This is a genomic window from Pseudomonas coleopterorum (genome assembly GCF_900105555.1).
Taxonomy (GTDB): Bacteria; Pseudomonadota; Gammaproteobacteria; order Pseudomonadales; family Pseudomonadaceae; genus Aquipseudomonas; species Aquipseudomonas coleopterorum.
Genome location: NZ_FNTZ01000001.1, coordinates 3,548,193 through 3,605,456 on the forward strand (window position 1 = coordinate 3,548,193; position 57,264 = coordinate 3,605,456).

Here is a 57,264-nt window from a genome sequence, read left to right on the forward strand (position 1 = left end):
TACGCCAGACCCAGCGCCACTTGCGGCAGCTGGTCGTAGATCAGATCGCCGAACAAGCGCACCTTCACGCCAAACACATCCTGACTGAGGCTGTCTTCGGGAAGCCCCAGCTTGTGCACCAGCGAGCCCAGGTCGAAGCGTTGCCGGGCATAGGAAAATTCGATGCGATTCCCGTAGCTGGCGGCCATGCCGGCCACGTCCAGCCGATAATCGGGCAGGTCCACGCGCGTGGCGAACGCCGTTGCGCCCCACTCGCCTTCTTCGCCGTAACCGGACAGCACCGCCCAAGGCGTGATGCCGCCGCCCGCAGCCCCGTCGATACTGCTGGCACCGCCGGTCGCCAGCAGGCGGCCTTCACTGGCATGAAGAGAAGGCTGCCAACACAGGGCCAGCGAGCACAACAACAGAGCTTTTCGCATCATGACCTCAGTGAACAACGGCAGTCGAGGTGGGCAAAGGAGGCTGCATCCAGGCTTCGAAGGCAGCCGCAGTCAAAGGTCGGCTGATCAGATAGCCTTGGGCGGTATCGCAGTTCCAACGCTCCAGCAGGCGCAGGCTGTGTTCGTATTCCACGCCCTCGGCCACGACCTTGAGGCCCAGGTTATGGCTCATCTCGATGGTGGACCGCACAATCACCGCATCCTCGCTGGTCTCATCCAGGTTACGCACGAACGACTGGTCGATCTTCAGCTCCTGCACCGGCAAGCGCTTGAGGTGGGCCAATGACGAATAGCCGGTGCCGAAATCGTCGACCGACAGGCTGATACCGCTGTCGCGCAGACTGTTGAGCACCTTCAAGGCTTTTTCCGGCTCACGCATGATTGCGCTTTCAGTGATCTCGAAGATCAACTGCTCGGCCGCTATGCCGTACAGATCGAGCAGACGCAGGACACGCTCGTGCAGATCGGCTCCGAGCAGGTCGTCCGCGGAAATGTTCAGCGACAGCTGCACGACCAGGCCGCGGGCGTTCCACTCGCTCAACTGCCGAATGCCTTCCTCGATGACCCAGCGGGTCAGGGTCTGGATACTGCCGGTGCGCTCGGCCAGTTCAATGAACTCGCCGGGCGAGACGTTGCCCAGTTGCGGATGTTGCCAGCGCAGCAAGGCTTCGGCCTGACGGACCTGCTTGTCGCGCAGGTCCAGCTTGGGCTGGTAGTGCAAGGACAACTCGTTATTCGCCGCCGCGCGGCGCAGGTCCCGAATCAGGCGCACCTGGCGCTGGTGCGCCAGATCCCGGCCGTGCTGATACACCTGCAGGCGCCCCGGCATGTCGGCAGCGTCGCGCATGGCAATGGCCGAGCGCGCAAGCAATTCCTCGGCGCTCAAGCCGTCGGCGGGGAAGGCGGCGATGCCGATACGGCAGTCGATCGCCACGTCGTGCCCGCCGAAACGGTGGGGCTGCAACAACACCTGTTGCAGTTTGTCGGCCACCGCCACGGCGCTGTCGCTATCGACGTTTTCCAGCAGCAGGAGAAATTCGTCGGTGATCAGGTGTGCCACCGTGTCGCCGGGCCGTACCAGTTCCAGCAGGGTCTGCGCGACTTGCTGGAGCAGCTTGTCGACGAAGGTCGGGCCGCCGCTTTCGCTGAGCTCACGCAGGTTGTCGATACCGACGGACAGCAGCGCGATCGGGCGGTCGGCGGCAATCGCGCTGCCCAGCCGCTCCATGGCCAATGCGCGATTGGGCAGTCCGGTCAGGGCGTCGTGCAGGGCGTTGTGCGCCAGTCGCTGCTCGCGCTCGGCAATCCCGGCCTGCATGCGGCCGATGGCCTGGGCCAGCACGCCCAGCTCGTCGGTACGGTCCAGCGGCACGTCGGTCTGGTAGTCACCATGGCCGATGCGCCCCGCCGCCCGAGCCAGGCTTTGCAGCGGCAGCGAGACACTGCGTGCCAGCAGCAGCGCGCCCACCAGCGAGGCCAGCAGTGCCGCCAGGGCGATGCCGAAGATATTGCGGTCCAGCGCCATGAACGGGCGCATGGCTTCGTCCAGCGGACTCTGCAGCAGCGCCATCACCCGCCCGCCCTCGGCACCGCCGCTGCTGGCCAGCAGCAACGGCTGGCTGAGGTAGGTGCGCTCCTCGTGTTCGGACAGGGAAATGCGTTGCGCCGCCGATTCATTGATCTGCATCCACTGGGCGATGCTGGCGGCCAGCTCTGCCGGCTGGGTGCTGACCAGCTCGCCGGCCCTGCCCGCCTCGCTGCTGAGAAAAGACACCTGCAGGTTGGTCAGGGAATTCAGCTCCCGGGCGAGGGCCACGTCCATGCTGAAGCCCATCACCACGCGCGCGATCGGCAACGGCGCCAGCACCGGCGCCTCGACCAGCAGATGTGGCAACCCCTGCAACGGCACGAACAGTACCGATTGATTGCTGCGGCGCAGTTCGCGCAGCGCCGTGTCGTAGCGAAACACGCTGCCGGTGGGGACCTGATCGACCGTACTGGCCAGGACCCGGCCGTCCATGCCCAGCACAAACATGTCGGTGGCACCGATACGTGCACCCTGGTTCTGCAGGGCCGAACGGATGGTAGCCGAATCGCCGCTGGACACCGCATCGCGGAAACCGAAGTCCGCCGCCAGCAACTGTACGCCGTCGCGCAAACGACGCCCGCGCATGTCCAGCAACCGCTCGAACACCCGCGTGCCCACCTGCAGCTGATCGCGGGCCTGGGCACGCACGGCGTCATTGGTGGCCACTTTGACGGCCACGGTCAACGCCCCGACCACTACCAACAGCAGCAGGATCAGGACGCAGGCGATACGCGCCTGGAAACTAGTGCGCAGCTTCACCGGCAGCCTTTTTGAATGCCTCACTGAATGGGCTGGTCGCCGGTTCCTGCACCGCGTCGTCCGCCGTCGCTTCGACCGTCAGGGTGTAGCGCTGCGTCATGTCCGTCGTCGTCATGTCCAGTTTTCCTGTCTGCTGCACGTGTACATCTGCACTGCGCGGATGCCACAGACTCACTTGGTAGTGGCCCGCAGGCAATTGATCGAAACGCACGCGCCCTTGTTCATCACTGACGGCGAACCAGGGATCATCGGTCACGTAGACATAGCCCAGCATCCAGTCGTGAATGTTGCAGCCCAGCACCACGACGCCCGGCTTGTCGAACAACTCCGGCTGACTCGGCGTGCCTTCGTACAGACGCAGTTCGAAGCGCTTGGCCGGTGAAAAGGAATACACCTGATGGCGGATGTTGTCGTTGTTGGGGAACGACACCGACGTGCCCGTGGCCACCGCCAACACGTGCGGCAGATACTTCTGCGCACGTTGGTCCATGATCGCCGTGGCCTTTCTGGAGCCCACGGCAGCCGGGCCACCGGACAGGCTGAGCACCGCGTCGGCCAGGGGCGCGCCATCGGCCTGAACGATCCGTGCCTCGAATGAGGCAGCGCCGACCCAGGTACTGAAGACCAAACCGCTGAGCAAGGCGCCTAACCTGAGCATGAAATCTACCTGACCAATGGAAATGTTGCCTGCCGTCGCGTTCGGCCTGCGCCGGTTACAAGCCCGGTTACAACCCTTATCGGCCGCCTGCCGCAAAGCTTCAGTGCCGCCATTGAAACCAGTCGCCCCCCGCCCCATCTAAGCAGCATAGTCATTGACGCAGGTGCCCCATGAGCGACCAGCAGGAATCCAACGAGAATCCCTCCGAACATCTGGACAACGAGCACATCGAGCACTCGACCCATTCCAGCACCGAACTGGCCCTGCCTGGGCAGAACCTGCCGGACAAGGTCTACGTCATCCCGATCCACAACCGTCCGTTCTTCCCCGCGCAGGTGCTGCCGGTCATCGTCAACGAAGAACCGTGGGCGGAAACCCTCGACCTGGTCGCCAACACCGAACACCACTCGCTGGCGCTGTTCTTCATGGACACCCCGCCCGACGACCACCGCCATTTCGATACCTCCAGCCTGCCGCTGTACGGCACCCTGGTGAAGATCCACCACGCCAGCCGCGAAAACGGCAAGCTGCAGTTCGTCGCGCAAGGTCTGTCGCGCGTGCGCATCCGCACCTGGCTCAAGCATCACCGCCCGCCCTATCTGGTGGAAGTCGAATACCCGCAGCAGCCCATCGAACCCACCGACGAGGTCAAGGCCTACGGCATGGCGCTGATCAACGCCATCAAGGAGCTGCTGCCGCTCAACCCGCTGTACAGCGAAGAGCTGAAGAACTACCTCAACCGCTTCAGCCCCAACGATCCCTCGCCGCTGACCGACTTCGCCGCCGCGCTCACCTCGGCCACGGGCAACGAGCTGCAAGGCGTGCTCGACTGCGTGCCGATGCTGCGACGCATGGAAAAAGTCCTGCCGATGCTGCGCAAGGAGGTCGAAGTCGCGCGGCTGCAGAAAGAAATCTCCGCCGAGGTGAACAAGAAGATCGGCGAGCACCAGCGCGAGTTCTTCCTCAAGGAACAGCTCAAGGTCATCCAGCAGGAGCTGGGCCTGACCAAGGACGATCGCAGTGCCGACGTCGAGCAGTTCCAGCAGCGCCTGCAGGACAAGACCCTGCCGCCCGCGGCGCAGAAGCGCATCGACGAGGAAATGCAGAAACTGTCGATTCTGGAAACCGGTTCGCCCGAGTACGCCGTCACACGCAACTATCTGGACTGGGCCACAGCCCTGCCTTGGGGTGTCTACGGCAAGGACAAGCTGGACCTCAAGCATGCACGCAAGGTGCTCGACCAGCACCACGCCGGTCTGGATGACATCAAGACGCGCATCATCGAATTCCTTGCCGTGGGCGCCTACAAAGGCGAAATCAGCGGTTCCATCGTGCTGCTGGTCGGTCCGCCGGGCGTGGGCAAGACCAGCGTCGGCAAGTCCATCGCCGAGTCCCTGGGCCGACCGTTCTATCGCTTCAGCGTCGGCGGCATGCGCGACGAGGCCGAAATCAAGGGCCACCGCCGCACCTATATCGGTGCCCAGCCGGGCAAGCTGGTGCAGGCGCTCAAGGACGTCGAGGTGATGAACCCGGTGATCATGCTCGACGAAATCGACAAGATGGGCCAGAGCTTCCAGGGCGACCCGGCGTCGGCACTGCTGGAAACCCTGGACCCGGAGCAGAACGTCGACTTCCTCGACCACTACCTGGATCTGCGCCTGGACCTGTCCAAGGTGCTCTTCGTGTGCACTGCCAACACCCTGGATTCCATCCCCGGCCCGCTGCTCGACCGCATGGAAGTGATCCGCCTGTCCGGCTACATCACCGAAGAGAAAATGGCGATCGCCAAGCGTCACCTGTGGCCCAAGCAGTTGGCCAAGGCCGGTGTCGACAAGAATCGCCTGACCATCAGCGACAGCGCGCTGCGCACCGTCATCGAGGGCTATGCCCGCGAGGCCGGCGTGCGCCAGTTGGAGAAACAGCTGGGCAAACTGGTGCGCAAGGCAGTCGTGCAGTTGATCGACAAACCCGATGTGCCGATCAAACTGGTGCCCAAGGACCTTGAAGCCTCTCTGGGGATGCCGGTATTCCGCAGCGAGCAGGTGCTGTCGGGCAAAGGCGTGATTACCGGGTTGGCCTGGACCAGCATGGGTGGCGCGACCTTGCCGATCGAGGCGACGCGCATCCATACCCTGAACCGCGGTTTCAAGCTCACCGGGCAACTGGGCGAGGTGATGAAGGAGTCGGCGGAAATCGCCTACAGCTACATCAGCTCCAACCTTGCGCAGTTCGGCGCCGATTCCAAGTTCTTCGACGAAGCCTTCGTGCATCTGCACGTGCCCGAAGGCGCCACGCCCAAGGACGGTCCAAGCGCGGGGGTGACCATGGCCAGCGCCCTGCTGTCCCTGGCCCGCGATCAGGCGCCGAAGAAAGGCGTGGCCATGACCGGCGAACTGACCTTGACCGGGCACGTCCTGCCAATTGGCGGCGTGCGCGAAAAAGTCATCGCCGCACGGCGCCAGAAGATCATGGAATTGATTCTTCCCGAGCCCAACCGAGGCAACTTCGAAGAGCTGCCGGATTACCTAAAGCAGGGCATCACCGTGCACTTCGCCAAACGTTTTGCCGACGTCGCCAAGATTCTCTTCTAACCCATCCACCCCCTGTAGCAGCGGCGCAAGCCGCGTCAGGGGGCATCGCGTCCCTTCAAACCTACTTTATCTACCGCCGACGCGGCTCGCGCCGCTGCTACAACGGCCTCATCCGCCACACCCCTCGCGTCCTGACGCGGCGCGCGCGGTGGCTACGCCTCCAAACACCACAATCCCCTGTAGCAGCGGCGCGAGCCGCATCCGGGTCCACCACCGATCCACCGAACACACCACACTCTTCTCAAACACGGCTCGGGTGCCTGACGCCTGCACATTCGATGAACTGGGTTATGCTTGCCCCATCCTCGTCCGTTCGGAGCCACCATGTCCGTCGTCCGCCTGATACTGCCCGCCAGCCTCACCTTGCTCACGGCCTGTGCCCAGCAACCACGGCATAACATCGAACTGGAAGACCAGAGCCAGTGCCCGGTTGCCCTCAGCGTCGGCCAGACCATCACCCTGCAATTGCCCACCAACCCGAGCACCGGCTACCGCTGGCTGGTACAGAACCCCGGTGCCAGCGTCCTGCGCAGCCTGGGCCCGGAGGTCTACAGCAGCGCTCGGGAAACCGGCGTGGTCGGTGCCGCCGGGCAATCCACCTGGCGCTTCCAAGCACGCGCGCCAGGCGATGGCCACCTGATGCTGGTACTGCAACAACCCTGGGCCCCCGAGGTCCCGCCCGCTGAAACCTTCAGCTGCGACATCACCGTCAACTAGCCTGTAGGAGCGGTCATCGGCCGCGAACGAGCCACCTCGGTACCGCTTTCACCCCGCGATATTCCTTCGCGGCCGATGACCGCTCCTACGGATCCCCTCAGGGCGCAAAAAACCACACCGCACCCCACAAAAAATGCACCCCCGCCCCACATCCGCTAAAATGCCGCCCCGTTTTCCCGCAACCCGCCTGGATCGCCCCGTGAGCAAAGAGCCCGACCGCCTATTCGCCCAGCCCCTGAGCCAGGTTCCCGACTTCGCCTTCAACGAAGACGTGGTGCGCGTGTTCCCGGACATGATCAAACGCTCGGTGCCCGGTTACCCCACCATCGTGGAAAACCTCGGCGTGCTCGCGGCGCAATTCGCCCAGCCCAACACCACCCTCTACGACCTGGGCAGCTCGCTGGGCGCCGTCACCCAGGCCCTGCGCCGGCACGTGCGCACCGAAGGCTGCCAGGTGATCGCCATCGACAACTCCCAGGCCATGGTCGAGCGCTGCCGTGAATACCTCAACGCGCAGAACTCCATGTTTCAGGAGCTGCTGCCGGTCACCGTCATCGAGGGCGACATCCTCGCCCTGGACTTCAAACCCGCCTCGGTCATCGCGCTCAACTTCACCCTGCAGTTCATCCCCCCGGACCAGCGTCTGGAACTGCTCACCCGCATTCACAAAGCGCTGGTCCCCGGCGGCGCCCTGATCCTTTCGGAAAAGCTGCGCTTCGAAGACGAGCAACAACACGACCTGCTCACCGACCTGCACATCGCCTTCAAACGCGCCAACGGCTACAGCGACCTGGAAATAGCGCAGAAACGCAGCGCCATCGAAAACGTCATGAAACCCGACAGCCTCGAAGAAAACCGCGATCGCCTGTTTGCCGCAGGCTTCAGCAAGGTCGTGCCCTGGTTTCAATGCCTCAACTTCGCCTCGATGATCGCCCTGCCATGATTGACCTGTCCCCGCTCGTCCGCCGCCTGGCCAACACCCCGCTGGCCACCTGGGCCAATGGCCTGCAAGCCCAGCTCGACACCAAGATGGAAAAAGGTCACGGCGACCTGCAACGCTGGCAGAGCGCCCTCGATGCCCTGCCCCCGGTCACCGCCTGCGACATCGACCTAGTCAACGGCTTGCGCCTGGACTGCGCAGACAACGCCGCCACCCACGACCAGATGCGCGCCGCCCTGATGGGCCTGTCACCCTGGCGCAAAGGCCCGTTCGACCTGTTCGGCGTCCACGTCGACACCGAATGGCGCTCGGACTGGAAATGGGAGCGCGTTGCCCCCCACCTCGACCTGCGCGGCAAACGGGTCCTCGACGTCGGCTGCGGCAACGGCTACTACCAATGGCGCATGCTCGGTGCCGGTGCCGACAGCGTCATCGGCGTCGACCCCAACTGGCTGTTCTTCTGCCAGTTCCAGGCGGTGCAGCGTTACCTGCCCGACCTGCCCGCCTGGCACCTGCCCTTCGCCCTGGAAGACCTGCCTGCTGGCCTCGAGGGTTTCGACACGGTGTTTTCCATGGGTGTGTTCTACCACCGCCGCTCTCCCATCGAGCACCTGCTGGCGCTCAAGGACTGCCTGGTCAAAGGCGGCGAACTGGTCCTGGAAACCCTGGTCGTCCCCGGCGACGTGCATCAGGTCCTGGTGCCCGAAGACCGCTACGCGCAGATGCGCAACGTCTGGTTCCTCCCCTCCGTGCCCGCCCTGGAACTGTGGCTGCGCCGCGCCGGCTTCAGTGACGTGAAATGCGTGGACGTGAGCATCACCACGGTCGCCGAGCAGCGCGGCACCGAATGGATGAAGTTCCAGTCACTGAGTGACTTCCTCGATCCGGACGACCACAGCAAAACCGTCGAAGGCCTGCCCGCGCCGATGCGGGCGGTGATCACTGCCCGTAAATAACGGTCAAGCCTGGAACAGGCGAATGAACGGTGAACAAACCCCGTCGCACTCGCCTCCCTGCCGCTCATCGACTCCTTCACAGAACCACAAAAAAATCCTGAAGGGTTGCATTTCGCGGAAGGCAGGCAGGGCAAGGACTTGAGCCCACCCATGGGGAAATCTGGCTATTTTCTGAACAGCCAGTCGGGTTTCCAAGCCGAACTCAAGCCTATATCCTGTGTCCACTTCTTACGAAAACCACCACATAGGCGATTTTCGAGGGGTTGCGGCTGTTACTGCCTACATACCGGCAGTGGACGCAAAAGTCCTGAGAAATACGAGTTTCGACCGATTTTTTGTGTCCGCACGTGAACACGAGCAAGCAAAAAACCCTATAATCGCCGCCCACTTCAAGGACCTGAGACATGACCCATCGCGACATCGAAGCCGGCACGAGTCCATCGACCGAAGCCCGACCGCGAAGCGAGTCCCTCAGCGCGTTCCGACCGGATCGTTGATAGCCCCCGCTGTGGCACCACGCTGAAAAAGCCTGGACCCGGCGCCGCAACAAGCACGTAACGCCAGGTTGCACCACGCAACTCCGGCAATCAGATTTCCAAATTCATCAGCCGCCACGAGCGGCCTCGAGCAGGAGCCTCCCCCATGCTGAGCTGGGACGAATTCGACAAAGAAGACGCAGCCGAACCCGCCAAAGGCGCAAACGCCGGCCACGCCAGCGAAGCTGCCATGGACAAACTCGACAGCGCCGGCGGTGCCGCCGCCCAGGAAGCCCGCGCCGCCCACGCCAGCGACTCCGCCGCCGTAGCCCGCGCCAAGGCCGCCCTGAACAAACTCGACATCGCCGAAGGCCTGGCCGAGCTCGAAGGCTCCGCCGCCCGCGTCGCCGTCGACGAGAAGCGCATGATCAACTGCCGCGCCGACCTCAACCAACTCGTACCCTTCAAGTACGACTGGGCCTGGCAGAAGTACCTGGACGGCTGCGCAAACCACTGGATGCCGCAAGAAGTCAACATGAACGCCGACATCGCCCTCTGGAAAAATCCGGAAGGCCTGACCGACGACGAACGCCGCATCGTCATGCGCAACCTGGGCTTCTTCAGCACCGCCGACTCCCTGGTCGCCAACAACCTGGCCCTGGCCGTGTACCGCCTGATCACCAACCCGGAGTGCCGCCAGTACATCCTGCGCCAGGCCTTCGAAGAAGCGATCCACACCCACGCCTACCAGTACTGCATCGAATCCCTGGGCATGGACGAAGGCGAAATCTTCAACATGTACCACGAGATCCCATCGGTCGCTAAAAAAGCCGCCTGGGGCCTCAAGTACACCCGCGCAATCTCCGACCCGGAATTCAATACCGGCACCGTCGAAACCGACAAAGAGCTGCTGCGCAACCTGATTGGCTACTACTGCGTACTCGAAGGCATCTTCTTCTACTGCGGCTTCACCCAGATCCTCTCCATGGGCCGCCGCAACAAGATGACCGGCGTCGCCGAGCAGTTCCAGTACATACTGCGCGACGAATCCATGCACCTTAACTTCGGCATCGACGTGATCAACCAGATCAAGATCGAAAACCCACACCTGTGGGACGCCGAACTCAAGGAAGAAGCCTCGCAGATGATTCTGCAAGGCACCCAGCTGGAAATCGAATACGCCCGCGACACCATGCCTCGCGGCGTACTGGGTATGAACGCAGCGATGATGGAGGACTACCTCAAGTTCATCGCCAACCGTCGCTTGTCGCAGATTGGCTTGAAAGAAGAATACCCAGGCACCACGAACCCGTTCCCATGGATGAGCGAGATCATGGACTTGAAGAAGGAGAAGAACTTCTTCGAGACGCGGGTGATTGAGTATCAGACGGGTGGGGCTTTGAGCTGGGATTGATGGTGGACCCCACTACTCTACACTACTAGAAAGAGGCCGCTGTTAGGCGGCCTTTTTTATGCCTGAGATTTAGGTATTTTTGACCCATCGTCCACGCAACATGCTTTTCAGTTCACCAAGGGACAAAGTCATATCACGCCTGCGGTGGACCATTGCATGGCAGTTGGCGCAAAGCGTCACAAGATCTGTTTCCGGGTTGACGGCTTTTTCGCCTCCGAAGTCCGAAATAGGTACAACGTGGTGAACGTGAATGAAGCCTTTCGCGTGGTCACCATAAGCCTGTTCAAAATCGAAACCACACGCTTTGCAGCCCAGTCCATGGATTGCAATAGCCTTCACGCGCAGGTCTTTGCGACGCTCATAGCGGGTTCCGAAGTAGCTTGTCTTGCTGCCTTCGTTCGCGGATATGAATGTCAACGGATCATCCTGTATATCCGGTAGATCCGTCTCAACCTGAGTAGGTAAAAGCTTCGCGTGGCTCAAGATCAGATCATAATCAGCCTCGGATACTGGTCGAACACCATCCCGCCAATAGTTTGTCAGACGGGTCGCTGGAATGGTCTCCAGATACCCCCCACCGCTTTTCGCGGGTACTGCGCGCTCAAAAGGAGTGAAGCCTTCGATCAGCGCAAAAAGATCTCCCTTATCACTGCCGCGATCGGCGTAAATCTTGCCGATCCGTGCCTTGCCAAAGTAATGGGGCTCACCACTAAGTCGTGTAGAGGCGAATGCTTTATCTTTGATGCGCCCTTTGTAATAGATCACCTCGGTTCCCGGAGTGAGAAACAGGCTGTAGCGCTTTGGAAAATGGTAAACGGAACCTGTCTCGTCTTCCCATTGCGATATATCGTTTTCAACGATGACTACGGGCATTCCATTTCCTCCCACGTGGTAGCAAAAGCCTACCAAACATGAGGAAATTTCCTACAGGATATTTAGAGTTATCATGCAGCAGCGCGATCAGCAGCCTAGCATGCCTGGCCACTATCAATCCCGAAGCAGACCTCGGCAGCGGCCTGTTCTCAGACCCAGTAAACGTCCAGGAGTGGATGCCTTCGATCAATAGCCCTGGTCTTGCAATCAGCGCACCCTTCGGTCATCCCAAATAACCGAGGTTAATAGCAGATCACGGAACAGCTTCGCGTAGTCTTTATTTCGACGCTTTGGCGGTGTTGCAACTCGCCGCAGCCCACAAAAGCTCTCCCCTTTTACATTGCGAGGTACTTGAGATGTGTGATCATGCGATGTGTGTTGCAGTCCATTCGACGTCGCCTTAGATATGGAGAGCGAACGTGGCTATCGGGATTTGGTTGCCGAGGACTGTTGGAATGAATGGCAGTGCTTACGTCGATCATTGGGGAACTGTTAAGCACTCAACGCAAGGGACCTGAACTAAACCGCCCCTCCCCCAACGACCGTGCATCATTCCCCCTATCATCCCGCGCATCCAGATCCGCCCCCTTCGCCGCCAACGCCTCGAGAATATCCTTGCGCTGAAACAGCGCCGCATACATCGCCGCCGTCTGCCCCGAGTTGTTTCGCTCATCCGTCGCGCAGTCTGCCTTGAGCAATCGATGGGCGATGCTCACTTCACCTTTGAAGATGGCCCCCATCAGCGCAGTGTTGCCACGCTTATCCTGGCTACACGGATTCGCCCCGGCCGCCAGCAACTGCTCCACAGCCGCCGTCTGGCCATGATAAGCCGCCAGAATCAATGCGGTGTAGCCACTTTCATCGCGGGTGTCCAAGTCATAATGCGCTTCGATGAACGCACCCAAACGGTCGGTGCTGCCCGAACGTGCGGCGTCGAAGTACAGTTCACGAAGTTGCTGGCGGGTATCGGGGGGCGGTGTGTCATCGGCCAAGGCAGCTGTTGAAAGCATCATCGCCGAGCAGATCCAGGGAATGAAATATCGCATGAGATTTTGCTCCTGTAGATCACCGACCGTTGTTACACGGCCGGTGATCGGATGCATCAGTCCTGAAGCTTGGCGGCCAACTGTTTGACCTTTTCCAAATCGCCATTGGCAACTTTGGTCACGCCTGTGCCGTAGGCCGGATCGGCCTTGTACAGATACGACAGCATGATGTTTTTGCTTTCGGTATCCGTGTCAGCCAAAGAACCGCCGAAGCTGTTGATCAGGTCCTGCTGCTCCTTGGGCGAATAGGAGCGGTACAAGTCGCCTGCCTGTTTGAAGTTCTGCTCGCGCTGAATCTTCGCCTGCTGGGTAGTACCGCTCAAAGCCGTTTGGCTGTAACGCGCGCTGTCGTCACTCGGGCGCGGTGCAAGACGGCTCGGTTCGTAGTTCACGCCCCCGGTGGTATGTCCGCTGTTCAAGGCGCCATCCTGGTTGCCGTTGTTGACGGTGACGCGCGGACGGTTGATCGGCAAACTCATGCCGTTGGCGCCCAGGCGGTACATCTGAGTATCAGCGTACGAGAACACACGGCCCTGCAGGAGACGGTCTTCCGACGGCTCGATCCCCGGTACCACGTTGGACGGTGCCATGGCGACCTGTTCGGTCTCCTGGAAGAAGTTGTCGACGTTCTTGTTCAGTACCATCTGCCCGATCTTCTGCTCCGGTACGTCAGGCCAGATCTTGGTCGCGTCGAGCGGGTCGAATGCGAACTTGGCCAGGTCTTCAGGTTTGAGCACCTGGATATACAAATCCCACTTCGGGAAATCACCCTTGTTGATTGCGGTGACCAGGTCATGGGTCATGTGCGCGTAGTCTTTGCCCTGGGTTTGCACGACCTGTTCCGGGTCCAGATTCTTCAGACCTTGCAGGCTCTTCCAGTGAAACTTCACGTAGTGCACTTCGCCTTTGGCGTTGACGAACTTGTAGGCGTGCACGCCATTGCCGTCCATGAAGCGATAGCCTGCAGGCGTGCCTTCGTTGGAGTACAGCAGGGTGAGCGTACGCGTCGCTTCCGGAACATGGGAGAAGAAGTCGAAACGACGGGAGTCGTCGTCAAGGTTGGTGCGCGGGTCGGGTTTGAACGCGTGCACCATGTCGGGAAACTTGATGGCGTCACGAATGAAGAAGGTCGGGAAGTTATTGCCCACCAGATCCCAGTTGCCGTCCGCCGTATAGAACTTGGTCGCGAAACCACGTGGGTCGCGCAGCGTTTCCGGCGAGTGGTTGCCGTGGACGACCGACGAGAAGCGCACGAACACCGGTGTATGGGTGCCTGGCGTAAACACCTTGGCCTTGGTCAACTCACTGATGTTGCTGGAAGCGACGAACTCGCCATGCACACCCGTACCACGGGCATGCACCACGCGCTCTGGAATGCGTTCGCGGTCGAAGCGCTGCAGTTTCTGCAACAACTGAACGTCCTGAAGCAGCGCCGGCCCGTTGGGTCCGGCGGTCTGTGAATTCTGGTTATCGCCGACAGCGGCGCCATTGTCGCGGGTCAAGGTATCGGCAAACGCGGACGACAAAGACATGCCGATGGCCAATGCAGTAACTGCATACCCTGATAAGGTTCTGATTTTCATAGTGAATCCCTCACGCTTCTTATGTTCTGGAGAAACCGCGAGAGTAACGGCAACCACTGGCGTGGCTAAATTGGAAGAGCCTATCAGGCTGATAGGCAAAGATGCCTACCGGTGTTACTGGCTAGAATCCGCGCCTACGGACGCTCGCAACCCATCCTCCGGCACGAATATCCAACCCTCTACCGGATCTATATCCGCCATCGGCTGAGCCAGCCATTGCGGTCTATGCTCGAAGGCCCAGGCCAGCAACGCGCACGTCAGCGCATCCTGTGCATCGACATGTTCAAGCCCCGGTACAAATATTCGCGGAACGCTTGCGCCGTCGACGTAGAAAGGCGTTCGCAAGGCCTCGATGCAGGCCGATCGTTTGCACGCCGAGGGATAGGCCTCGATCGCCCGCAGCATCCGCCCGTCCGTCCATACGCCACAGGCTTCCCGAATGGGCGCGAATCGCCCCAGCACATGCATGCCCTTGGTTGCCTGGCTGCCGATCATGTCCTTGATCGGCGACAGCGGATAGAGCCCTCGTTCGAACAGAAAATGCTCGGTACGCCGGTGCAGGTAGGGGTTGCTGGATGACTCGCCAACAGTGGGCACGGCCATGCCACGGGTGATGAGCTCGATAAAAGGTCGGGAGAAGCCCAGTGGAGTGTCGATACCCATGAGCAGGCAGGGCGCCTGATGAACTGCAGTGTCTATTGCACACAGCTTCAACAGCCCATGGACAAACTCTTCCGTGGAGCTGGCTTCATTGATCGTCCGCCGCAGATTGCCCCGCCAAGGTTTACCGACTAGCTTGCGCTCAGCATCCAGAACGACCAGAGCATCGCGGCTAGCCGGGTTCCGGTCGCAATTCCAGCCGCCGACGTCCCAGCCCATGAATAGCGTGGAAGCGTTCGGTTCAGTCATGGCGGGCACTCATGCAGGTAGAGAAAAGATCTGACGCCTGTTCACAAACAACGGAACTGTTCCATTTATCCACGCTATCTGTATCTATCAATCCGATGTCAGCGGTTGTGTAATGCGCGACGGTGTTTTGCCCCTCTCAGAGCCTGCTTGGAAACATAAAGGACCCTATCATGCGAAAGGACTACATCGCATTCTTCGTCTCATTGTTCCTGTCACGCCTCGCGGACCAGATTCTATTGTTCATCGTTCCGCTGGTGGTCTTCCAGGCGACTCAGAGCGCAGCGTGGGCCGGCCTTGCGTTCTTTGTTGAATCGTTGCCCAGGTTTTTGGCGTTCCCTTTCTGTGGCGTATTGTGCGACCGCTTCTCACCCGTCCGAATCCTGCATATCAGCCAGATCTACCGGGTTTTACTCTGTGTGCTGGCCGTTATTCTGTCCCTGCTGTTCGGTGGCATCGCCTGGCTGGTGGTATTGTCGGCGCTGTGTGGCATCCTGACAACTCAAGGCGTCATGGCTCGCGAAGTACTTATGCCACGCGTATTCCACCACTACAGCTACACCAAGACCCTCTCCTACTCGCAAATCGCCGACCAGAGCGGTTTAGTCCTGGGCCCATTGGTCGCTGCATTAATGCTGGAAGTCTGGGCCTGGCACTGGGTTGTGCTATGTGTCGCTGGGGTATTTCTGCTGGCAGATGCAAGCATGCTGATCTGGCAACGGCTCAGTCAGATAGATATCGCGCCATTCGACCAGGATCAGGGCGCGTGGCTACAACCTTTTCGAGTGGCCATTGGGCATATCCGTACCACAGCGCAATTGCGCAAAATCATCACGTTGGCCGTTGGGGTGAACCTGATCGTCGGCGTGACGGCGGCTACGTCGGCGGCCATGGTGATCGGAAGTTTCAGCGCGGACAAGGACAGCTACGCCTGGCTGCAGGCGGCGGGTGCCGTCGCTACCATCGCGATACTGGTGCTGCTCGCGCGCGTCGTCATTCCCCTGAAGGTACTGGGCGGTGTGTCATACGTGCTGATCGCTGCAGGCGGGTTCATCTGCGCAATGGCTCCGAACCTGGCAGGCTATGTATCAGGTTTTTTGTTGATCGTGGGCTTCGACAAGATGTTCAACGTCTACATGCGCAGCATTCGCCAGCGCGTCATTCCCCCTCAGGACTTCGGCAAGACGGTGGGAGTGATCACCCTGCTCAATAACCTTTCGCAGCCAGCGGCGGGCTTACTCGTCGCCCTCTTGGCCGCGCCCGTTGGTACGCAGAAGGTGATCCTGATACTGGCTATTCTGTCCACCGTACTGGGCGCAACGGCTCACTGGTGGCTGGCCCATGCCACCCAGTGCGCTTCGGAACAGAGAACTTACCGCTAAGGCACCTCCTACCCCTGCAAACGTGCCAACGCGCTTGCCCGGCAGCTTTCCAGAATCTCATCAGCCAGCGCAGAGTCATCCGGACACGCCCTGGAGAGCATCAGTGCGCCGACCAGGTGCGCCAGGGCATTGATTCGCTCGGCCCGTGCAGCCTGCCGCGTGGCCTCGTCTACCTCGACTGACGCGGGCGCCACACCGGCCAGGATCCGCTCCATCCCCTGCGCAAACACCGCCTTGATCTCTTCAGGCTGACGCGCGGCATCGGCCGACAATGCCGCCAGGGTGCAGCCCTCACCAGGTGCATCGCGATGCTCGCGCGAAAGGTAGCCCTCGATCAGCGCTGCACGTTCGGCCTGAGCCGTGCTGGCTTCCATCTGCGCGAAGCCACACGCCGCCGCCTCGCTCATGAGGTCTGCCTTGGAGCGGAAATGCTTGTAGAAACCGCCGTGAGTGAAGCCGGCCGCGGCCATCAGATCAGCCACGCTCACGCCGTCGTAACCCCGCTCGCGAAACAGGGTGGAGGCGGTTTCAACGATGTGCGCACGGTTGGCCTGCGCCTGTGCCTTGCTGACCTTCATGTCGATGCCTGTGAGGTGAAGACTGACGGCAAGTATACATTGATGTCGACTGACATCAAAATGCTTGACGGTTTAGATTTCGATCATCATCATAAATTCGTCGCAGCGCAGTGCTGCCATCTAGCCGTCAGGAATCTCCTCCGATGAACACGCTCCCCACTGTAATGATCACCGGCGCCTCCACCGGCATCGGCGCCACCTACGCCGAACGTTTTGCCCGCCGCGGGCACGACCTGGTCCTGGTCGCACGCAACCGCGATCGCCTGGAACAACTGGCCGCAAGATTGCGCGACGAAAACGGTGTGAACATCATTCTCATGCAAGCGGACCTGACCCGCGCCGAAGATCTGGCTCAAGTGGAGAAGCGCCTGGCCGAAGATGCCAGCATCGGCGTCCTGATCAACAACGCCGGCGCAGGTCAGGCCGGCGGCTTCACCCAACAAAGCGCCAGCGCCCTCGACAGCCTGCTCGCGCTCAATGTGACTGCAGTGACACGTCTGGCAGCGGCCATCGCTCCACGTCTGGCGCAGGCGGGTCATGGCAGTATCGTCAACATTGGCTCGGTGGTGGGTCTGGCTCCCGAGATGCAGATGACCGTGTATGGTGCCACCAAGGCGTTCGTGCTGTTCCTGTCCCAAGGCTTGCAAGCGGAACTGGGGCCCAAGGGCGTCTATGTACAAGCGGTGCTGCCCGCAACCACACGCACCGAGATCTGGCAGCATTCCGGGATCGATATCGCGACCTTGCCTGAAGTCATGGAAGTGGGCGATCTGGTGGACGCCGCCTTGGCAGGTTACGACCGTCGAGAGCTCGTCACCATCCCACCTCTGCATGTGGCCGAGCGCTGGACGGCACTCAACGATAGTCGTCATTTGCTGCTCGCGGATCTGCGCCAGGCAACGCCGGCCGAGCGCTATCTGACGTCTGCCACTGTTGGGCAATGAGTCATGAAAGCGTTCGTCATCGATCGTTACGGTAAAAGCGTCGTCGGCCAGATAGCCGAAATGTCCGAGCCCACTTTGGCAGGGGGCGACGTCCTGGTGCAGGTGCATGCGGCCAGCGTCAATGCGCTGGACGTCAAGATTCGCAACGGCGAATTCAAGCTGATCCTGCCGTACACGCTACCCCTGGCATTGGGTAATGACGTCGCGGGCGTGGTGCTCGAAGTCGGAGCCAACGTCACCCGCTTCAAACCCGGCGACGAGGTGTATGCCCGGCCGCACCCGTCGCGTATCGGCACCTTCGCCGAACGCATCGCCATCGATCAATCGTATGTAGCCACCAAGCCAGCGAACCTGACCATGGTCCAGGCAGCGTCTCTACCCCTGGTGGCTTTGACCGCCTGGCAAGTCCTGGTCGAAACCGCCAAGGTCAAGCCGGGCCAGAAAGTCTTGATCCACGCAGGCTCAGGTGGCATGGGTACGGTCGCCATTCAGTTGGCCAAACACTTGGGCGCCTATGTGGCCACTACCACCAGCACGGCCAATGTCGAGTGGTTGAAGGCCTTGGGCGCCGATCAGGTGATCGATTACAAAGCGCAGGATTTCGCCCGAGAGCTGCAATACTACGACGTCGTACTCAACAGCTTGGGATCGGACGTATTGAGCGAGTCGGTGAAGGTCTTGAAGCCCGGCGGCCAGTTGATCTCCATCTCCGGCCCCCCGACCCTGGCGTTCGCCGCCAGCCAGGGCCTCGGCTGGTCCCTGAAGCAACTCATGCGGTTGTTGAGTTACCGCATCCGCAAACAGGTCAGTCAGCATGAATGCACCTATGATTTCGTATTCATGCGCCCGGACGGCGAGCAACTCGCACACATCAGCCAACTCGTGGAAAGCGGTGTCATCACCCCGGTGATCGACACGGTCTATCCCTTCGCGAACACTGCTGACGCCCTGGCCCATGTCCGAAATGGTCGCGCAAAGGGGAAGGTGGTGATCCAGATGCAACCATCCTAAGCGGCATCCATTGAGGATCCACCTGCATGAACTGTCGCAGCGGGTAAGGTCAGGCGTATGGAAGAAACAGCCATTACCGCTTAGTCTGAGCGTCGAGGGCCCTGCAATGAACCCGGGCCTTGCATAAAGCTTCTTACCCCTTCAAAGGACTTGAACCCTGTGAAAGCGTTAATCGTCATCGACGTACAACAAGGCCTGTTCCAGGCAGAGCCGGCACCTGCCTTCGCACATGATGTGATCGAACGCATCAACACACTCACAGCGGCAGCCAGAGCACAGAACGTGCCCGTAATCTTCGTCCAGCACGAGCTCGCCAGCGGCGAGTTTCTCGTGCGCGGCAGTGCTAACTGGGCGCTCGATCATCGACTCGTCACTGCAGAAACAGATCGCTACATCAGCAAAACTACCCCCGACTCGTTTCTGCGGACCGACCTCCAGTCCCTATTGCAACAGTTCGATATTTCGCACCTTGTGGTATGCGGCTATGCAACCGAGTTCTGTGTGGATACCACGATCCGCCGCAGTGCAGGTCTGGGCTATGAAATCACCTTGATCAGCGATGCTCACACTACGCAGTCCAAGCCACATGCCGATGCTGCGCAGATCATTGCTCACCATAACGCGACCTTGTCCAGCATCAAGAGCTGCGGTGTACGTATCCAGGCGCTGCAAACCGCAGCCGTCGACTTCCATGCCTGAATAGAGAACCCCCACACTCAAGGGGTCCGTACACTCAAATCGAAGGTACGGATGCACCGCACACCAGTTGCGCGAACCCTTCCCGGACTGGGTGCCCGCTCGCGCGTTTATGGGTCAACGGGTAATGGTCCACCCTGGGGAATACCAGCTCGTCGCGCGCCATCACATTCAGAAATGCTCGATGATTGTCGTAGACGCCCCTGGGGACTACCGCCATGCCTATCCCCTGCTCGACACACGCCATGATGCCGCCCCAGCTCCCACACACCACTGTCTCCACACCCTGCAACGACGCCTTGCACCAAGCCAGTGCTACCGCCTGGAAAGGGCACCCTTCAGGCCATGCCAGAAGCTTTCGGTTGTTCAGATCCAAGGGGCCCTGCTGCAACCACGCCTGTGGATGAACCAACACCGGCCGCTCACCTGCGATCTTATGACTAGTGAGCTTCGGATTGACCGGAGCAAACGCAACTATGGCAATATCGAGCCTCCCTTCCACAACGCTCTCTACAAGTTCCGGCCATGTACCCGTAGTGATCTCCAATACCACTTGGGGATACTCACGCGTGAACGCCGCAACTATGGCAGCCAAGCGGGTACTGACAAAAGAATCGATACCCCCTACTTTGAGCGTACCGCTGAGCTTTTGGGTGTCATCGAAACACGCCTGCGCTTCGGAAAATGCCTCCAGCACCTTTTCTGCATGAGTCAGCAGGTGCTTTCCAGCGGCGCTTAATTCGACGCCTTTGTCTCGTCTATTCAATAGACAGCATCCGAGCTCGGCCTCCAAGGCCTTCATGCGCGCGGTCACGTTCGAGGGTACGCAATGCACCGATTTGGCGGCCTTGACGATGCTTCCCGCTTTATAGATGGCGGTGAGCATCCTTAATTGCGAGATATCCATATACACCTCTGGTGAATCGCCGATTCATTTATTTTTAGTTGTGCGAGTCTCCTAGCCCATGGATTCTACTGCTAGTGCCTAGTCAGCATCAAAAACCAAACGACAACTTCGAAGCACCAAGTTACAAACAAGGAGCTGCGCATGTCCGGTTATTTTGAAGAGATCACCAAGCTCGCTACCTCTGTACATCAGCACGGCGCTTTGAATAACGCCTTTTATGAACGCTGGCTGGCCGCCCCGCTGTCTTTTGATGAACTGGCGCTGTTTGCGAAGAATTATTTGGTAAGAACTTCGCAGACTTCGACAATGCTCGCATTGTCGCTGGTGCACACCGACAACCTCTGCGCCCGCGTCGAGATTGCCAAGAATTTGTACTCCGAATACGGCTACGGCCAACCGCAAAAAGCCCACATTCATTTGCTGGAGAATTTCCTGACGGATCTCCTCAGCAGAGTGGCGGTTGCTTACACGCCAGTGACAAAGCTGAGCGATGATCTGATCCTGCCAAGCACTCGGCAGTTCGTGGCTGAGCAGCAAGCCCTGTACACCCGCACGCCTGAGGAAAGAGGCTGTCAGCGCGCACTGGGCGCACTGTTGGCCCAGGAATGGCTGACATTTTCCACGCTCACCCGCCTGTATGAGGGCGTGCGGCACTACCAGCATCTCTACGCCTCCAATGACGAATTCCACGAGCACTGCGAGTACTTCTACGTCCATATCGGCAATGCCGAGAAGGAGCACAAGATACAGGCGATTCACACGGCCACTCTCGAGTGTCACGACGATGATGAGTTCGCAGCGCTGGCAGACGGTTTCTATGATTTCATGACACTAACGGAGCAGTACTGGAACGGCATCGCCCATGCCATGGGGCATCGCCCCAGCCAAGAGCAAGCACCGTCCAGACTCAGTATCTGAAAATCAGCCAGAAAGACAAAACCCCTACCTGCTCACGCAGATAGGGGTTTCGGAATTGAATCTTGACGATGACCTACTCTCACATGGGGAAACCCCACACTACCATCGGCGATGCATCGTTTCACTGCTGAGTTCGGGATGGGATCAGGTGGTTCCAATGCTCTATGGTCGTCAAGAAATTCTGTAGCCGGGATGCCCTTTGGGAGGCACGCCAGCGAATCGGGTATGTGATATTCGTGGGTTGTCTTGCTGCGAACTTTCGGTTCGTGTCATCTCCACAGTCACCGCAATCTGGTCTTCGACGCAAATTGCTTGGGTGTTATATGGTCAAGCCTCACGGGCAATTAGTATGGGTTAGCTCAACGCCTCACAGCGCTTACACACCCCACCTATCAACGTCGTAGTCTTCGACGGCCCTTCAGGGAACTCAAGGTTCCAGTGAGATCTCATCTTGAGGCAAGTTTCCCGCTTAGATGCTTTCAGCGGTTATCTTTTCCGAACATAGCTACCCGGCAATGCCACTGGCGTGACAACCGGAACACCAGAGGTTCGTCCACTCCGGTCCTCTCGTACTAGGAGCAGCCCCTCTCAAATCTCAAACGTCCACGGCAGATAGGGACCGAACTGTCTCACGACGTTCTAAACCCAGCTCGCGTACCACTTTAAATGGCGAACAGCCATACCCTTGGGACCGGCTTCAGCCCCAGGATGTGATGAGCCGACATCGAGGTGCCAAACACCGCCGTCGATATGAACTCTTGGGCGGTATCAGCCTGTTATCCCCGGAGTACCTTTTATCCGTTGAGCGATGGCCCTTCCATACAGAACCACCGGATCACTAAGACCTACTTTCGTACCTGCTCGACGTGTCTGTCTCGCAGTCAAGCGCGCTTTTGCCTTTATACTCTACGACCGATTTCCGACCGGTCTGAGCGCACCTTCGTACTCCTCCGTTACTCTTTAGGAGGAGACCGCCCCAGTCAAACTACCCACCATACACTGTCCTCGATCCGGATGACGGACCTGAGTTAGAACCTCAAAGTTGCCAGGGTGGTATTTCAAGGATGGCTCCACGCAGACTGGCGTCCACGCTTCAAAGCCTCCCACCTATCCTACACAAGCAAATTCAAAGTCCAGTGCAAAGCTATAGTAAAGGTTCACGGGGTCTTTCCGTCTAGCCGCGGATACACTGCATCTTCACAGCGATTTCAATTTCACTGAGTCTCGGGTGGAGACAGCGCCGCCATCGTTACGCCATTCGTGCAGGTCGGAACTTACCCGACAAGGAATTTCGCTACCTTAGGACCGTTATAGTTACGGCCGCCGTTTACCGGGGCTTCGATCAAGAGCTTCGCTTGCGCTAACCCCATCAATTAACCTTCCGGCACCGGGCAGGCGTCACACCCTATACGTCCACTTTCGTGTTTGCAGAGTGCTGTGTTTTTAATAAACAGTCGCAGCGGCCTGGTATCTTCGACCGGCATGAGCTTACGGAGCAAGTCCTTCACCCTCACCGGCGCACCTTCTCCCGAAGTTACGGTGCCATTTTGCCTAGTTCCTTCACCCGAGTTCTCTCAAGCGCCTTGGTATTCTCTACCCAACCACCTGTGTCGGTTTGGGGTACGGTTCCTGGTTACCTGAAGCTTAGAAGCTTTTCTTGGAAGCATGGCATCAACCACTTCGTCGTCTAAAAGACAACTCGTCATCAGCTCTCGGCCTTAAGATCCCGGATTTACCTAAGATCTCAGCCTACCACCTTAAACTTGGACAACCAACGCCAAGCTGGCCTAGCCTTCTCCGTCCCTCCATCGCAATAACCAGAAGTACAGGAATATTAACCTGTTTTCCATCGACTACGCTTTTCAGCCTCGCCTTAGGGACCGACTAACCCTGCGTCGATTAACGTTGCGCAGGAAACCTTGGTCTTTCGGCGTGGGTGTTTTTCACACCCATTGTCGTTACTCATGTCAGCATTCGCACTTCTGATACCTCCAGCAAGCTTCTCAACTCACCTTCACAGGCTTACAGAACGCTCCTCTACCGCATCACCAAAAGGTGATACCCGTAGCTTCGGTACCTGGTTTGAGCCCCGTTACATCTTCCGCGCAGGCCGACTCGACTAGTGAGCTATTACGCTTTCTTTAAAGGGTGGCTGCTTCTAAGCCAACCTCCTAGCTGTCTAAGCCTTCCCACATCGTTTCCCACTTAACCAGGATTTTGGGACCTTAGCTGACGGTCTGGGTTGTTTCCCTTTTCACGACGGACGTTAGCACCCGCCGTGTGTCTCCCATGCTCGGCACTTGTAGGTATTCGGAGTTTGCATCGGTTTGGTAAGTCGGGATGACCCCCTAGCCGAAACAGTGCTCTACCCCCTACAGTGATACATGAGGCGCTACCTAAATAGCTTTCGAGGAGAACCAGCTATCTCCGAGCTTGATTAGCCTTTCACTCCGATCCACAGGTCATCCGCTAACTTTTCAACGGTAGTCGGTTCGGTCCTCCAGTCAGTGTTACCTAACCTTCAACCTGCCCATGGATAGATCGCCCGGTTTCGGGTCTATACCCAGCGACTAAACGCCCTATTAAGACTCGCTTTCGCTACGCCTCCCCTATTCGGTTAAGCTCGCCACTGAATATAAGTCGCTGACCCATTATACAAAAGGTACGCAGTCACAGAACAAAGTCTGCTCCCACTGCTTGTACGCATACGGTTTCAGGATCTATTTCACTCCCCTCTCCGGGGTTCTTTTCGCCTTTCCCTCACGGTACTAGTTCACTATCGGTCAGTCAGTAGTATTTAGCCTTGGAGGATGGTCCCCCCATATTCAGACAAGGTTTCTCGTGCCCCGTCCTACTCGATTTCATTGACAAGAGATTTTCGCGTACAGGGCTATCACCCACTATGGCCGCACTTTCCAGAGCGTTCCGCTAATCTCAAATCAACTTAAGGGCTGGTCCCCGTTCGCTCGCCACTACTAAGGGAATCTCGGTTGATTTCTTTTCCTCAGGGTACTTAGATGTTTCAGTTCCCCTGGTTCGCTTCGCATGCCTATGTATTCAGCATGAGATAACTGTCTTATGACAGTTGGGTTCCCCCATTCAGACATCTCCGGATCACAGTCTGTTTGCCGACTCCCCGAAGCTTTTCGCAGGCTACCACGTCTTTCATCGCCTCTGACTGCCAAGGCATCCACCGTATGCGCTTCTTCACTTGACCATATAACCCCAAGCAATCTGGTTATACTGTGAAGACGACATTCGCCGAAAATTCGCATTTACTCAAAGAGCAACTCACAAATTTTACCTTAGCCTGAACCTACACCAGTGAAAGTGTCTGTCCAGTCTATCTTTCTATCACATACCCAAATTTTTAAAGAACGATTCTGAAAAAGATCAGAAATCAGCATTCAACCATCATTCGATGGAATGCTCATTTCTAAGCTTTGACAACGATGGAGCACCAAAAGTGGTGGAGCCAAGCGGGATCGAACCGCTGACCTCCTGCGTGCAAGGCAGGCGCTCTCCCAGCTGAGCTATGGCCCCATAATTGGTGGGTCTGGGCAGATTCGAACTGCCGACCTCACCCTTATCAGGGGTGCGCTCTAACCAACTGAGCTACAGACCCAATCGTCTTCTTCAATGAATCAAGCAATTCGTGTGGGAGCTCATGAGCCAGCTGTTGTCGTCGATTAAGGAGGTGATCCAGCCGCAGGTTCCCCTACGGCTACCTTGTTACGACTTCACCCCAGTCATGAATCACACCGTGGTAACCGTCCTCCCGAAGGTTAGACTAGCTACTTCTGGTGCAACCCACTCCCATGGTGTGACGGGCGGTGTGTACAAGGCCCGGGAACGTATTCACCGCGACATTCTGATTCGCGATTACTAGCGATTCCGACTTCACGCAGTCGAGTTGCAGACTGCGATCCGGACTACGATCGGTTTTGTGAGATTAGCTCCACCTCGCGGCTTGGCAACCCTCTGTACCGACCATTGTAGCACGTGTGTAGCCCAGGCCGTAAGGGCCATGATGACTTGACGTCATCCCCACCTTCCTCCGGTTTGTCACCGGCAGTCTCCTTAGAGTGCCCACCATAACGTGCTGGTAACTAAGGACAAGGGTTGCGCTCGTTACGGGACTTAACCCAACATCTCACGACACGAGCTGACGACAGCCATGCAGCACCTGTCTCAATGTTCCCGAAGGCACCAATCCATCTCTGGAAAGTTCATTGGATGTCAAGGCCTGGTAAGGTTCTTCGCGTTGCTTCGAATTAAACCACATGCTCCACCGCTTGTGCGGGCCCCCGTCAATTCATTTGAGTTTTAACCTTGCGGCCGTACTCCCCAGGCGGTCAACTTAATGCGTTAGCTGCGCCACTAAGAGTTCAAGACTCCCAACGGCTAGTTGACATCGTTTACGGCGTGGACTACCAGGGTATCTAATCCTGTTTGCTCCCCACGCTTTCGCACCTCAGTGTCAGTATGAGCCCAGGTGGTCGCCTTCGCCACTGGTGTTCCTTCCTATATCTACGCATTTCACCGCTACACAGGAAATTCCACCACCCTCTGCCCTACTCTAGCTTGCCAGTTTTGGATGCAGTTCCCAGGTTGAGCCCGGGGATTTCACATCCAACTTAACAAACCACCTACGCGCGCTTTACGCCCAGTAATTCCGATTAACGCTTGCACCCTCTGTATTACCGCGGCTGCTGGCACAGAGTTAGCCGGTGCTTATTCTGTCGGTAACGTCAAGACAGCAAGGTATTCGCTGACTGCCCTTCCTCCCAACTTAAAGTGCTTTACAATCCGAAGACCTTCTTCACACACGCGGCATGGCTGGATCAGGCTTTCGCCCATTGTCCAATATTCCCCACTGCTGCCTCCCGTAGGAGTCTGGACCGTGTCTCAGTTCCAGTGTGACTGATCATCCTCTCAGACCAGTTACGGATCGTCGCCTTGGTGAGCCATTACCTCACCAACTAGCTAATCCGACCTAGGCTCATCTGATAGCGCAAGGCCCGAAGGTCCCCTGCTTTCTCCCGTAGGACGTATGCGGTATTAGCGTTCCTTTCGAAACGTTGTCCCCCACTACCAGGCAGATTCCTAGGCATTACTCACCCGTCCGCCGCTGAATCAGGAAGCAAGCTTCCTTCAACCGCTCGACTTGCATGTGTTAGGCCTGCCGCCAGCGTTCAATCTGAGCCATGATCAAACTCTTCAGTTCAATACTGCAATCGGGTTTTGAGAAAACCCTATAAACTTGGCTCAGCAATCGCAAACTCGAACCCGAAGGATCGAGGTAACTCTCTGATTTCTCGTGGAGTTGTTGTGATGCTGATAATCTTGTTGACTAACAGTCTTAACTCACAAGCACCCACACGAATTGCTTGATTCAATTGTTAAAGAGCGGTAGGTTGATTCTTTCGTCTCAACCGAGGCGCGCATTCTACGCTGGCCTCATATTCTGTCAAGCGTTTATTTTGAAGTTTTTTGAGAATCTCGAACCACTTCAACCGCTTGCGCTTTCGATTGCTCGTCAGCGGGAGGCGCATATTACAAGATTTTGCAGGGGAGTCAACAGCTCTGCGATTTTTTTCGACTCAGTATCCTGGAATAACGAACTCGCATTCGGGTCGACTCGACTCCACCTGGCACAGGTGCTGTCGCTTCGGATCGCCCATGGGCATTTCGCGGTAAACCGCAGGTCCTTTACGCCAAGGATCTGGCGAGTTCATGCCATCGAGTGGGTAGCGCCCGCTGGGTGCACAGGCCACCAGACATACCGTTGCTGCGGCTATCAGTACTGTCGGCTTCGACATTCAACTCTCCTTGATAGAAGCGCTGGAGGATACGAAGCCAGGCCAAGCTGCCAAAGGTGAGGTTTCCTACTCAATTGTAGGATAGAGCCAAAACATCAACCCCTTACCCAATCCCGCTCCCTGGTACCTGTCCTACGGATTACTCTTGAGGTACTCCAGCAGGTCGGCCATTTTCTGGTCATTGCCAAACCACCACAGGCGCATCTTGGTGCCGGGCACCACATCTCCAGGTGCTTCGACGAAGGCTGCGATCTTCTCGGGAGTCCAGACGATGCCCGAGTTTTTCATTTCGGCTGAATAGCTGTAGTCACCGGTGGTGCCTGCCGTACGACCGATCACTCCGTTGAGTTGCGGGCCGAAGGCGGCCTGGGCTCCTCGGCCAACCTTGTGGCAGCCACCGCAGTTCTTTTCGAATGTGGCCTGGCCGGCTGCAGTGTCGCCTGCGGCGTGGACGTACAACGGAGCCAGCAGTGCCAGTAGCACGTAGGTTATTGATTTCATGGTTCCTCGCGGCATTATCACATGCGTTCATGATAGCGGCTGGCACGAGAAAGCGAGACGCCGGGATAATGGAACATCTCCACAGAGACAATCAGTACCGCTCAAAACGACAAAGGAGTCACTCATGCGCAGATCACGCACAGCCATGGCCATTGGATGCCTGCTGGCATGTACTACAGCCTGGATGAGCACAAACGTTCACGCTGCGCCGCCAGCGATCGAAACCCTGGTGAAGGCTCGGGCTGAATCGCTGATGAACCAGTACAACATCACGGGTATGGCGATCGCGATCACCGACGGGCGTCAGCAGATGTTCTTCAACTATGGACTGGCTTCGCGCGCGACACGGGCGCCTGTAACCGAGGACACTCTGTTCGAGCTGGGCTCGATCAGCAAGACCTTCACTGCCGCCTTGGCCGCCTATGCACAGGCCAATGGCAAGCTGTCATTGAGCGATCATACTGGCCAGTATCTGCCAGCGTTGCGCGGCACACCGCTGGATCAGGTGACGCTGGCTGATCTGGGCACTCACAGCGCTGGCGGATTCCCGTTGCAACTGCCGGACGACATCCAGAACGATGCGCAACTAATGACTTACTTCCGCGACTGGCGCCCCAGCTATGCACCAGGTACTCAGCGCAGCTATGCGAACCCCAGCATCGGCCTGCTCGGACTGATCGCTGCCAAAAGCATGGATGTTTCCTTCGCTCATGCTGTGCACGACACACTGCTTCCGGGCCTGGGCCTCGCCCATACCTATCTGGATGTACCCGCCGACCAGTTGCCGTTGTATGCGCAGGGTTACGACAAGCAAGATCAGCCCGTACGGCTGAATCCTGCGGTACTGGCCGATGAGGCCTATGGTTTCAAGTCCAGTGCACGAGACATGCTTCACTACCTGCAGGCACAGATGGGTACGGTGACGGTTCCGGCGAAACTTCGTGAAGCGCTGAAGGCTACGCAGCAGGGCTACTTCAGGGTAGGCGGCATGACGCAGGGACTGATCTGGGAACAATACGGCTATCCAGTCGCGCTTGACACCCTGGTGCAAGGCAACTCCAACGCAGTAACCTTGACCACCCAGCCTACAAGTCCGCTGCAGCCGCTGGACGAGGTATGGATCAACAAGACGGGAGCCACCAACGGGTTTGGCGGGTATGTGGCGTTCGTACCGTCGAAGAAAATCGGCGTGGTTGTGCTGGCCAACAAGAATTACCCGAACGAAGCACGAGTCAGGCTCGCTCACGAGCTGGTGCAGGCGCTGGATAAGTAAGGTTCACACGCGTTCTCAAGCCAATGGGTCTGGAGTAGGATCCCACTCCTGACCCTATTGGAGTTTCGTCAATGCGCCGCACCTGCCTGTTTCTCGCTTTAACGCTGGGCCTGGCCAATGTGGCCTGGGCCGCCAAGCCGGCACCGAGCGCGCCGAAGATACAGACCGTCAAGACGCTTGATGGCAAATTCATGTTTACCCTGCCAGCTGGCTATACCGTCAACCCACTGCCTCCTGCGGATCCGAAAAGCGATGCGGCGGGCGCCAAGGGGATGATGTACATGAATGACAATGAGAAACGTGTGGTGGTGACCACCGAACTGCCCATTCCCAAAGGTGGGCATGCCGCCGACAACGACGATGAATTCCTGACCGGCGCCACCGCCGGCTTCATCGACCAGCAGGCAAGAGCACTGCCTGATTTCAAGAAAACGGCCGAGAAGCGCATCACCTTGCGCAAGCTGGGCGTGGAGCAGATAGACAGCACCGCGACCATGGGAGGCGGTGCAACCATGACCACCACTTTCGTTGCAGGGTCGGGCCAGACCATGTCGGTCGTCCAGGTGATATCCCGTGCCAGCGATGCGACTGGGCATGCAGCCATGGTCAAGCGGATCGTGGCAGGCAAATAACCTGATCTGCCTATCGCGGCAGACGAGTCCTGCCGCGACGGGAGAGAAAAACTGCGGCCAACAAAAAACCCGCCGAAGCGGGTTTTTTGTCTAGCCATTCCAACATCCTGTCAGCAGCTTCCTTGCAATGGCCGGTCGTCCCTGACCCTGAGTCGTATCCTTCGTCTCAGTTAGTGAGGCTAGAATACTGCTGTGGTGAAGGTCGCAATAGAGGCGATTGTAGCCACCGCGTGTAAGCGATTGGCTATACCGTTTCCGTGCGACGCAGCCAGAGGGTAACTGTAGTGCCCTCGCCCGCTCGACTTTCAATCCGCGCGATGCCATCGGCACTCAAGGCAAAGCCGTATACCTGCGACAAACCCAGCCCCGTGCCCTGCCCTGAGCCCTTGGTGGTATAGAAGGGTTCGAAAACCTGAGCCAGTACGTCTTCAGGGATGCCTGGTCCGTCGTCGGCAACGCTCAGGCAAAGGTAGTCACCATCGGTCAGCTGCGCGTCGCCGCGGACCGCTCGCAGACAGGTTGCAACTCGAATCTGTCCGGCACCGCGCAGGGCATCGCGGGCATTCACCAGCAGGTTGAGCAAGGCAGCGTCCAGTTGATGGGCGTCGCACATCACTGCCTGGGCGGGCGCCTGCAGATCCAGCAGCACCTGGGTAGTGGCGCCCAGCGCGCGGCCGAACAGGTCGCTGTTGTGCTCGATCCGCTCGTCGAGCTTCACCGCGTGCACGCTGGGCTCTTCGCGACGGGCAAAAGCGAGCAGGTGGTGGATCAGTTGGGCGCCCTGCCGCACGGCCTGCAAACCGATCTCGGTGAGGCGCTCGACTTCCACGGGCTTGCGTGCCTTGATACGGGTCATTTGCAGGCTGGCACTGACCGCTTGCAGCAGATTGTTGAAGTCGTGGGCGATGCCGGCGGTGAGCTGACCCAACGAGGATATGCGTTGGGCATGTCGCAAGGTCGACAGGGTTTGCTGCTGCTCACCCAGCACATTGTCCAACTGACGGGACAGGGCAAGGGTTTGTTTCTCGCGCTCTTCATTGAGCAGGCGCAGCTCCAGTTGTGCTGCGGTCTGCCTTGCCAAGGCCTGCAGGGCATTGCACTGCGACACCTCCAGCGTACGCGGCACGGTGTCGATGACGCAGACGGTGCCCAGTGCCGAGCCCTGGCGCGTGATGATCGGCGCGCCAGCATAGAAACGAATGTAGGGCGGGCCCAAGACGAGCGGGCTCTCCTTGAAGCGCGGGTCGAGATGGGTGTCCGGCACTATCATCACGGCATCGGGCGCCAGAATGGCATGGGCGCAGAACGCCAGGTCGCGGTGGGTCTGGGAAACGTCGAGCCCTACACAGGCCTTGAACCACTGACGTTCGCGGTCCACCAGCGACACCAGGCCAATGGGCGTTGCGCACAGCTGCGTTGCCAATTGGACGATATCGTCGAAACCAGGCTCCGGAGGACTGTCCAGCACACTCAGATGCTCGAGCGCAGCCAGACGTTCGGACTCGTCGATAGGCGATGGGGCCGGGCTGTGAGTCATGCAATGGGCCAAGTCGAGGAAATGATCGGAATAATGCGCGCCACAGGCCGTTGGGGCAAGTGCGTGCAAGCCTATTGCGCGTAAACGAAAAAGGGCGACCCTTTCGGATCGCCCTTTTGCACCGCCCAGCAGAGCGGATTTGTTTGGTAGGCGCGATTGGACTCGAACCAACGACCCCCACCATGTCAAGGTGGTGCTCTAACCAACTGAGCTACGTGCCTGCTGTGGCGCGCAATTCTACGGATTGACGCGCCGCTGTCAACGGCAATTTGCCGCCAATGGTAAAAAAATCACCCACTTGCAATCGGTGCGTAGTGTTCGATCCTCAATGCAGGCAGCACTGCTTGAATTTCTTGCCACTGCCGCACGGGCAGGGATCGTTGCGCCCGGCTTTGGTTTCGGCGATGACCGGGGTGTTGCTCGGGCGCCGCTCGAACCAGTACTGGTGCAGACGGATCGCGGCCATCTGGATCATTTCCATGGCTTCTTCGGCATCCAGCTCTTCGCCCGAACCGTCGCGTTTGAGCAAGTCGACGCCCTGTGTGTGCAAGGTGATCAGCGCGAGCAGGTCTTGTTCCTGGTCGGGCATATCGAGCCAGCTGCCGCCCACCACGACACCGCGCTCGTAGCCGTAGCACCAGTCCTCGACGCTGACGACTTCCTCGTCGTCGAACAGATTGAAGATCGGCGCGAAGTTTTCGAAGTCTTCCTCCAGCAGCATGGCCAGTTGGTTCATGTGCTGAATGAGCAGGTCGAAGAATTTCTGGAACTGCTTGTCGTCCTTGAAGACCGGCAGTTGGTCGGGACCACCCCAGAGCGCTGCGTACCAGTCGTCGAAGGCGATCGCCTGTGGACCTGAAACGATGGCCGCAAAGAAACCGTCGAGCTCGGAAATGCTGCCGACCGATGTTTCGCTGGCGTATTGCCCCAGCACCTCTTCCACGTAATCCAGTTGTTCGTCGGTCAGCGCGTCGTTGCTGATGTTGTAGGCCATGGTCTGCTCGATCGGGTCATCAAAAGAATGCTCGCATTGTAGCCGCCAGCGTCGACGATGTCCCCGGATCTGCCGCGGCCTAGTCGCCCACGTGAGCCAGGTAGGCTTGCAGGGCGCCCTGCTGGCCGCTGCCGAGCAGGGTCCAAAGCAGGATCCTGCACTTGCGTGGGCAGAGAAAGCTGCCCATGACCGCACCCTTGGCTTGCAGATCGATTTCGCCGCCGACGAAGCCGTAGCTGCCGTTGGCGGTGGGACCCTGGCCGGTGCGAGTAGCGACTATCACCGGCAGGTGCTGGGCAATGGCCTGCAAGCAGGTGGCCCAGCGCTGCGAAACATGACCAGCGCCAAAGCCGGCAATGACCAGGCCTTGATACCCGACGTCGACGACCCTGTCGAGCAAGAGGGTGTCTGCATCCAACGCTGCTTCCAGAAGCAACACGCTGTGATCGGTTCGAGTGGGATACGGCAGACAGTGGCGAGCCGGGGGTGGAGCGGCGTAATGCACCTGGTTTTCGACCATCAGTCCAACCGGGCCGAAGGGCGACGAGGCGAAGGCATCCATTGCCAAGGCGGCGACCTTGCGTACTCGCGATGCGGCGTGCACCTGATCGTTGATCACCACCAGCACGCCACGACCACGACTGCGTTCAGCCAGCGCCACTTGCCCTGCGGCGAGGAGGTTGGCCGGGCCGTCGGCACCGCAATGGGATGCCGCGCGCATGGCGCCGGTCAGGACCAGGGGTTCGTCCAGATCCCAGAGCAGGTCGAGAAAGAATGCGGCCTCCTCCAAGGTGTCGGTACCCTGGCTGATGACCACGCCCACCGAACCGGCGGCGATGCAGCCGCGTGCCCAATCCAGGGCATCGAGCAACGCCTGGAAGCTCAGGGAGGCGCTGGGCAACAGGTTCAGCGTGTGCACCTGAACCTCGGCCAGAGACGTGAGTTGCGGCAGCAGATCCACCATGCCCTGCCCGCTCAGGCTGGGCTGAACACCTGCACCAGTGGGCTGGGCCTGCATGCTGATGGTGCCGCCCAGGGCACCTACGGACAGTTTGGGTAGAGCCATGGGCGGTTCTCCGTCAAAGGTTGGGACTGCCGATGATCAGGCCGATCAGTGGCAGGATGAGCAAGGTGCTGATGGCCATGGACAGCACGTTACCGATATAGCCATGCATATAGGACGGTAACCGCTGACTGATGGCTACGGCCAGTGGCGGCGCCAGCAATGCGCCCAGTGCGGCACTGAGGATGATCACCGGCAGGCTGCCACCATGGACCAGAATCGCGGCGGGGGCTACCGAGACCACGGGTATGTAGGTCGGGTACCAGCCGCGGGCTATCCATTGATGACGCCAGATGAGCACGCCCAGTGCCGAGGCGAGGGTTTGCGCCGCCAACAGTTGCAACAGCCAGCCGGAACCGTAGAACGGGCTGGCCGGATTGAGCATCAGGGCCAGCAGCGCGCCCAGCACCAACCCCAGGCTGGCCCACTCGTTGCCGAAGAACGGCGCCTCGGAGAAGTCGGCAAGGATGCGCCGCAAGGTCCAGCGCACCCCGTAGTCCGGGGTCGATGCCACTACCGGTGGCGCGGACGAGGGCGTCGCATCGGGCTTCACCAGGGCCGGGAAGCGTTTGCACAGCAGGAAGCCGATGACGCTGCCCACTGCCATGCCGGTGACGTTGCCGATCACCACCGGCAGGGCCAGCGGGGTGCACACGTACTTGACGATCAACAGGCAGGCGGGCGTGATCAGCACGGCGCCCATGATGGCCCCGGTCAGCGCCACACGCCAGCCACGGCCGAACAGCAGTACGGTGGCCGCCGGCATGGAAACGAAGGCGACGAAGGTTGGCTGCCAGGTATCGGCCGACAGCGTCCAGCCCCAGAGCAGGTTACCCAGGCCCAGACCCAGCAGCGAACTGGTCACCACCCATGGCCACAGGCCGGTGCCGTAGCAGATTGCAAAACCCTGCCAGCGTTTGCCGGTGCGATTGGCCCACCAGCCCAGCCCGGCGCCGGCGAGCAAGCCGATGGAGGCGAACTCGTGTTTGTAGAACGCCACTTCGCTGATATCGCCGACTATCCAGCGCCACCAGGCCGCCGGATGGTGGAGGTTAGCCATCATGTCGCTATAGCCGGGCCACAGCGCATCGACAGCCAGCAGCTTGCCGCTGATCACGGTCAGCGTGACCGCCAGTGATAGCAACAGCAAACCTGTCAAGGTCCCGCTGGATGCGCGCGTTGGTGTGTCGTGCAGAGAGGTGTCCATGGGCATCCCTCCTCAGCGCGGCAGCGCGGCATGGCGGTCGTAGCCCAGCATCGAGCCGTACAGGTCGACCCGACGGTCGCGTGGCAGGTCGTTGAGGCTGTTCCAGATCGGTGCGCTGCGTGCCGAGACCAGGTCGATGTCGGCGAACAGGACGGTTTCCTCTTCGGCACCGGCCACCTGGCTGAGCGGCCAGCCGTTGGTTCCGGCAATCAAGGAACAGCCCAGGAAACGATCGCCGCGGTCGGTGCCGATGCGGTTGGCGGCGGCGATGAAGGTGTTGTTGACGTGGGCGGCGGTGATGGTCAGGTAAGAGGCCATGCATTTGCCGGTTTCGTCGAACAGCGGCGGTGGCGTCCAGACCCAATTGTTCAGGCTGCAGATGATATCCGCGCCTTGCAGGCTGAGCAGGCGGGGTACTTCCGGGAACCAGACGTCCCAGCAGATCATCAGGCCGATGCGCCCGATGGGCGTCTCGAATACGGGGAAGCCGAGGTCACCGGGACTGAACCAGAGCTTTTCCAGGTTCCACAGATGCGCCTTGCGGTACTTGCCGATGAAACCATCAGGGCCGACCAGCACGGCGCAGTCGTAGAGCTTGTAACCGTCACGCTCTGCCAGCCCGGCGGCAAGGTAGACCGAGTGTTCGCGCGCAAACTCGATCCAGGCCTGAGCACTGGGTCCTTCAGGCACTGTCTCGGCCAACGCGAACGCTTCTTCGCGGTTGCGGAAGGCGTAGCCGGTGTTGGCCAATTCGGGGAGCACGATCAACTGGGCACCTTCGGCCACGGCGCGCTGAGCCAGATGCAGGCTATGGGAGAGGTTGAACGTGCGGTGGTCGAGACCGCATTGCGGATCGAACTGAACGACAGCGACCCGAACGGGGCTGATGGGAGAGGCAGAGGACATGGAAGCACCTTCTTGTTGTTTTTGGATTGCCTCCGCATGGAAACGCATTCGTTTAGATAGTAAAACCGGACGCTTCCCAAGCATCTGTAGGATTAATCCGGCAGCTCATACATTTTCGTATCAGGTCGTTCAGGACTCAGTGCCATACCGAGGGTAATGGGACAGATCGAATCCGCCGTTGAACGCGGCACCTTGATTGGCGCAGAGGTTAATTACCGCGTCTACGGCGCCGCGCATGGCCGGCTCGGTCCAGCCGGCGTCGACCGAAAAGGACTCACCTGCCAGGTACAGCCCGGATCGCGCGCTGTACTCGCGGTTGTAACTCATCAGGCCAACCGCATCCTGGTAGGCGCCAGCGCGGTAGAGCTTGGCGCAACCCAGGGCATTGCGGTCCGTGACCCAACGCTGCACGCACGCCTTGCCGGTGTCGATGAACGGGGAAATGCGCGAACCGACATTGCTGCAGCGCAGCAGGATGCGGTCCAGCTCGCGAATGCACTTGTCGACCAGTTCGGCATCGCTGAAGGCCGCCAGCTTGGTCGCATCGTCCTCCCAGGTGTAGCTGAGCAGGATGCAGTCGTAGGCATAGTTGTCGTTGTAGCGATAGGCATAGACGTCGTGCACGAAACTGTCGGTGACGAGGATCTGCGGAATGTCACGATGGGCCGACAGAAAGGTTTTCTTCAGCGGGGCGTAGACTTTGCAGCTGGTTTCCCAGTGCGCGGTCTTGTAGGCATTGATGGTGGTCTGGGGGAGCATGGCTGGGGTGAAGCCGTCCACCTGGATTCGTGTTTCGAGGATCCAGGAGGGCACCGTGACGATGACCGAGTCGAACTGCTCCGTGATTTGCCGGCTGGCCAGTGCGTCGCTTTGATGCCAGCGGTAGCCCACTTCGATGCTGCCATCGGCCAGTCGGGTGAGGCGATTCACGGGGCTGTCGGTGATCAGGCCGGCAGGCTGCTGGCGCAATCGCTCGTAAGGCGAGCGAGCGCCCTCTTCCAGGGGCATGAACATCAGGCACTCATCCAGCGCGGCCAGACCCAGGTAGCGCGGTGTGGCGAACGCCACGCCCTTGGAGTCGGTCACGGCTTGCTCGGCTTGGAAAGGAGCTGGTAGCGGGTTGCCTTGGCCATCGACGCGGCCATGCACCAGTTGCAGGTGACTGCTGAAGCCGAAGATCGCGGTGCGTAACGGGTACAGGCAGCAGACGTCGTAGAAGGCGCCCCAACTGCCGTCGCCGATGCCGATGGCGTAGAAAATCGAAGACTCGTCGGCCGACATGCCCAGCCCGCCGAAGTCTCCGGGGTTGCCGGGATCCCAGGCGGTGATGGCGGCAGAGCGAACCAGCTCGCGGAATGGCACATGCTGGTAGCGCGTGACGATGGCAGACCACAGGGCCGGCCATGCTTGGCTGCCAAACACGGCGGCGACCTGCGTTGCCATCCGCTCGGCGAACAGCTTCCATTTCTGGTAGACGGCCTGCAACACGGCGGTGGGCGGGGGTGTATTGCCGTCGAGGTTATTCCAGACCAGCAACCGAGGTTCGCCCTCCCCCATCAGTTGGCCTTCGCGCAGATAAATACCAGTGGAGCGCACGAAGGGCGTGCCGGGATTCGGGAAGTCCGAGGTTTTGAGGTCGTATAGCCCTGAGTAGTACGCCATCAATGAGCGGCCCTGCGCAGGTGCCTCGCCCGTGCGATTGAAAAAGGGCATGCGCATGGCGCCCATTTCGAAAGGCGTGGAGGACGCTGGGGATTGCGGACCGTCCGGGTGCACGGTCAGATGACGTCCGCCAAGGCGGCGCGACTGCTCGATCAAGGTGATGCGTTCGAAGCCGCAGCGCAGCAGTTCGCGGGCTGCCACCAAGCCTGCGACACCCGCGCCGATGATGCAGATGCGGTGTTGTGCGTTACCGCCGCGAGCAATGCCGCCGGTTTGCTCGAGCAGACGACGGTAGTCGAAACACAGATCCGGAGGGTTGGGGAAGCGGGCCGCCCAGGGCACGCTGGCGGAGGCTTGCAAGGTGGCCGCGAGGTCGGCGGGATGGTTGTGGGATGAGCCAATGGTCATAAACGACAGTCCTTGTCGGTCAGCTTGAGGAGGCGTCAGTGTGCGAAGCCGTGGTGCGTCCAGGCAGAGGGATTGGGGGGCTGCGGTGTAGGAGGGATTTGGGGCGTATGTGGGAAGCAGGTGCGGTGGTTCAGGGAGGTTGCGGTGCGGCCGGACGCGGCTCGCGCCGCTACTACAGGGAGCCGGGTGTGTCGCCGCGTCGGGTGTTAGACGGGACGGGGGTTTGTAACGACGTTCTGGAGGGGCTGGCCTTGGTGCAGGCGGTTGATGTTGGCGGCGATGAAGGCGTAGCGGCGTTCGAAGAGGCCCCGGGTCCAGCCGGAGGCGTGGGGCGTGCAGTAGGCATTGGACAGGTCTTCGAATCGATGGTGAGCGGGTGCGACCGGGTCGGTATCGCCGCTGGGGTAGCGGTACCAGACATCCAGGTAGGCCTTGGCGATGAGGTGGTCGCGCAGGGCGTGGTACAACGCATCCTCATCGACCACGGCGGCGCGTGCGATGTTGATCAGCACGGCATCAGGGCGCATCGCAGCGAATTGGGCGGCCGCGAAGGAACCGCGGGTACGTTCGTCCAACGGGCAGGTCAGGATGACGAAATCGGCATGGGGCAGCACTTGGTCAAGTTCGGCGGGTGTGTACGCTTCATCCATGGGGCCGTCCACTCGTCCACCTTCGGCGCGTGCGGAAATGGCGATGACGTGCAGGCCGAATGCCTGGGCTCGGCTGGCAACGGCGTGGCCGATGCGGCCAAAGCCGACGATGACCACGGTCTTGCCGAACAGCTCGCCGCGCGGTTGGCGCTTCAGGTAGGCGTGCGTCCATTGCTCGGTACTGAAGCGAGCTCGCAGGGCCGCCAGTTCGACCTGGTGTTCGAGCATGCAGGCCAAGGCGTATTCGGCCATGGGAATTTCATGCTCGAACACATTGCAGACGGTTGCGCCGGCGGGCAGCGCGGTGAAATCGATGCCATCCAGCCCGGCACCGGGCACGTGCAGCAAACGAAAGGCCGGAGTCGGACCACTGCGCTGGAAACGCATCGAGACCAGCACGTCGGCACCTTCGATCTGATCGTCCCAGGCGTCAGATTCGTGGGCCTCGCGGGGCAGCGCGATGAATTGTGCCGGGAAATCAAGGGCTGCGGAGAGCGCGTCGCGATGTGTTGCGGCCTCCCCTACCATCACGATTTTCATGTGTTGTCCTTTTTATTGAAACGCCGCCTGCGACGGCGGCGCGATCATCGGTAGTCGATGGACAGTAGAAGATCGTCCTGCCGATGGCAACCGGGTGGCGGCCCTCGCCAGCGCTGACACCACTTGAAACCAATTCGCGTGGGAACAGCATCGGGCCGGTTCAGGTCCAGTACAAAGACCCGCTTGGAGTTTGCATGCATGGCAACACCTACCACCGCGCCCCGTCGCCGGCGCTGGCTTCCCTTTCTGCTGCTGGCGCTGGCGATTGGTGTCGGCCTGCCCTACGGTTGTTCGCAACTGGCCTACAAAGAGCGGCAGCTGCTGTTCAACATCGAGCCAGGTACAGCCAGTTGGTACGCAGGCTTGCCTTCGGGCGTCACCGAACTGCAGATTCCAGTGGAAAAGGCCCTGAGCAGCACTCAATACCTGCACGCCTGGTGGTGGCCGGCGCCGCGCGTCGATGCACCGGCGGTGCTGTATCTGCACGGCACACGCTGGAACCTGACCGCACAGGTGCGACGCATCAGCCAGCTGCGCGAACTGGGTTTTTCGGTGCTGGCGATCGATTACCGCGGGTTTGGCGAAAGCCCCGGCGATCTGCCTTCCGAGCGCACGGTGTACCAGGACGCCCAGGCTGCCTGGGAACGCCTGGTGCAGTTGCAGCCCAAGGCCGAGCGACGCTTCATCTATGGTCACTCGCTGGGCGGCGCGATCGCGGTGGATCTGGCAGAGCATCTGGCCGAGGGCAATGAGCCAAAGGCTGCCGGGCTGATCGTGGAGTCGACCTTCACCGACCTGGCTGCTGCAGCAGCGGCAGTGGCCAATACCTCGCTGCCGGTGCGCTGGATCATGTCGGAGAAATTCGATTCCATCGACAAGATCGGTGACATCAAGATTCCGGTGCTGATCGTTCATGGCCTGGACGACCGTTATGTGCCGCCGCGTTTCAGCCAGGAACTGTTCGATGCCGCGGCCAAACCCAAGCGGTTGCTGCTGGTGCCCGGTGGTACGCACAACAACAGCATGACCCTGGGCAGCCAGGCGTATGCCAAGGCGCTGCGCGAGGTATTCGGCCTGTAGCCGATGTCTGGCGCGCGGTGACGCAACTTATTCAGTGCCCTGAAGGTCTGTGCTGTGGCAGCCGTGCACCCGGCACGCGCGCCACCGCATTCGCAGGAACCTCCATGGAAAAGCACGAACCCCGCCTTGATGCCCCTGAAGAAGACGGCAAGACGCCTGGCCTGTCGGCCGACGAAAAAGAAGAGGTCCATGAGAACCAGCCGCCCCGCGCGGCGGTGTTGCATGAAACCATACGCATACAGGGCGACCATGAACTGGAGCGTACCGTAGCCGCCCTGTTCTGGTCGGCCCTGGCCGCCGGCCTCACCATGGGCCTGTCGCTGATGGCCATGGGACTGTTCAACTCCCGTCTGCCCGCAGGCGAGGCCAGCAAGGTCATCTCCAGCCTGGGTTACTCGGCCGGCTTTCTTGCAGTGATTCTTGCACGCCAGCAACTGTTCACCGAGAACACCCTGACCGCCGTATTGCCGGTCATGAGCAAGCCGAGCCTGGGCAATTTCGGACGGCTGTTCAAACTGTGGGGCGTGGTGCTGGGCGGTAACCTGGTGGGTACCTTGCTGGTGTCCTACGTCATGCTGCATTTGCCGATCTTCGATACCAAGACCGACGAGGCCTTTCTGGAAATCGGGCGCAAGGTCATGGAAAACGACCTGTCGCAGATGTTTTCCAAGGGCATCATCTCCGGTTGGATGATCGCCACCATGGTCTGGATGATCCCGTCGCAGGAAAGCGCGAAGATGTGGATCATCATCCTCGTCACCTACCTGATGGCGCTGGGCGATTTCACCCACATCGTGGTGGGCTCGGCAGAGGTGTCCTACCTGGTGTGGGCTGGCGAGCTGGACTGGAAGGCCTTCTGGCTCGATTTCGCGGCACCGACCCTGGCAGGCAACATCATTGGCGGCAGCTTCATCTTCGCCCTGATCGCCCATGCGCAGATCAGAAGCGAAAGCGGTCTGCCACCCAAGGATGGCGGCAAGGGCAAGTCACGAAAGGAACCCAACGCCGACGTCTGATGCCCTGACCGGTCAAGGTGTGACTGCGGAAGCCGGGGAATCGACTTGCTCCCACCAGTGCTCGCCGAGTCGAGGCTGACGCAGATCGATGCGCTCTCCCATGCGCGGTGTGCTCAACGGCACGCCCTTGGCCTGGGCCAGCGCACTGATGCGGTCGAAGGGTTCGTGCCAGTCATGGATCGAAAGGTCGAAGGTGCCGTTGTGCACTGGCAGGAGGGTCTTGCCGCGTACATCCAGGTGCGCCTGCAGCGTTTCTTCGGGCTGCATGTGCACGTTCGGCCAGGCGACGTTGTAGGCGCCGGTTTCCATCAGGGTCAGGTCGAACGGGCCGAAACGCTCGCCGATCTGTTTGAAGCCTGGGAAATAACCGGTATCGCCGCTGAAAAACAGACGAAAGTCCTTGTCGATGATCACCCACGACGCCCACAGCGTGCTGTTGCTGTCGAACAGGCTACGGCCCGAGAAATGCTGCGCGGGCGTCGCCACCAGACGCCAGCCGCCGACCTGGGTTTCTTGCCACCAGTCCAGTTGGCGAACCTTGCTGGCCGGTACGCCCCACTCGAGCAATCGGTCACCTACGCCCAAGGTGGTCAGGAAATACTCGCTCTTGCCGGCCAGCGCCTTGATTGCGTGTTCGTCCAGATGGTCGTAGTGGTCGTGGGACAGGATGACCGCCTTGATCGGCGGCAGGTCGGCAATGCTGATCGGTGGCTGGTGAAAGCGTAGAGGACCGGCCCACTGTACCGGGGAGGCGCGTTCTGAAAACACCGGATCGGTCAGCAGAAACTCCCCACCCATCTTCAGCAGCACGGTGGAGTGCCCCAACCGCCAGAGGCTGTAGTCCGGCGCCGCCAGCAGTTGGCCGCGCGACAGCTGCTCGACCGGCAGCGGCGCTTGCGGGCGGGTGCCGGGTGGCTTGCTCAGCAGCAGGTACTTGATGCCGATGCGCAGTTTCTTCATGAAGCCGTCCTTGGGCAGGACCACCTGATTGCGATACTGGCCGTCCTCGCGCAACGAGGCGGGCAGTTCTTCGGCATTGGGCGAAAACGACGTCATAAGTGCAAGCACTCCGAAAAGAAGTGGAATTTTCATGCAGCCCTCGGGTTGAAAGGTGCGTGCTACAGCATACGCTTTCGGCCTGCCGTGCGAGGTGAGAGTTCCGGCCCGATCGGTGGGCCGGATTCCGGCGACCGGCACCTGGTCGTTCGAGGGGAACCATGGCCCGACGTCACACGTCCAGATTGGACCAGAAAATGTCTGTTCGCAGGGACCGCTGCCCATGAATGCTGTTGATGCCGCCAATGCCTCACGCTACTCACGCCACACACGGGCTCTGGTGCTGGCGTTCGTTCTGCCCATCTTTGCCTGTGTGCTGATCATCGGCGGTGCCTTACTCGGTATTCCCACTGCCTTTGAGCCTGCCAATGGCTTATCGATCCAGACAACTGCAACCCAGTCTGCCAGCGTAGAGCGAGACCTGGGCGAAAACAGCGGCCGGCCCGTGATCTCGCTCGACGATGCCGGCGCTGGCTTGCCCGTGCAGGCCCCGCCGCCGGGTGGCGAACCCTGGTGGTCCATGTCGCTGCCGACGCTTGCTGAGCTGCTGCTGGCCGTGCTGATCTTTTCCGGTGCTCTGTTGCGCAAGACCTTGCGCAGCTTGCGTGACATCGATCAGGACCATGCTCGGTTGCAGCACGAATACGAGGCCCTGCGGTGCAGCGATGAGCGCCTGCGCGCGTTGGCCGACGCCTCTTCGGACTGGATATGGGAAACCGACGCGTTTTTGCGTGTCAGCTATCTTTCCGCAAGCTTCACCACCGCAACCGGGTTGGCGCGCGACGTATGGCTGGGGCAGCCTGTCGAGCTGCTGCTGCAGTGCGACACCCTCCCGGCTGGCCAGTGGCTGCAGCAACTGGGTGACGGCTCGTCAGGTGTCGGGCATCTGCGCTGCAGCTATCGCGACAGCATCGGCCAGACCCGCCACAGCCGCATCGTCGCCTGCCCCATCGTGCGTGATGGACAGATTGCAGGCTACCGCGGCACGGTGCTCGACATCACCGATCAGGTCGGCGCTCAGGCCCAGCTCGCTCATCGCTCGACCCACGATGCCGTGACAGGGCTGGGGGACGAGCATGCCTTGACGCGGTTTCTCGATCAGACGCTGGCCGATCGTCTTCGCCCTGTGCCCTTGACCCTGTTGCTGCTGGACCTGGCCGATTTCGAGCAGCTGGGCGAAACCTTGGGTCAACCTGCGCGCGACTGCATCCTGCGTACGGTCGCCGGTCGTCTTCGCGACAGCACACGTAGCAACGATCTGGTGACCCGTCTGCGGGATGGACAATTCATGATCGTGCTCGCCAGCATCGACGTGATGATCGAGATCGAGCGTTTCTGCCAGCGCCTGATCGATAATATCCAAAGGCCCATCGTGCACGGCGTGAAGCAATTGCAGGTGGGGGTGAACATCGGCGTGGTTCATGATCATCCCAGCCGGGGAGACGCCCGCGAGTGGATCGGCTGCGCCCAGCTCGCCTTAAGCGAAGCACAGGCGCAAGGTCCCGGCTACTGGCAGCATTTCGCGCCTGCGCTGGACCGCCAGCACCACCTTCGGCAGTTGGAAACCGATCTGCGCTCCGCCCTTCAGCATGACCAATTGCTGCTGCACTTCGAGCCCCGGTACAGCGCCGACGGTGATCGGGTGATTGCCGTCGAGTCACTGCTGCGCTGGCAGCACCCGGTCGAAGGAATGCTCACCTGCGACGCGTTTCTGCCTCTGGCCGAGCGCAGCGACCTGATCGTGCCCATCGAGCGCTGGCTGCTACGCGAAGCGTGCGCGGCCGCGCGGCACTGGCCGCAGTCGATTGCGGTGTCGGTGAGCCTGGCGCCAGCGTATTTCAGCCGCAGCGACGTCGCCCGCGATGTGCGCGATGCGTTGACCGACAGCCGCCTGCCGGCCAATCGCTTGCAGTTGCAAGTTGCCGAGCAGGTCATGCTGGGTTGTGCCGACGGCGCGATGGGGGCCCTTATGGCCTTGAAGGAATCGGGGGTGGGTTTGATACTCGACGAATTCGGCAGCGGTTATTGTTCGTTGGGGTATTTGCGCATTTACCCATTCGATGCCGTGAAGATCGACCCACGCTTCGTCGCCGGTCTGGTGAGCAATCCACAGGATCGCGGACTGGTGCGAGGCATCATCGACCTGGGTCGAAGCATGGGCGCAAGGGTAATCGGTGCCGGCGTCGGCACTGACCAACAGCTGCGCGCCTTGCAGGACGACCGCTGTGCGGAAGTCCAGGGCCTTTACCTCGGTGAGGCCATGGAGCTGGCAGCATTGACACCGCTGCTTCAGCAACAGGCCGACTTGCGCAGGTCACGACAAGGGCATCAAGCAGGTTTGCACGCCCGCTGATCGACAGGCTGTCCAACATTTTTTTACAGGCCCCGAACGCCTCGTTAGAATCGGGGCATCGCCCGGACACGACCGTCAATGGTCCCGGCCTGCGCAACCACAGTGGACACCTCATGGGCACGACTGCAGCAGCCGACATAGCCACCATCGCGCGCATCGACGCGGTCCCTTCCATATTGCAGGTCATCTGCGAAACCACAGGCTTGCGCTTCGCTGCCGTTGCCCGTGTGACCGAAAATGCCTGGACCACCTGCGCGGTGCTCGACAACATCGGGTTGGGCCTGGAAGTCGGCGACGGGCTGGACGTGACCACGACCTTGTGCCATGAGATACGTGCCAGCCATCAGACCGTGATCATCGACAAGGTCAGCGAAGACGAGGTGTATTGCAACCACCCCACGCCGCGCCTCTATCGTTTCGAAAGCTACATTGCCACGCCCGTCTTCCGGGCCGACGGCAGCTTCTTCGGCACGATCTGTGCGCTCGATCCACGGCCCACCCGTCTCAAGGGCACCAGTATCGAGCCGATGATGGCGTCGTTCGCGCGCCTGCTGTCGCTGCAGATGGAGAATGAAGAGCGGCACCAGCGCACGGCCACTGCGCTGCTGGAGGAGCGGGAAATGGCCGATCTGCGCGATCAGTTCATCGCCGTGCTGGGCCACGACCTGCGCAACCCGCTGTTCGCCATCAACGCTGGCGCCGAGCTGTTGCAGCGACGGGTCGCCGATGAGCGCAGCGTGGGTATCGTCAAGCATATCCAGACCAGTGCACGCCGCGCCTCGCAACTGATCGAGGACGTTCTGGACTTCGCTCGCGGGCGATTGGGCGCCGGTATCGTGGTCGACCTGCAACCCGATGCCGACCTGACGCGAAGCCTGGAACATGTGGTCTCGGAGCTGCAGCGCATCCACCCCGAGCGCGTCATCTCGATGGATATCGACGATTTGCAGGGCGTGCTGTGCGACAAGGAGCGCATAGGCCAGTTGCTCTCGAACCTGGTGTCCAACGCCATCATTCACGGCGCGTCAGACAGCGATGTTCGCGTCAGCGGTCGCTTGTCCAATCAGGAGTTCACGCTCGCGGTGCATAACCAGGGGCCGGCGATCGCCGAAAATGTGCGGGCGCAACTGTTCAAGCCATTCGCGCGGCCCAGCGTACGCAGCCCGCGCGGCGGCCTTGGGCTGGGCTTGTACATCGCCTATCAGATTGCATTGGCCCACGACGGCCGACTGGAGGTGAGCTCCAGCGATGAAGACGGTACCGAGTTCGTCTTCCACCTGCCCGTGGTTACCGCCGCCTGAGCCGCTGCCGTTCGAGCGCCTGCGCGGATGAAAGTGCACGGCCCAACGGGCGACGGTGGTAGCATCGCCCTACTTTCACACCCTGCCTGGCAACCACATGGCGAGACCTGACCCCGGGATCCCCCCTCAGCACGGCGAGCGCAGCGCGCGAAGCGCGCGACAGCTGCGCCTGCTCAAAGGCGGCAGCGAGCCCGACCCCCGCTTCACCCTGGCCAACGAGCGCACCTTTCTGGCCTGGATCCGTACGGCATTGGCGCTGATGGCCGGTGGCATCGCCGTCGAGGCGTTCACCGCGGACGTCTTCGCGCCGGAGTTTCGCAAGACCCTGGCGGTCATCCTGCTGCTTCTGGGCATGCTGCTCAGTGCCAGCGCCAGCCTGCGCTGGCTGAACGTGGAGCGGGCCATGCGGCACAAGCAACCCCTGCCCATTCCGCTGCTGGTGCCGCTGCTGTCAATTGGCGGTGCCCTGGTCACGGCAGCCTTGATTGCCTTCGTGGTATTGCGATGAGCCTGCCTCAGGCAGGCCATCAGGATGAAGGCCTGCAGCCCGAACGCACCTTGCTTGCCTGGGGACGCACGCTGCTGGCCATGCTGGTGGCGAGCCTGTTCTTTCTGCGCTGGATGCCCCACCACGGCCGTTTTGCCGGGGCCCTGATTGCCCTGACGCTGATGGCGGCGCTGGCGATCTGGATGAGCCAGCGCCGCCGTTACCGCTGCCGTGTCGAAGGGATCAGTCGTGCATGCTTTCCGGCCGACGTGACCGGGGTGCTCGGCCTGGGCAGCATGGTCACACTGATCGGCGCTGCGGCCATCTGGATCACCTTGATGACCTGAGTCATGGTGACCTGAGCCATTCAGAGCTGCCCGCTGCGGTCGTCCTTGAACAGTGCCCAGGCCAGCCCGGCGACCCACAACAGCGAGGCGAAGTAATTGACCCGCTGGAACAGCCCGAAACCACGGCCCACGTCCATGGCAGCTGCCATCCACGGCAGGCAGCCCAACGCGAACAGGCTGCACACCAGGGACAGCCAGACAAGCCCCTTGCGGCCTTCGCGGCGTGCCACGAAAATCCACAATGCACTGGCCAGCAACAGGCTTGCGGACATGATCACACTGGCGATGGTGTGCAGGTTCTGCTGCATCGACGGGTATTCCAGCGAACAGCCGTCATCACAGGAAAAGTAGCCGGCAGCCAGGCTGGCAAGACCGTGCACAATGACCAGCGAAGCGCTCAGACGCGCCAGCCGCAGATGGGCATGACGCATGTACAGGCCAATGCCGAACGCGATCAACAAGACACCCAGCGGGAAGTGAGCGAGCCAGGGCCAGAGCGCGTGGGTGGGCGCATCGATGGCGCCCAACAAGCCCATGGCCTGATTGACATGGCTGTACCCCGGATACAGGCTGCCGGCCACGATGAGCGCGATGGCCAGCCAAAGGGGCGTGATCAGGCCGGCCAGATAGAGTGGATTGCGAATCGGCTGCTGCACAGCGCATCTCCGTCATGAAAAGAGGCCCGGACCTTACTACAGCGTCGATGTCGTCACGAAGCAATTTTTCCCGCGATCGGGTAAACCGGACGCTTTGGTAATAGCAGGACACATTTGCGTGGAATTCATCGAGCTTCCGACCCAGGCACGACCGCTGCTGGACAAGTTCTACAAGTTGCAACGAAGCCGAATGCGCAGTGTGGGCAATGCGCGCTGGTGGGTGGCAAAGGATGGCGAGATCATCGCGGGGGCGAGCTTCCTGCCGGTATCCGACGGTCATTGGCTGACCGGGCTTCATGTGGCAATCAAGCATCGCAACAAAGGCTACGGCCAAGGTCTGTTCGATGCGGCTCAAGCCGCACTGGGTGGACCGGTATGGTTGTTCTGCGCACCTGAGCTGCACGATTACTATCGACGAGCTGGCTTCGAGGAGGCTGTCACGCTGCCATCTGAGTTGGCCCAGCGCCTGGAACGCTACAGGGCCAGCAAGGACTTGCTGGCCCTGGTCAGGGCCGAGGCGGCCACCGCCTGACAGCGTCGACTCAGGGTTGCGGGCGAGGAACCACTGTGGACGGTGTGGCAGGTTCCGGGCGCAAGTCCTTTTCACCACTGGGCTGGGTTGCCGTCTGGTCCACCGCCGGAGCCTGTTCGTCCGGGTCCTTGGCGCCCTTGTCCTTGCCCTCGGCCGACATGTGTTCGATCACCGCATTCATCTCGGCGCCCAGCAACAGCACGGCCGAAGAGATATAGAAATACAGGAGCAACACGATGATCGCACCGATGCTGCCGTACATGGCGTTGTAGTCGGCAAAGGTTTTCACGTAATAGGCAAAGCCCAGCGAGGCGACGATCCAGACCACCACCGCGAGCATCGAGCCTGGCGTGATGAAACGGAATTCCTGCTTCACGTCCGGCATCACGTAGTAGATCACTGCCACGGCGATCATCAGCAGGATGACGATCAGCGGCCAGCGCAGAATGGTCCACAGTGTGACGATGAAGTCTTCCATGCCGATCTGCCCTGCCAGCCACTGCATGACCTGCGGACCGGTGACCATCAGGGCCGCCACACACAACAGCATGCCAGCCAAGCCGATGGTGTAGAAAATCGACAGCGGAATGCGCTTCCAGGCCGGACGCTCCTCGACCACATCGTAGGCGGCATTCATGGCACTCATGGTCAGACGCACGCCTGCCGAGGCGGTCCACAGCGCAACCACGATACCGATGGAAAGCAAGCCGCCCTTGGACTGCTGCAACTGGTCGATGACCGGATTGACCTGCTCCAGCGCCTGGGGAGGCAGGACCAGATCGGCTTGCAGGCGCATCCAGGTAAAGAAATCGGGTAAATGCAGGAAACCGATCAAGGCGATCAGAAAGAGCAGAAAGGGGAACAGCGAAAACAGCATCTGGTAAGCCAGTGCCGAAGCATAGGTCGGCATTTCGTCGTCGACGAATTCCTTGACCGTACGAACCATGACCTTCATGAAAGGCAGGTTATGCATGTAGGGAAATAGCATAGCGTCTCCTTGCGCCACTCAACCTTCGAATACGCCGCCTGGGCAGGTGCAGTACATGATTGGATCAGGCAACCGCAGCAAGGCGTGTTGCGGCCCGGCAGCTCGGAGCCGGCTTTCTACCCCAAAGCCGCAGGAAAAACGACAGGCAGAGTATGTACGTCCGTGTCTGCCCAATAGCACAACGGCCATCGATAGATGACCGTTGGTAAACCTCATTCAAGCAGAGAACACTCTACCTCAGGGTTTTTTCACAGTGTCTTTGACGGCATTTTTCACGTCGCCTTCGACTTGCTGTGCTTCGCCTTTTTTCTCTTGAACTGCGCCTTTGACCTGCAGTTCTTCGTTACCGGTGACCTTGCCGACGCCTTGCTTGATGTTACCAACGGCTTCGTTGGCCACGCCTTTGATCTTGTCTGAAGTGCCGCTCATGATAAGTCTCCTGGTCATTTAGGAATGTCTTGTCTCGACACAAGAATTGACCGACGTCGGGTCGCCAGAGTTTCAAATTATTTTGCGCGGCAAAAGACGCCGCGGTCATCTGGCAGACACCGGCGGTTGGTCGGCGCTTTATGTTCCAGCGATTTGCCCGCAGAATGCCGGTCGGATTCGGTCAGTGCCGAAGCGTCATACCAGTAGGAATTTTCATGAAACTCGACAAACCCCAAGCCATCGCCCGTCGCAACAAGGAACTGGGTGGCGCGGTGCTCGGCGTCAACAACTGCCATTTCGCCTTGCTGGACCCCAAGCGCAACATCTGGTGGTTCGACATTCCGGTGGCCCGCCTGCAGATTGGCCAGTACGAATGGATTCACCTGCTGCTGCACACCCCTTCCAGCGATCAATTGCTGCACGTGAAAGTGACGACCGCCTTCCTGCGCGAGCACATCGAAGGCCTGGTGGTGCGCAACGCCGGCAAGCGCAAGTCGACCGTCAGCCTGGAGTTGAGCGCCGACAAGGATTCGTTTCTCAAGGACGTACGCCCCGCTGGCAGCGGCGTTGGCTTCGCGCCGTTCCTGCAGCCCTGACAGCGGGCTGCGCAACGGGCATCAGACCAGTTCGATGCGGTCGGCGTGGATGACGATCTGGCCGTCCTTGTACAGGGCGCCGATGGCTTTCTTGAAGTTGCCCTTGCTGACGCCGAACAGGTCGCTGATCAGTTGCGGATCGCTCTTGTCGCTGACCGGCAGCGTGCCCTGGTTGGCGCGCAGCTTGTCGAGGATCTGGGCGTTCAGGCTGCTGGCCAGTTGGGCACCGACCGGCTGCAGGCTCAGGGCGATCTTGCCGTCGCTGCGCAGTTCCTTGATGTAGCCCTTCTCCTGCTTGCCCGAGCGCAGGAACTTGAACACTTCGTTCTTGTGAATCAAGCCCCAGTGAGCGTTATTGATGATGGCCTTGAAGCCCATGTCGGTTTCTTCGACCACCAACAGATCGACTTCCTGACCCACCTGATAGGCCGGCGGCACTTTATCCAGATAGCGGTCCAGGCGCGCGGTGGCCGTGATGCGGCGGGTGCGCTTGTCCAGATACACGTGCACGACGCAATACTCGCCGGCTTTCATCTGGCGCTTTTCTTCGGAAAACGGCAGGAGCAGGTCCTTGGGCAGGCCCCAGTCGAGGAAGACTCCGATGCTGTTGATTTCAACAACCTTGAGACTGGCGAACTCGCCGACCTGCACCTTGGGCTTTTCGGTGGTGGCCAGCAGCTTGTCTTCGCTGTCCAGGTACACGAAGACGTTCAGCCAGTCTTCGTCTTCGCTGGGAATATCCTTGGGGACGTAGCGGTTGGGCAGCAGGATCTCGCCGTCCGCGCCGCCATCCAGATACAGACCGAAGTCCGTGTGTTTAACCACTTGCAATGCGTTGTAGCGCCCGACTAAAGCCATTTCGAATATTCCTCGTCACCTGGCTGGGCATTCTACCCGAGAACCCTTCGGCTCGCTGCGCAAGGCGTCCGATGCACCTTTGGCGCCCAGGTAGTTGGCGCGCCAGATCCTTGATTTCAAAGGGCTGTAGCGGCATCGATCGGCACCACTGGTCCGTGCGGCCAGCCGGGAATGGATAAATCATGTACAATGCCTGGCCATATTAATTTTTGACAGGTTAATGGCAGCCATGCGCGTTAAAGCATCGAACAGCAAAGTCAAGCCCGCCCCCGCCGTTGAAACCAGCGAATCGATCAACGAACAGATTGCCGCGTTTCTCAAGTCCGGTGGCGAGATCCAGCAGATTGCCAAAGGCGTGAGCGGCCAGACCTTCACCCCATCCAAGCACATCAGCCTGGGCAAGAAGTAAGTTTGCAGCCCGGCCATTGCGCCGGGCAAAACTTCCGCGTCGTGTGACTCCCCGCATCACCCTTATCCCCCTCGAATCGACGAATGGCAGCCTCGCATCGCCCCTGAGCGGTATGCTTGCAGCCTTCTAGATCGGGCCGTCCAGGCTTACTGGAGGTAGGCATGCTCAGACCCAGCTGGTTATTGATAGCCGGACTTGCGGTCCACCCTTCTCTCTACGCCCAGGTCATCCAGCGTGACATCGGCGATTTCAACCTCAAGCTCGGCACCACACCGTCGCGCAGCATGGCTGCGGGCCTGGTCCAGCCCAGTACCGGCAGTTCGTTCCACGGCGGATTGGATCTGACCCACGACAGTGGGGTGTATTTCGGCCAATGGTCGCCCAACATGGGGTTGGCCTCTTCCAGCAATCTGGAGGTCGACTCCTACCTGGGCTACAAGCATCCGTTCGACAACTCCCTGGGTTATGAAGTCGGCGTGATCCAGTACAGCTATCCGGAAGTGGATGCGCCCTCGACCCATGCGCTCTATGCCGGCCTGCGGGTACTGGACCGGCGCTTCGGTGCCGCCTTCAACAATACGCCCGACGGTCAGAACAGCACGCTGTTCGCCGACCTTGGCGGTCTGCCGCTGCTGGATGTGGGCTTTACCATGAAAGTCAGCAACCATCAGCTCTCGACTCCCTTCACCATTGGTGAAGGACAGGAAGTGCGCGCCTTCAATGACTGGTCGCTGCAGATGTCACGGCCCTTCGGCAGTTTCGACCTGGATTTCATCTACAGCGGTTCGGACCTGAGCGGGGCCAATTGCGCCGCTTACTCCGGTCAGAACGGCCAGTGCGACAGCATGTTCATGCTCAAGGCCCAGCACGCGTTTTTCTGACCTCGGGTTTTTCCACATCGTGCTGAACCGCACGCACCGGCATGGCTCTATAACCACAACAACGCCATCGCACGGACCGCCGCCATGAATCTCCTGTCTCGTCGCCTGTTGCACTGCTGGATGCTGCTGGGCCTGTGTCTGCTGTTCGGTGGCTGCACGCGGGTGGATCTGGCCTACCGCAATCTGGATGTGATCATTCCCTGGTCGATGAACGACTACCTGGACATGAATCGCGAGCAGAAGAGCTGGTTCGATGAGCGCCTCAAGGAGCACCTACGCTGGCACTGCACCACGCAACTGGCCGACAACCTGCAGTGGCTGGACAAGGTCCAGCGTATGGTCGTCGAGCAGCAGGTGACGGCGCCGGCGTTGCGCGAACGCACGGCCGAGGCGAAACAGGCGATCTCGGCAATTGCTGTGCAAGTCACGCCGTCGGCGGTGGAGTTGCTGCAGGGGCTGGATGACAATCAGGTCCGCGCGTTGCAGCAGTCGCTGAGCGACGACTTGGCCAAGCGCCGCAAGGAATACGTTGAGCCGCCGTTGCAGACGCAGATCGACGAGCGCGCCAAACGCATGAGCAAGCGTCTCACCCCGTGGTTCGGCAACCTCACCGATGCGCAGCAGCAACGGGTGCAGGCCTGGTCGCAGAGTCTGGGCGCGCAAAACCGGGAATGGATCGACAACCGCGAACATTGGCAGAACCAGTTGCTGGCCGCCCTGCAGCAACGTCAATCCGCCGAATTCCCGGCACGCATCGCGCAATTACTGCAGCAGCGTGAAACGGTATGGACCCCGCAATATAAAGTTGCCTATGCACGCACCGAGCAGGCGGCCATCGACCTGATGGTGGGGCTGGCCGCCGACAGTACACCGGAACAGCGCACGCGCATCGAGCGCAAGCTGGGTGAATTGGGCGAGGACTTCGCCAACCTCAAGTGCCTGAAGAACGCCTAGTTCGGCGCCTCAGGCCCACCCCTCCAAGCGCATCGTCGCCCTGACCAGACGCTGCTCCTCTCCTTCGATCTCGCGCAGATTGGCGCAAATACTTTCGATGTGCGCGACGGCGGCCTTGCGCGCCTGTTCGGGCTGGCGGTTGATCACGGCGGTGTAGAGCCTGGCGTGCTGCTTGTCGATCTGTTGTTTCTGCGGCTGGCGGTGGTACAGGTTGTTCACGCAGGCGAACACCGAGTTGAGTAGCAGGTCGGTCAACGAGCGCAGGGTTTGCACCAGCACCGGATTGTGCGAGGCATCGCAGATGGCCAGGTGAAAAGCATGGTCCAGGTGGGCGTGCCGGGTGGCGTCCAGCGGCTGGTCGTGGGCCGCCAACAGCGCCTGATAGCTGCGTTCGATCAGCACGAAATCGGCCTGGGTACCGCGCAGCGCAGCCAGCCGGGCCGACTCGCCTTCGAGCAGCGAGCGCACTTCGAACAGATCGTAAAGCGTTCGCGGCTGGGAACTGAACAGGTGCATCAAGGGCGTGGCATCGTTGGCCGGCGACAACGACGCCACGAACGAACCGCGGCCCTGCTCGGTGGCGATGATGCCGCGGGCGCGCAACAGCTTGAGGCCTTCGCGCAGTGCATTGCGCGACACCCCGAGCTTTTCCACCAGGCGCCGTTCCGATGGCAAAGGCTGGCCAGTCTTGAGAACGCCGTCGACGATAAGCCGCTCGATGCGCTCGCACACGACATCGGCAATCTGAGGTTTGTTGTGCATGGGATACCTGCTGGTAGGACCATTGCCCAGGATTACCCCGGAGCCGTCGGCGAGAACCCGAAAATAAGCCAGTAGAGGCAACGAGAGAAGCCCCACGGTGAAAAGAACTGGTCCTACCAGTGGTTCCGGGCATAGACAGGCATGTTGTTTGCGACCACTGTTGAGCGCATAAGAACGACAAGCCGGTGACCTGCGCCCATGAACATCCTCTACGACGAACGCATCGACGGCGTCCTGCCCAAGGTGGACAAAACCGCTCTGGTGCAGGCATTGCACGCACAACTCCCCGACCTGACCGTGCTGCACCGTGCCGAAGACCTGCGCCCCTACGAGTGCGACGGGCTCAGCGCCTATCGCAGCGTACCGCTGCTGGTGGTATTGCCCGAGCGGCTCGAACAGGTCGAGGTGTTGCTCAAGCTGTGTCACGAGCGAAAGGTACCGGTGGTTGCACGCGGTGCGGGCACCGGGCTGTCCGGCGGGGCGTTGCCGCTGGAACAAGGTGTGCTGCTGGTCATGGCGCGCTTCAAGCAGATTCTCGACATCGATCCGGTCGCGCGTTCGGCACGGGTGCAGCCGGGTGTGCGCAACCTGGCGATCTCGCAGGCGGCGGCACCGTATGGTCTGTACTACGCCCCCGATCCCTCATCACAGATCGCCTGTTCGATCGGCGGCAACGTCGCGGAAAACGCCGGTGGTGTGCACTGCCTCAAATACGGTTTGACCGTGCACAACCTGCTCAAGGTGCAGATGCTCACCATCGAGGGCGAGCGCCTGACCTTGGGCAGCGATGCCCTCGACTCGCCTGGCTTCGACCTGCTGGCCCTGTTCACCGGGTCCGAGGGCATGCTGGGCATCATCACCGAGGTCACCGTCAAGCTGTTGCCCAAGCCGCAGGTGGCCAAGGTATTGCTGGCCAGTTTCGACTCAGTGGAAAAGGCCGGCGCGGCGGTCGCCGATATCATCGCGGCAGGGATCATTCCCGGTGGTCTGGAAATGATGGACAACCTGGCCATTCGCGCCGCCGAGGACTTCATTCACGCGGGCTACCCGGTGGACGCCGAGGCGATTCTGCTGTGCGAGCTCGATGGCGTGGAAGCCGATGTGCATGACGATTGCCAGCGCGTCTACCAGGTGTTGACCGAGGCCGGTGCGACCGAGGTGCGCCAGGCCCGGGACGAAGCCGAACGCCTGCGCTTCTGGGCCGGCCGCAAGAACGCCTTCCCGGCGGTCGGGCGGCTCTCGCCCGACTACTACTGCATGGACGGCACCATTCCGCGCCGCGCCCTGCCGGGGGTGCTCAAGGGCATCACCGAACTGTCCGAGCAGTACGATTTGCGCGTGGCCAACGTGTTTCATGCCGGGGACGGCAACATGCATCCGCTGATCCTGTTCGATGCCAACCAGCCGGGCGAACTCGAACGCGCCGAGGCCTTGGGTGGGAAGATCCTGGAACTGTGCGTGGCGGTGGGTGGCAGCATCACCGGCGAACACGGCGTGGGCCGCGAGAAGATCAACCAGATGTGCGCGCAGTTCAACAGCGATGAGCTCACCCTGTTCCATGCCGTGAAAGCCGCGTTCGACCCCGATCGCCTGCTCAACCCCGGCAAGAACATTCCGACCCTGCAGCGCTGCGCCGAATTCGGCGCCATGCATATCCACCATGGGCAACTGCCATTCCCCGAGTTGGAGCGCTTCTGATGGCCGACCGCGATTTCGACGCCAGTGAGCAACTGCTGGATCAGGTGCGACAGGCCCTGGCCGACGACCGTCCGCTGTGTATCCAGGGCAGTGACAGCAAGGCCTTCCTGGGCCGCATCGGTGCCGGTGAGCGGCTCGATACCCGCGTGCATTGCGGCATCGTCAGCTACGACCCCACGGAGTTGGTGATCACCGCGCGTGCCGGTACGCCTTTGCAGACCCTGCGGGCCGCCGTCGAGCAGGCGGGACAGATGCTGCCGTTCGAGCCACCGGCCTATGGCGAGCAGGCCACCCTGGGCGGCACGGTCGCCGCCGGACTGTCCGGGCCGCGACGGCCCTGGGCCGGTTCGGCCCGCGACTACGTGCTGGGCTCGCGGGTGATCACCGGGCAGGGCAAGCACTTGCGCTTTGGCGGTGAGGTGATGAAGAACGTCGCCGGTTATGACCTGTCGCGATTGTTGACCGGCAGTTTCGGCACCCTGGGTGTGCTGACTGAAGTGTCGCTCAAAGTGCTGCCCAAACCGCGCGCCTGTTTCAGCATCAAGCTGGCCTGCGATGCCGAGCGCGCCTTGCTCAAGCTCGCCGAGTGGGGCCAGCAGCCGATGCCGATCAGTGCCGCGTGCCACAGCGATGAGGCGCTTTACCTGCGCCTGGAAGGCGGCGAGGGATCGGTGGCTGCTGCCCATGAACGCATCGGCGGCGAGCCCATCGACTCGGCGTTCTGGGATGACCTGAACGAGCATCGCCTGCCTTTCTTCGCCCAGCCCGAACCGCTGTGGCGTCTGTCGTTGCCCAACAATACGGGCATCCTCGACCTGCCCGGCGAGCAATTGATCGACTGGGGCGGCGCTCAACGCTGGCTGAAATCCAGCGCCAGCGCCGCATCGATCCGGCATGTGGTCGAGGCGGTCGGTGGGCATGTCACCTGCTACACCGCCGGGATCACCCCCGAACCGTTCCAGCCCCTGCCCGAGTTGCTGCTGCGCTATCACCGCCAGCTCAAGACGCAACTGGACCCGCAAGGCATCTTCAACCCCGGCCGCCTCTACGCGCAGCTGTGAACCAGGAGTCCTGAACCATGCAGACCCAATTGAGTGATCAGGCCCGTTTGCTGCCACGCGCCGAGGAAGCCGAACGCATTCTGCGCAGTTGCGTGCACTGTGGCTTCTGCAATGCCACCTGCCCCACCTATCAATTGCTGGGTGACGAGCTGGACGGGCCGCGCGGACGCATCTACCTGATCAAGCAAGTGCTCGAAGGCCACGAAGTGACGGCGCACACGCAGCAGCATCTGGATCGCTGCCTGAGCTGCCGCAACTGCGAATCCACCTGCCCCTCGGGCGTGGACTACCACAACCTGCTGGACATCGGCCGCGCAGTGGTGGACCAGGCGGTGCCGCGGCCTGTGGAACAACGCTGGCTGCGCGGCGGTCTGCGTGCACTGGCCCCGCACCCGAGCGCATTCAAGGCGTTGATCCAGCTGGGCCAGACCTTTCGCCCACTGCTACCGCAACGCCTCAAGGACAAGCTGCCGCGTCAGGTCCACGCGGCCGTGGCCCGCCCTGCCGCGAAACACGCACGTCGCGTGCTGATGCTCGAAGGTTGCGTGCAGCCGGGGCTGTCGCCCAATACCAATGCCGCCGCCGCGCGGGTGCTGGACCGCCTGGGCATCAGCGTCACGGCGGTTCGTCAGGCCGGCTGCTGCGGTGCGGTGGACTATCACCTGGACGATCAGGCGCGCGGCCTGCAGCGGGCACGGCACAACATCGACGCCTGGTGGCCGGCCATCGAAGCAGGCGCCGAAGCCATCGTGCAGACCGCCAGCGGCTGCGGCGCTTTCATCAAGGATTACGGGCACCTGCTGGAACAGGATCCGGCCTACGCGACCAAGGCCCGCACAGTCAGCCGGCTGGCCAAGGACCTGGTCGAGGTGTTGCGCGACGAGCCGGTGGAGCAATTGGCCGTCCATACCGACCTGCGCATGGCCTTCCACTGCCCATGCACGTTGCAGCACGCACAGAAGCTGGGTGGCGTGACCGAACAGCTCCTGCGACGCCTGGGCTTTCACTTGACCGATGTGCCGGACGGCCATCTGTGCTGTGGTTCGGCCGGCACCTATTCGGTGACCCAGCCGGTGTTGTCGCGGCAACTGCGTGACAACCGCCTGAACGCCTTGGAAAGCGGTGCGCCGCAAGTGATCGCCACCGCCAACATCGGTTGCCAGAACCATTTGGACGGGGCCGCACGCACCCCGGTGCGGCACTGGATCGAACTGGTGGAACA

The 57,264-nt window shown here is 60.4% G+C and carries 49 protein-coding genes, 3 tRNA genes and 3 rRNA genes (2 of these 55 running past the window's edge); 26 read left to right on the plus strand and 29 right to left on the minus strand.

Features of this window, described 5'->3' with window-relative positions; all coding sequences use genetic code 11:
* The 3 genes in view from BLV18_RS15865 to BLV18_RS15875 are tightly spaced (at most 4 nt apart) and all read right to left on the minus strand, a layout consistent with a single transcriptional unit that may run on beyond the window.
* A protein-coding gene (locus BLV18_RS15865) for a DUF3034 family protein (protein WP_425272628.1) crosses the window boundary here: on the minus strand, nt 1-422 show its beginning. 439 nt of this gene lie to the left of the window's left edge; 422 of the gene's 861 nt are visible here — the first part of the coding sequence; the start codon lies at nt 420-422; the stop codon falls past the left edge of the window.
* A gap of 4 nt (nt 423-426) precedes the next feature.
* On the minus strand, nt 427-2,787 hold the full coding sequence (locus tag BLV18_RS15870) for a putative bifunctional diguanylate cyclase/phosphodiesterase (protein WP_090359875.1): 2,361 nt from the start codon (nt 2,785-2,787) through the stop codon (nt 427-429).
* Nucleotides 2,771-3,445, minus strand: a complete 675-nt coding sequence (locus BLV18_RS15875) for a methylamine utilization protein (protein WP_090359877.1) — start codon at nt 3,443-3,445, stop codon at nt 2,771-2,773. The genes BLV18_RS15870 and BLV18_RS15875 overlap by 17 nt, the downstream gene beginning before the upstream one ends.
* A 170-nt stretch (nt 3,446-3,615) precedes the next feature.
* On the opposite strand from BLV18_RS15875, the gene lon reads away from it, so the two are divergent.
* The 5 genes from lon to BLV18_RS15900 all read left to right on the plus strand — a co-directional run bounded on the left by lon (nt 3,616) and on the right by BLV18_RS15900 (nt 10,539).
* Nucleotides 3,616-6,036 carry an endopeptidase La gene (gene lon / locus BLV18_RS15880; protein ID WP_090359881.1) on the plus strand — a complete coding sequence of 807 codons (2,421 nt, stop codon included), beginning with the start codon at nt 3,616-3,618 and terminating at the stop codon, nt 6,034-6,036.
* 324 nt (nt 6,037-6,360) lie between these two features.
* Complete coding sequence (locus BLV18_RS15885; protein ID WP_090359884.1) at nt 6,361-6,753, plus strand: protease inhibitor I42 family protein; 393 nt, start codon at nt 6,361-6,363, stop codon at nt 6,751-6,753.
* Between the two features lie 199 nt (nt 6,754-6,952).
* Complete coding sequence (cmoA, locus tag BLV18_RS15890) at nt 6,953-7,696, plus strand: carboxy-S-adenosyl-L-methionine synthase CmoA (RefSeq protein ID WP_090359887.1); 744 nt, start codon at nt 6,953-6,955, stop codon at nt 7,694-7,696.
* Nucleotides 7,693-8,649, plus strand: coding sequence for a tRNA 5-methoxyuridine(34)/uridine 5-oxyacetic acid(34) synthase CmoB (gene cmoB, locus BLV18_RS15895; protein ID WP_090359889.1), 957 nt, complete (start codon nt 7,693-7,695; stop codon nt 8,647-8,649). The genes cmoA and cmoB overlap by 4 nt, the downstream gene beginning before the upstream one ends.
* Before the next feature lie 642 nt (nt 8,650-9,291).
* The gene (locus BLV18_RS15900) at nt 9,292-10,539 is read left to right on the plus strand and encodes a ribonucleotide-diphosphate reductase subunit beta (RefSeq protein WP_043184931.1); all 1,248 of its coding nucleotides are present in this window, start codon (nt 9,292-9,294) and stop codon (nt 10,537-10,539) included.
* A 69-nt stretch (nt 10,540-10,608) separates the two neighbouring features.
* Here BLV18_RS15900 and BLV18_RS15905 read toward each other — a convergent pair whose 3' ends face one another.
* The 4 genes from BLV18_RS15905 to BLV18_RS15925 form a co-directional block, all read right to left on the minus strand.
* Complete coding sequence (locus BLV18_RS15905) at nt 10,609-11,412, minus strand: HNH endonuclease (RefSeq protein WP_090359891.1); 804 nt, start codon at nt 11,410-11,412, stop codon at nt 10,609-10,611.
* A 500-nt stretch (nt 11,413-11,912) separates the two neighbouring features.
* A complete protein-coding gene (locus BLV18_RS15915) occupies nt 11,913-12,458 on the minus strand; it encodes an ankyrin repeat domain-containing protein (protein WP_056843915.1) in 546 nt (181 codons plus the stop codon).
* A gap of 56 nt (nt 12,459-12,514) precedes the next feature.
* Complete coding sequence (gene katB, locus BLV18_RS15920) at nt 12,515-13,990, minus strand: catalase KatB (protein ID WP_375143211.1); 1,476 nt, start codon at nt 13,988-13,990, stop codon at nt 12,515-12,517.
* A gap of 165 nt (nt 13,991-14,155) precedes the next feature.
* Complete coding sequence (locus BLV18_RS15925; protein ID WP_090359897.1) at nt 14,156-14,950, minus strand: hypothetical protein; 795 nt, start codon at nt 14,948-14,950, stop codon at nt 14,156-14,158.
* 170 nt (nt 14,951-15,120) lie between these two features.
* On the opposite strand from BLV18_RS15925, the gene BLV18_RS15930 reads away from it, so the two are divergent.
* A complete protein-coding gene (locus BLV18_RS15930) occupies nt 15,121-16,329 on the plus strand; it encodes an MFS transporter (protein WP_090359898.1) in 1,209 nt (402 codons plus the stop codon).
* 8 nt (nt 16,330-16,337) lie between these two features.
* On the opposite strand, the gene BLV18_RS15935 is transcribed toward BLV18_RS15930, so the two are convergent.
* Nucleotides 16,338-16,907, minus strand: coding sequence for a TetR/AcrR family transcriptional regulator (locus BLV18_RS15935; RefSeq protein ID WP_090359901.1), 570 nt, complete (start codon nt 16,905-16,907; stop codon nt 16,338-16,340).
* Nucleotides 16,908-17,050: 143 nt separating this feature from the next.
* On the opposite strand from BLV18_RS15935, the gene BLV18_RS15940 reads away from it, so the two are divergent.
* From BLV18_RS15940 to BLV18_RS15950, 3 genes are all read left to right on the plus strand, one after another.
* A complete protein-coding gene (locus BLV18_RS15940) occupies nt 17,051-17,851 on the plus strand; it encodes an SDR family NAD(P)-dependent oxidoreductase (protein WP_090359904.1) in 801 nt (266 codons plus the stop codon).
* Between the two features lie 3 nt (nt 17,852-17,854).
* The gene (locus BLV18_RS15945) at nt 17,855-18,862 is read left to right on the plus strand and encodes an NADP-dependent oxidoreductase (protein WP_090359907.1); all 1,008 of its coding nucleotides are present in this window, start codon (nt 17,855-17,857) and stop codon (nt 18,860-18,862) included.
* Between the two features lie 159 nt (nt 18,863-19,021).
* Nucleotides 19,022-19,561: a cysteine hydrolase family protein gene (locus BLV18_RS15950; RefSeq protein WP_090359910.1), complete on the plus strand. Its 540-nt coding sequence runs from the start codon at nt 19,022-19,024 to the stop codon at nt 19,559-19,561.
* Nucleotides 19,562-19,595: 34 nt separating this feature from the next.
* Here BLV18_RS15950 and BLV18_RS15955 read toward each other — a convergent pair whose 3' ends face one another.
* Complete coding sequence (locus BLV18_RS15955) at nt 19,596-20,465, minus strand: LysR family transcriptional regulator (protein ID WP_090359914.1); 870 nt, start codon at nt 20,463-20,465, stop codon at nt 19,596-19,598.
* A 141-nt stretch (nt 20,466-20,606) separates the two neighbouring features.
* Between BLV18_RS15955 and BLV18_RS15960 the strand changes: the two genes are divergently transcribed.
* Nucleotides 20,607-21,383 carry an iron-containing redox enzyme family protein gene (locus BLV18_RS15960; protein WP_090359915.1) on the plus strand — a complete coding sequence of 259 codons (777 nt, stop codon included), beginning with the start codon at nt 20,607-20,609 and terminating at the stop codon, nt 21,381-21,383.
* 60 nt (nt 21,384-21,443) lie between these two features.
* Here BLV18_RS15960 and rrf read toward each other — a convergent pair.
* The 6 genes from rrf to BLV18_RS15990 form a co-directional block, all read right to left on the minus strand.
* Nucleotides 21,444-21,559 (minus strand): 5S ribosomal RNA (gene rrf / locus BLV18_RS15965).
* A gap of 147 nt (nt 21,560-21,706) precedes the next feature.
* Nucleotides 21,707-24,600, minus strand: a 23S ribosomal RNA gene (locus BLV18_RS15970).
* Nucleotides 24,601-24,850: 250 nt separating this feature from the next.
* Nucleotides 24,851-24,926: transfer RNA gene (locus tag BLV18_RS15975), tRNA-Ala, on the minus strand.
* 5 nt (nt 24,927-24,931) lie between these two features.
* Nucleotides 24,932-25,008, minus strand: a tRNA-Ile gene (locus BLV18_RS15980).
* Nucleotides 25,009-25,073: 65 nt separating this feature from the next.
* Nucleotides 25,074-26,610: ribosomal RNA gene (locus BLV18_RS15985) — 16S ribosomal RNA — on the minus strand.
* The 16S, 23S and 5S rRNA genes sit together here with 2 tRNA genes alongside, the layout of an rRNA operon.
* Nucleotides 26,611-27,337: 727 nt before the next feature.
* Entirely contained in the window at nt 27,338-27,706 is a 369-nt protein-coding gene (locus tag BLV18_RS15990; protein ID WP_090359918.1) for a c-type cytochrome, read from the minus strand.
* A 124-nt stretch (nt 27,707-27,830) separates the two neighbouring features.
* Here BLV18_RS15990 and ampC point away from each other — a divergent pair, with 124 nt between their 5' ends.
* A complete protein-coding gene (ampC, locus tag BLV18_RS15995) occupies nt 27,831-28,979 on the plus strand; it encodes a class C beta-lactamase (RefSeq protein ID WP_090359926.1) in 1,149 nt (382 codons plus the stop codon).
* A 71-nt stretch (nt 28,980-29,050) separates the two neighbouring features.
* Nucleotides 29,051-29,611: a DcrB/PsbP domain-containing protein gene (locus BLV18_RS16000; protein WP_090359929.1), complete on the plus strand. Its 561-nt coding sequence runs from the start codon at nt 29,051-29,053 to the stop codon at nt 29,609-29,611.
* 244 nt (nt 29,612-29,855) lie between these two features.
* On the opposite strand, the gene BLV18_RS16005 is transcribed toward BLV18_RS16000, so the two are convergent.
* The 8 genes from BLV18_RS16005 to BLV18_RS16040 form a co-directional block, all read right to left on the minus strand.
* Complete coding sequence (locus BLV18_RS16005) at nt 29,856-31,148, minus strand: sensor histidine kinase (RefSeq protein ID WP_090359932.1); 1,293 nt, start codon at nt 31,146-31,148, stop codon at nt 29,856-29,858.
* Between the two features lie 144 nt (nt 31,149-31,292).
* A tRNA-Val gene (locus BLV18_RS16010) sits at nt 31,293-31,369 on the minus strand.
* A 104-nt stretch (nt 31,370-31,473) separates the two neighbouring features.
* Nucleotides 31,474-32,142, minus strand: a complete 669-nt coding sequence (locus BLV18_RS16015) for a UPF0149 family protein (RefSeq protein WP_049862503.1) — start codon at nt 32,140-32,142, stop codon at nt 31,474-31,476.
* A 79-nt stretch (nt 32,143-32,221) separates the two neighbouring features.
* The gene (locus BLV18_RS16020) at nt 32,222-33,208 is read right to left on the minus strand and encodes an asparaginase (RefSeq protein ID WP_090359934.1); all 987 of its coding nucleotides are present in this window, start codon (nt 33,206-33,208) and stop codon (nt 32,222-32,224) included.
* A gap of 13 nt (nt 33,209-33,221) precedes the next feature.
* Nucleotides 33,222-34,412 (minus strand): hypothetical protein, encoded by a 1,191-nt coding sequence (locus BLV18_RS16025; protein WP_090359936.1) that lies wholly within the window; start codon nt 34,410-34,412, stop codon nt 33,222-33,224.
* Between the two features lie 12 nt (nt 34,413-34,424).
* On the minus strand, nt 34,425-35,318 hold the full coding sequence (locus BLV18_RS16030) for a nitrilase family protein (RefSeq protein WP_090359938.1): 894 nt from the start codon (nt 35,316-35,318) through the stop codon (nt 34,425-34,427).
* A 129-nt stretch (nt 35,319-35,447) separates the two neighbouring features.
* The gene (locus BLV18_RS16035) at nt 35,448-37,388 is read right to left on the minus strand and encodes a flavin monoamine oxidase family protein (RefSeq protein WP_090359940.1); all 1,941 of its coding nucleotides are present in this window, start codon (nt 37,386-37,388) and stop codon (nt 35,448-35,450) included.
* A gap of 206 nt (nt 37,389-37,594) precedes the next feature.
* Nucleotides 37,595-38,578 (minus strand): 2-hydroxyacid dehydrogenase, encoded by a 984-nt coding sequence (locus BLV18_RS16040; RefSeq protein WP_090359942.1) that lies wholly within the window; start codon nt 38,576-38,578, stop codon nt 37,595-37,597.
* A gap of 198 nt (nt 38,579-38,776) precedes the next feature.
* Here BLV18_RS16040 and BLV18_RS16045 point away from each other — a divergent pair, with 198 nt between their 5' ends.
* Both BLV18_RS16045 and BLV18_RS16050 read left to right on the plus strand, forming a co-directional pair.
* A complete protein-coding gene (locus BLV18_RS16045) occupies nt 38,777-39,658 on the plus strand; it encodes an alpha/beta hydrolase (protein WP_090359944.1) in 882 nt (293 codons plus the stop codon).
* Nucleotides 39,659-39,762: 104 nt separating this feature from the next.
* Nucleotides 39,763-40,674 carry a formate/nitrite transporter family protein gene (locus tag BLV18_RS16050; RefSeq protein ID WP_090359946.1) on the plus strand — a complete coding sequence of 304 codons (912 nt, stop codon included), beginning with the start codon at nt 39,763-39,765 and terminating at the stop codon, nt 40,672-40,674.
* Between the two features lie 12 nt (nt 40,675-40,686).
* On the opposite strand, the gene BLV18_RS16055 is transcribed toward BLV18_RS16050, so the two are convergent.
* Nucleotides 40,687-41,766, minus strand: a complete 1,080-nt coding sequence (locus BLV18_RS16055) for an MBL fold metallo-hydrolase (protein WP_090359949.1) — start codon at nt 41,764-41,766, stop codon at nt 40,687-40,689.
* A gap of 187 nt (nt 41,767-41,953) precedes the next feature.
* Between BLV18_RS16055 and BLV18_RS16060 the strand changes: the two genes are divergently transcribed.
* The 4 genes from BLV18_RS16060 (at nt 41,954) to BLV18_RS16075 (ending at nt 46,218) form a co-directional block, all read left to right on the plus strand.
* The gene (locus BLV18_RS16060; protein WP_090359952.1) at nt 41,954-44,083 is read left to right on the plus strand and encodes a putative bifunctional diguanylate cyclase/phosphodiesterase; all 2,130 of its coding nucleotides are present in this window, start codon (nt 41,954-41,956) and stop codon (nt 44,081-44,083) included.
* A 113-nt stretch (nt 44,084-44,196) separates the two neighbouring features.
* Nucleotides 44,197-45,384 carry a GAF domain-containing sensor histidine kinase gene (locus tag BLV18_RS16065; protein ID WP_090359954.1) on the plus strand — a complete coding sequence of 396 codons (1,188 nt, stop codon included), beginning with the start codon at nt 44,197-44,199 and terminating at the stop codon, nt 45,382-45,384.
* Nucleotides 45,385-45,481: 97 nt separating this feature from the next.
* Nucleotides 45,482-45,892 carry a YidH family protein gene (locus tag BLV18_RS16070; RefSeq protein WP_090359957.1) on the plus strand — a complete coding sequence of 137 codons (411 nt, stop codon included), beginning with the start codon at nt 45,482-45,484 and terminating at the stop codon, nt 45,890-45,892.
* Nucleotides 45,889-46,218, plus strand: coding sequence for a DUF202 domain-containing protein (locus tag BLV18_RS16075; RefSeq protein ID WP_056844269.1), 330 nt, complete (start codon nt 45,889-45,891; stop codon nt 46,216-46,218). The genes BLV18_RS16070 and BLV18_RS16075 overlap by 4 nt, the downstream gene beginning before the upstream one ends.
* A gap of 20 nt (nt 46,219-46,238) precedes the next feature.
* Here the strand turns inward: BLV18_RS16075 and BLV18_RS16080 are convergent, their stop codons facing one another.
* Nucleotides 46,239-46,874, minus strand: a complete 636-nt coding sequence (locus tag BLV18_RS16080; protein WP_090359959.1) for a DUF998 domain-containing protein — start codon at nt 46,872-46,874, stop codon at nt 46,239-46,241.
* A 118-nt stretch (nt 46,875-46,992) separates the two neighbouring features.
* Here BLV18_RS16080 and BLV18_RS16085 point away from each other — a divergent pair, with 118 nt between their 5' ends.
* Nucleotides 46,993-47,406 (plus strand): GNAT family N-acetyltransferase, encoded by a 414-nt coding sequence (locus BLV18_RS16085; protein WP_244156875.1) that lies wholly within the window; start codon nt 46,993-46,995, stop codon nt 47,404-47,406.
* Nucleotides 47,407-47,416: 10 nt separating this feature from the next.
* Here the strand turns inward: BLV18_RS16085 and BLV18_RS16090 are convergent, their stop codons facing one another.
* Both BLV18_RS16090 and BLV18_RS16095 read right to left on the minus strand, forming a co-directional pair.
* Complete coding sequence (locus BLV18_RS16090) at nt 47,417-48,394, minus strand: YihY/virulence factor BrkB family protein (protein ID WP_090359962.1); 978 nt, start codon at nt 48,392-48,394, stop codon at nt 47,417-47,419.
* Nucleotides 48,395-48,631: 237 nt separating this feature from the next.
* The gene (locus tag BLV18_RS16095) at nt 48,632-48,823 is read right to left on the minus strand and encodes a CsbD family protein (RefSeq protein ID WP_049862489.1); all 192 of its coding nucleotides are present in this window, start codon (nt 48,821-48,823) and stop codon (nt 48,632-48,634) included.
* 215 nt (nt 48,824-49,038) lie between these two features.
* On the opposite strand from BLV18_RS16095, the gene BLV18_RS16100 reads away from it, so the two are divergent.
* Nucleotides 49,039-49,419 carry a hypothetical protein gene (locus tag BLV18_RS16100; protein ID WP_090359966.1) on the plus strand — a complete coding sequence of 127 codons (381 nt, stop codon included), beginning with the start codon at nt 49,039-49,041 and terminating at the stop codon, nt 49,417-49,419.
* A 21-nt stretch (nt 49,420-49,440) separates the two neighbouring features.
* On the opposite strand, the gene BLV18_RS16105 is transcribed toward BLV18_RS16100, so the two are convergent.
* Nucleotides 49,441-50,277 (minus strand): CvfB family protein, encoded by an 837-nt coding sequence (locus BLV18_RS16105; RefSeq protein ID WP_090359969.1) that lies wholly within the window; start codon nt 50,275-50,277, stop codon nt 49,441-49,443.
* Nucleotides 50,278-50,497: 220 nt separating this feature from the next.
* Here BLV18_RS16105 and BLV18_RS16110 point away from each other — a divergent pair, with 220 nt between their 5' ends.
* From BLV18_RS16110 to BLV18_RS16120, 3 genes are all read left to right on the plus strand, one after another.
* Complete coding sequence (locus BLV18_RS16110; RefSeq protein ID WP_177327984.1) at nt 50,498-50,686, plus strand: PFL_1563 family small protein; 189 nt, start codon at nt 50,498-50,500, stop codon at nt 50,684-50,686.
* Between the two features lie 161 nt (nt 50,687-50,847).
* Nucleotides 50,848-51,567 (plus strand): TorF family putative porin, encoded by a 720-nt coding sequence (locus BLV18_RS16115; RefSeq protein WP_090359971.1) that lies wholly within the window; start codon nt 50,848-50,850, stop codon nt 51,565-51,567.
* Between the two features lie 84 nt (nt 51,568-51,651).
* Complete coding sequence (locus tag BLV18_RS16120; RefSeq protein WP_425272629.1) at nt 51,652-52,521, plus strand: DUF6279 family lipoprotein; 870 nt, start codon at nt 51,652-51,654, stop codon at nt 52,519-52,521.
* Between the two features lie 9 nt (nt 52,522-52,530).
* On the opposite strand, the gene glcC is transcribed toward BLV18_RS16120, so the two are convergent.
* A complete protein-coding gene (gene glcC / locus BLV18_RS16125) occupies nt 52,531-53,283 on the minus strand; it encodes a transcriptional regulator GlcC (RefSeq protein WP_056844267.1) in 753 nt (250 codons plus the stop codon).
* Nucleotides 53,284-53,481: 198 nt separating this feature from the next.
* Here glcC and glcD point away from each other — a divergent pair, with 198 nt between their 5' ends.
* The 3 genes in view from glcD to glcF are tightly spaced (at most 17 nt apart) and all read left to right on the plus strand, a layout consistent with a single transcriptional unit that may run on beyond the window.
* Complete coding sequence (gene glcD / locus BLV18_RS16130; protein ID WP_049862483.1) at nt 53,482-54,981, plus strand: glycolate oxidase subunit GlcD; 1,500 nt, start codon at nt 53,482-53,484, stop codon at nt 54,979-54,981.
* Nucleotides 54,981-56,042 carry a glycolate oxidase subunit GlcE gene (gene glcE / locus BLV18_RS16135; protein WP_090359974.1) on the plus strand — a complete coding sequence of 354 codons (1,062 nt, stop codon included), beginning with the start codon at nt 54,981-54,983 and terminating at the stop codon, nt 56,040-56,042. Before glcD ends, glcE begins: the two co-directional genes overlap by 1 nt.
* Before the next feature lie 17 nt (nt 56,043-56,059).
* Nucleotides 56,060-57,264, plus strand: the 5' portion of a protein-coding gene (glcF, locus tag BLV18_RS16140) for a glycolate oxidase subunit GlcF (protein ID WP_090359976.1). The gene runs 16 nt beyond the window's last position; only the first 1,205 of its 1,221 coding nucleotides appear in the window; its start codon is at nt 56,060-56,062; the stop codon falls past the right edge of the window.

Excerpts from the sequence above, each read along its gene's own strand:
- BLV18_RS15875 (WP_090359877.1), bottom strand. The coding sequence starts at position 3,445 with ATGCTCAGGTTAGGCGCCTTGCTCAGCGGTTTGGTCTTCAGTACCTGG.
- lon (WP_090359881.1), top strand. The coding sequence starts at position 3,616 with ATGAGCGACCAGCAGGAATCCAACGAGAATCCCTCCGAACATCTGGAC.
- BLV18_RS15885 (WP_090359884.1), top strand. The coding sequence starts at position 6,361 with ATGTCCGTCGTCCGCCTGATACTGCCCGCCAGCCTCACCTTGCTCACG.
- cmoB (WP_090359889.1), top strand. The coding sequence starts at position 7,693 with ATGATTGACCTGTCCCCGCTCGTCCGCCGCCTGGCCAACACCCCGCTG.
- BLV18_RS15900 (WP_043184931.1), top strand. The coding sequence starts at position 9,292 with ATGCTGAGCTGGGACGAATTCGACAAAGAAGACGCAGCCGAACCCGCC.
- BLV18_RS15905 (WP_090359891.1), bottom strand. The coding sequence starts at position 11,412 with ATGCCCGTAGTCATCGTTGAAAACGATATATCGCAATGGGAAGACGAG.
- BLV18_RS15915 (WP_056843915.1), bottom strand. The coding sequence starts at position 12,458 with ATGCGATATTTCATTCCCTGGATCTGCTCGGCGATGATGCTTTCAACA.
- katB (WP_375143211.1), bottom strand. The coding sequence starts at position 13,990 with ATGTCTTTGTCGTCCGCGTTTGCCGATACCTTGACCCGCGACAATGGC.
- BLV18_RS15925 (WP_090359897.1), bottom strand. The coding sequence starts at position 14,950 with ATGACTGAACCGAACGCTTCCACGCTATTCATGGGCTGGGACGTCGGC.
- BLV18_RS15930 (WP_090359898.1), top strand. The coding sequence starts at position 15,121 with ATGCGAAAGGACTACATCGCATTCTTCGTCTCATTGTTCCTGTCACGC.
- BLV18_RS15935 (WP_090359901.1), bottom strand. The coding sequence starts at position 16,907 with ATGAAGGTCAGCAAGGCACAGGCGCAGGCCAACCGTGCGCACATCGTT.
- BLV18_RS15940 (WP_090359904.1), top strand. The coding sequence starts at position 17,051 with ATGAACACGCTCCCCACTGTAATGATCACCGGCGCCTCCACCGGCATC.
- BLV18_RS15945 (WP_090359907.1), top strand. The coding sequence starts at position 17,855 with ATGAAAGCGTTCGTCATCGATCGTTACGGTAAAAGCGTCGTCGGCCAG.
- BLV18_RS15955 (WP_090359914.1), bottom strand. The coding sequence starts at position 20,465 with ATGGATATCTCGCAATTAAGGATGCTCACCGCCATCTATAAAGCGGGA.
- BLV18_RS15960 (WP_090359915.1), top strand. The coding sequence starts at position 20,607 with ATGTCCGGTTATTTTGAAGAGATCACCAAGCTCGCTACCTCTGTACAT.
- BLV18_RS15990 (WP_090359918.1), bottom strand. The coding sequence starts at position 27,706 with ATGAAATCAATAACCTACGTGCTACTGGCACTGCTGGCTCCGTTGTAC.
- ampC (WP_090359926.1), top strand. The coding sequence starts at position 27,831 with ATGCGCAGATCACGCACAGCCATGGCCATTGGATGCCTGCTGGCATGT.
- BLV18_RS16000 (WP_090359929.1), top strand. The coding sequence starts at position 29,051 with ATGCGCCGCACCTGCCTGTTTCTCGCTTTAACGCTGGGCCTGGCCAAT.
- BLV18_RS16005 (WP_090359932.1), bottom strand. The coding sequence starts at position 31,148 with ATGACTCACAGCCCGGCCCCATCGCCTATCGACGAGTCCGAACGTCTG.
- BLV18_RS16015 (WP_049862503.1), bottom strand. The coding sequence starts at position 32,142 with ATGGCCTACAACATCAGCAACGACGCGCTGACCGACGAACAACTGGAT.
- BLV18_RS16020 (WP_090359934.1), bottom strand. The coding sequence starts at position 33,208 with ATGGCTCTACCCAAACTGTCCGTAGGTGCCCTGGGCGGCACCATCAGC.
- BLV18_RS16025 (WP_090359936.1), bottom strand. The coding sequence starts at position 34,412 with ATGGACACCTCTCTGCACGACACACCAACGCGCGCATCCAGCGGGACC.
- BLV18_RS16030 (WP_090359938.1), bottom strand. The coding sequence starts at position 35,318 with ATGTCCTCTGCCTCTCCCATCAGCCCCGTTCGGGTCGCTGTCGTTCAG.
- BLV18_RS16035 (WP_090359940.1), bottom strand. The coding sequence starts at position 37,388 with ATGACCATTGGCTCATCCCACAACCATCCCGCCGACCTCGCGGCCACC.
- BLV18_RS16040 (WP_090359942.1), bottom strand. The coding sequence starts at position 38,578 with ATGAAAATCGTGATGGTAGGGGAGGCCGCAACACATCGCGACGCGCTC.
- BLV18_RS16045 (WP_090359944.1), top strand. The coding sequence starts at position 38,777 with ATGGCAACACCTACCACCGCGCCCCGTCGCCGGCGCTGGCTTCCCTTT.
- BLV18_RS16050 (WP_090359946.1), top strand. The coding sequence starts at position 39,763 with ATGGAAAAGCACGAACCCCGCCTTGATGCCCCTGAAGAAGACGGCAAG.
- BLV18_RS16055 (WP_090359949.1), bottom strand. The coding sequence starts at position 41,766 with ATGAAAATTCCACTTCTTTTCGGAGTGCTTGCACTTATGACGTCGTTT.
- BLV18_RS16060 (WP_090359952.1), top strand. The coding sequence starts at position 41,954 with ATGAATGCTGTTGATGCCGCCAATGCCTCACGCTACTCACGCCACACA.
- BLV18_RS16065 (WP_090359954.1), top strand. The coding sequence starts at position 44,197 with ATGGGCACGACTGCAGCAGCCGACATAGCCACCATCGCGCGCATCGAC.
- BLV18_RS16070 (WP_090359957.1), top strand. The coding sequence starts at position 45,482 with ATGGCGAGACCTGACCCCGGGATCCCCCCTCAGCACGGCGAGCGCAGC.
- BLV18_RS16075 (WP_056844269.1), top strand. The coding sequence starts at position 45,889 with ATGAGCCTGCCTCAGGCAGGCCATCAGGATGAAGGCCTGCAGCCCGAA.
- BLV18_RS16090 (WP_090359962.1), bottom strand. The coding sequence starts at position 48,394 with ATGCTATTTCCCTACATGCATAACCTGCCTTTCATGAAGGTCATGGTT.
- BLV18_RS16095 (WP_049862489.1), bottom strand. The coding sequence starts at position 48,823 with ATGAGCGGCACTTCAGACAAGATCAAAGGCGTGGCCAACGAAGCCGTT.
- BLV18_RS16100 (WP_090359966.1), top strand. The coding sequence starts at position 49,039 with ATGAAACTCGACAAACCCCAAGCCATCGCCCGTCGCAACAAGGAACTG.
- BLV18_RS16105 (WP_090359969.1), bottom strand. The coding sequence starts at position 50,277 with ATGGCTTTAGTCGGGCGCTACAACGCATTGCAAGTGGTTAAACACACG.
- BLV18_RS16110 (WP_177327984.1), top strand. The coding sequence starts at position 50,498 with ATGGCAGCCATGCGCGTTAAAGCATCGAACAGCAAAGTCAAGCCCGCC.
- BLV18_RS16115 (WP_090359971.1), top strand. The coding sequence starts at position 50,848 with ATGCTCAGACCCAGCTGGTTATTGATAGCCGGACTTGCGGTCCACCCT.
- BLV18_RS16120 (WP_425272629.1), top strand. The coding sequence starts at position 51,652 with ATGAATCTCCTGTCTCGTCGCCTGTTGCACTGCTGGATGCTGCTGGGC.
- glcC (WP_056844267.1), bottom strand. The coding sequence starts at position 53,283 with ATGCACAACAAACCTCAGATTGCCGATGTCGTGTGCGAGCGCATCGAG.
- glcD (WP_049862483.1), top strand. The coding sequence starts at position 53,482 with ATGAACATCCTCTACGACGAACGCATCGACGGCGTCCTGCCCAAGGTG.
- glcE (WP_090359974.1), top strand. The coding sequence starts at position 54,981 with ATGGCCGACCGCGATTTCGACGCCAGTGAGCAACTGCTGGATCAGGTG.